Origin of the sequence: Jeotgalibacillus soli (genome assembly GCF_000829435.1) — a bacterium.
GTDB lineage: Bacteria > Bacillota > Bacilli > Bacillales > Jeotgalibacillaceae > Jeotgalibacillus > Jeotgalibacillus soli.
On record NZ_JXRP01000018.1, the window covers coordinates 403699 to 461369 of the forward strand.

Consider the following 57671-nt stretch of genomic DNA (forward strand, 5'->3'; position numbering starts at 1 on the left):
CCAAAACTAAGCAGAACACCGGGGAAAGTGAAGAATCCGGGAGCGGAATCAACAGGTAAGCATAACCATGAAATCTATGAGAATCTGCTTGGCTTTAGTAAAAAAAGAGTAGGAGAATTAAGGGAAGCAAAAGTAATATAGTGTGGAGTGCCTCTTGTGGGTTAAGGGGTACTTTTACTAGTAAAACACAATGGATTTTAAATACGGTAAAGAAGAACATAAATGGAAGATTACACATTGCAGAGAAAATTGTAAGCGGTTACTTTTTTCTGTTTATATTGAGACAATCACCTAGATTTACTAGTTTGCTAGCCTATGTCGCATGACTCGGATTGTTTTTCTGCTAATAAAAAGATGAACAGGAGGAAACGATATGAAAAATGAAGAAATCAAAGAGCCGATTCGTAAAAAATGGATATGGATTTTCCTTGTATTAAACCTTTTCTCCATTGTCCCTTGGTATTTCCCTGATAGTGCGGTAGAACCATTTATTTTCGGTTTTCCATTATGGGCATTTATTTCAACGTTTTTCTCCCTTGTCTTGTGTGCTTATTTAAGCTGGCTCTGTATCACCCAATGGAATATAGTGGAGGACGAGGAGGAAGCTGATAACGTAAAGGGGGGTAAAAAATGAATAATTTAACATTTGCCGGGATTGATGGAATTATTATATTGTCAGCTTTTGCTGTTATTATGCTTGTTATCGGATATTTCTCAGGCCGTGGTGATAAAAATATTCATGAAAGTCTCTCCGGGTACTACTTAGCTGGACGAAACCTTGGTTTTGTTGCCTTGTTTTTTACCCTTTATGCCACACAATATAGTGGTAATACCATTGTAGGCTATGCGCCAACAGCCTACAGAACAGGTTTTCCCTGGCTTCAATCAATCTCTTTTATGACGATTATTATTGGCGTGTATTTATTGTTCGCTCCAAGGTTGTATGTGATCGCAAAGCGCCGGAAATTTATAACACCGACAGATTGGCTGACCTACCGCTTCAATTCCAAGGCTGTCACACTGCTCAGTATTTTTCTTATGCTATGGGGGCTTGGAAATTACTTGTTGGAGCAGTTAGTAGCAATAGGGCAGGCTGTAGCTGGAATGACTGGCGGTACGATTCCATATCAGGTTGCCGTAATTGCCTTCATATTGGTAATGCTTGCCTATGAATGGATGGGCGGCATGAAGGCCGTTGCTTTCACAGATGTTATGCAAGGAATAATATTAATGATTGGTATTATTGTGTTTTTGATTGGTGGCTTATATTTAGTTGGAGGAAATTTTGCTGATGTTACTCGATATATACATGAGACAGAGCCTGTTAAAACAGGGGTTCCGCCACTGGATGTATCGATAAATTGGTTTAGTATGCTATTGCTGGTAGGATTAGGTGCTAGTATTTATCCGCATGCTGTTCAAAGAATCTATTCTGCTCAAAGTGAAAGAACATTAAAGCATTCTCTGGCTCGTATGGCTTGGATGCCTCCTATTACAACGGGATTTGTCTTTGTCGTGGGGATTATCGGAATTATGCTATATCCTGGACTTGATAAAGCTGGCTCTGAGCAGCTTGTTGGGTTGATGGCAAATGATATTGCAGCGATTAATCCATTCTATTATTGGATTATGATCATCTTTTTTGGCGGAATTGTTGCCGCCATTATCTCAACTGCTGACTCCGTATTACTAAGTTTTTCATCCATGTTATCCAATGATGTGTACGGAAAATTTATTAATCCGAACGCCTCAGAACATAAAAAAGTCATGGTCGGAAAAGTCGGCGGGATTATTGCCATCATCTTTTTGCTTTGGATTGCTTGGAATCCGCCTGGAACGCTTTACGAAATCTTTGTCTTGAAGTTTGAGTTATTAGTACAAGTATTTCCGGCATTTGTACTTGGTCTATATTGGAAGCGCTTAAATGGAAAAGCTGTGTTCTGGGGAATGTTAATCGGTGCCATTGTAGCAGGGGCACTTACATTTACAGGAATTAGAACAGTGTATGGCTTCCACGGAGGAATTATCGGCTTAGCCATTAACTTTATTATTTGTGTCGTTGGCTCGTACTTGAATCCAGCATCTCAGACAAAATCAGATGTTGAAGAGGACATAACTGCCATTAAAGTAAAAGCCTAAAAAAGAGATGATAAAAGATGAATAATTTTTTGTTGAAAGATCGGCCAGGTCTGTTAACAGAGCCCTGGAAGATGCTGGTGTACCTGCTGCTCGCACAATTGATGGTTGCGTTTATCGGAAGAAGCATGGGTCCTTTAGGTGTTTTAATTGGAGAAGACCTTTCGTTAACCAAGGCGCAAATTGGCCTGTTGCCTGCTGCCCTCTTTTTTGGACAGGCGCTTGCTTCCATTCCTGCAGGGTATTTAACAGACCGTGTCGGTTCAAGAATATTACTGTTACTGCTATCTGTTTGTTTAGGTATTAGCTTTTTGTTCATGACGTTTGTTAACAATTTTTGGCTGCTGCTTTTCCTGGTGGGAATTGGCGGAATCGGTTATGGCTCAATGCATCCTGTTTCTAACCGCGGGATCATATACTGGTTTACACTGAAGCAAAGAGGCGCTGCTATGGGGATTAAGCAGTCAGGAGTAACGCTTGGTTCAGCACTTGCTGCGCTCCTATTATTACCGCTCAGCGCTTCCTATGGCTGGCGTCCAGTTTTGGCAGCAGCCAGTTTATTTTTATTGTTGGCGGGGGCTTTAGCGTATTACTTCTACAAGGACCCTCCAGAACAGAAACAAAGAAAAAGTGATCAGACTGGCATTGCTTCATTCTATAAATCCATGCTTGGAATGGCGAAAAACAAAGCCTTGATGCTAGTGAGTTTAAGTGCGATGGGGTTAAATGGATCTCAAATGTGTCTGAATACGTATGTCGTTCTCTTTTCTTATGAGAAATTAGAAATCTCTTTATTTTTAGCAGGTACTCTCCTTGTGATTTCGGAAATTAGCGGATCAATTGGAAGGGTAGCATGGGGCGTTTTAAGCGATCGCTTTTTTAACGGCAGACGTGTTGTCATTCTAATGATCATTAGTACGATATCTGCTTTATCAAGTTTAACTATTGCATTTTTGCCAAGCGAAGCATCCTTTTGGATGGTGGTGCCAATTATTATCATCTTTGGATTTGCTGTCTCAGGCTTTAATGGTATTTGGATGAATTTAGCGAGTGAAATTGTGCCGCGGGAGCAATCTGGTATTTCGAGCGGTTTTAGTATTACACTTGGCTCTTTGGGTGTTATCTTAATTCCGCCGATTTTTGGATTAATGGTCGATTACTCGGGCAGCTACACAATGGGCTGGCTGTTGATTACAGCAGTGATGGTTCTCGTTTTTACGCTGCTGACAATTTTGACATTACAAACTAGGGAAAAACTAACTGTTTAGGAAGGGGATGTTGTTATGGAATTTGATCCAGCTTTGCTTGCAGAAAAAGAGGTTTATAAGTTATTAAGCGGTTCCGTTGTACCTCGTCCTATTGCCTGGGTTTCGACTGTATCAGATGATGGAGAACCAAATCTTGCTCCATTTAGCTTTTTTAATGTTGCATCAAGAAATCCACCGATGCTTTCTATTTCAATCGGACCCGGAGTAGGTGAGAGGGAAGGGACGGAAAAGGATACGCTTGTTAATATTCGCTCTCAAAAGGAATTTGTAATCAATGTGGCTCCAGTATTTCTTGGCAATGAAATGCAAAAGAGTGCTGGGAATTTTCCAAGTGCAGTAAATGAATTTGACGCAGCCGGAGTTACACCAATTGATAGCACCATCGTTAAACCAAAAAGGGTGATGGAAGCACCGATTCAAATGGAATGCTTATTAGAAAAAATTATTCCTCTTGGAACAGATCATTTGATTATCGGGAAAATGGTCAGATATCATATTAAAGAAGAATATTATTTAGGAAACTACAAGATTAACCTAGATCAATTACAGCCTCTCGGAAGATTGGCAGGCAACTTCAGTGAAAATAAGGATTTCTTTACACTTCCTCGATAATGGAGAAAAGCGACTCGTAATGGGTCGTTTTTTAATGTGTAAAATGTTTGAATTACAGTACAATGAATCTCGGTGGGCACGGAACAATCGCAGTGATTTACGCAATGAAAGCAAAAGAAAAGTTAGGTGATAAAACAGAATTATCCATTGAAAAAGCAGGAATTTTACCGATTAAGCTCCATTCCCATTCAAATGAAGAGCTTTACATTTCAAAGAAACAAGCTGCTCCTCAATTTTCAAGAATTCAATGGCTCAAAGCAAGAATTGGCACTTTCCATAGGAATTGAAGAGAACGATATTGAAACCGAACTTCCAGCCTTCAAGGTCAGGAAATCGGAAAAGATGTGAGAATTTGTGTGATTGTAACAAGAAGAAATGGTCAGTGTGATTTCGAAATTACAGGTAATGCGGTTTTTGTGAAGGAAATGGATCTTTCGATATAAGAGGTTTTGTTTTTTGAACCAACTTGATCAAGAATACCTCCATAAAACGTTTCATTATGTATACCAGAGGAAATAACCTAAATAGGAGGTGATATTATGGCCGAAGCCGATTTTAATCGAGCACAGCCTGATCCCGATTATACATTCTCTTCTCTGGAAGAAGCCAAGGAGCAAAAGCCAGATAGTTTTGCAATTATCACGGACCGTCATAAATTCTATTGTGTTCCGGCTATCGAGGTTGATGCTTTTGAAGGCTACCATAGAGTGGAGTAAGGTGTACTAAAAACCACATGTACTTAACGCATGTGGTTTTTCTTATGCGATAGCATACATTTATTATTTTTCATAATAAAACAGAGGGTGTATCTTTATTCACAAGTTGAAAAATGCTCATTCATAAAGTAATGAACGGATGCGGATAAGGAAGTTCGTTTTATGTATTTGAATGTGCCATTTTAAAAGCAAAAGATCTAATATTTTCAAGTAAAAACGCCAGGATACAAAGTAAAGAGTCCTTTATTATCAACCTTAATAGCAGTTTCATAATTTCCACTTTTGAAATGAAACTCTCTATATTAAGGTTTCTCATCGATAAGTGTATAATGTTGATCAACTTTTTTTAGCGTCAAATCAGGTACAGAAATAAAGACCATTTCAAAGATAAGAGGAACATTTTGTATCCATTTCGAACGATTGATCGGCAAGGAATTTGTAAATGGTGTACAGGATAGATCAATATCAATAGCCCCATCTAAATGGGGAAGGTCATTTCCTTTTTCGTCAAACCATTGTCCTTTCCCGTTGGATGATACATGCAGAGATGTATTCAGATTATTAATTTCAATGGCTATTTGTCTGACTATCCAATTATTATCCAGGGAGATCCTGTAGTTGAGTTTGTAGGGGTATTTGTTTGCAAAGCTGATAACAGAGCTTTCAATATTTATTTTATGATCAGTATTTGATAATTCCATATTTTCAAGCCCAAAGAACTCATTATTTTCCCAAACTACTGTTTTTTTCATAAAACCATCCACCTTAAAATAGGTTCTAATCTATTACGCAAAATGCATGAATTTAGATCCAATCACCGTTATCGTTATAGAACGATGAACGTTCAACGAGCTCACCCTCAGGCTGCAAATCAATATCCCGACGATTTTTTGCGGATTTGATCGCTGCTTAAATGCAGATTCGTTCTCACGCAAGGTTTTTCTTTATGTATACGATACCCGGCGTTGAGAGAACAGAATCGATTAAAATCAAGTTTAAATAGTATGGATGAATTTTTTCATGACGTATGGTGAGGTCATAACTGAGAGAAGTGCCCCATAGTTAAGGTTAAATGCTACTTCATCTCCTACCTTCAAATCTTCTTTTTTTGCATCTAGAATTGTATGGTCACTGCTGGAACCTAGAATGTCAATATCCATTTTTGGTGTTAGTCCGCTAACTAGCACATCCTGAATGCCAACCCCAAGGATGACCCTTCTAATTTGGCCGCGATCTGGCCAAATTGGAGTGATTCCAAATGCATTTCTACCTATTTCTCCGTCGGGTACGGATGATTTGATTTTAGATTCAATGACCTCAGAAATGAATGTGAATACGTCTGTAAATAATTCTGGTATTTTTTTACCCAAAAGAGTTTCTCTTCCTAAAAATATGGATTCACCCAATCTTAAATTGTTGATCCTCCCCATTTTTTCAGCAGTCGTAAACCAATTGTAATTTGCTGAGTTTCCACCGGTCACATAGACGAGCGGAAAAGAAAATTTCTTCTCAGCCTGGATCGCTAGTGTAGAAAGAGTGCACATCTTCTCTTCGTTTGGTTTAACCCCGCCAAAGCAGGAAAAATTTGCTCCAATTCCAACGATTTTAATTCCAGGAAGTTTCAATATCTCTTGGATATACCAATCGAGCTGGAGCGGCATGATCCCTTCTCTTAAATCACCCATTTCAATCATTAGGATAATTTTATGCAGCGTATGGTGTTTCATCGCGGTTTCAGAAAGGCTTTTAATAACCGCTATCTCGGTATTCATGCTAATATCTGCATGTTTTATGACTAATTCAACCTCACTTAAGGCGGGGGTACGTAATAAAACAAATTCTGCCTTAATGCCTGCATCCCGCATTTTCTTAAGATTTATTATTTTTGTATCTGCCAAAATACAAATGCCCTTATTCACAAGAACTTCTGCAATCTCTGTCTGTCCGCAAATTGCTTTTGTAACACCCATAATTCCAATTTCTTTTGAAGCATACAAGTTGAAAAGTTTTTCAGCATTGTGTGCAAGCTTATCAAGATTAATTTCGACTCTGGGCGTTATAAGATCATTCAATTGGCAAGTACTTTATTTTTTTTATGCTCTAATTTCGGGAATGCCTCAAAAATGCTTGAGATTAGCTTGTCACATCCATGTTTTAAAACATCGGTCGTTGGAAGTTGAAATTGATCTTCATACTCTATAACAACAGCCTCAATTTCTTTATCTGACATATTTTCATGGTTAATGGTAATAGCAATTACTTTTGAGCTTGAAAAGTTTTCGACCAGCTCAATTTCACTTTTAATCGAGGGCATTTCCATAAAGCTAAAATCTCCTAAATGCTTTCGTTTAGGAGGATGTTGAATGATAACAGCACCAGGTCTTGAGCCTCTTAAAATTCCACAGGAACTTATATACGCAGGGTGGCTTAAGGCTCCTTGACCTTCGACAATAATAATGTCAGGATTATCTTCATTATAGGCATTCATAATTTGATTTTCGATTTCACCTATCATAAATTGCAGAGGCATGGCATCAATCGCTACACCGTATTTAGCTCCTTGTATGATACCAGTTTGTCCAGTCGCCACAAACGCAACATTCAATCCCATTTCTAATAAAGCAGCTTCAAGAATAACAGAGGTCGTTCTTTTGCCAACTGCACTATCTGTTCCAAGAACAGCTATAATCGGGGTTTGGATATCTAAAATTCTTCCTGAAAAAAGGTGTAAATCCTTACTCTGTGGCGGCTTTCTAATATCATGAATGGTAACTCCATATTTAATAGATTGATTTAAAAATTCCGCATCTTCCGTAAAGAATTCATGAAGTGGATTTATGATATCCATCTTGAGTTCCATTGCTTTCATAATCGTTTTTCTTTCATCACTTTTTAAAAACGCATCCGCAGGCGCAATTCCGTAGATAAAATGATTTGGTACAAGGGGCAAGCTTTCAATTGCTTGATCAAGGTTTTGGAATATGGGGATTCCATTTTTTTCGCCCTCGAGATATTCACCTGTATCCATCCCAGCCTTCTCGCTGTCAATGACCCCAACAATTTGATATTTTCTTGAGCTTCTTATAAGTCCATTTGCGGTTTTCCCATCCATTGTTCCAAAATGATCTTCACAATAAATAATTGCCGTTTTTTTCATCATAACTCCCCATCCCAATGTTTTTGGCATTCATGGACTCGGATTAGAGGTAAATTTACATTTTATACATAAAAAAACACCTAAACAGTAGATAGAGGTAAGCAAGCAATCATAAGGCCAACACTAATCATGTAAGGTGTTTTAAAAATATGAAATTTATTCCATCCGTTATCATTAAGTATACCATATATTAACTATAACAATCACTTGTTTTTACAAAATAAGAATATGGCTATTTCAACCTCATTCTTGAAGGTGGTAAAGTTAGAATAAAAACGTATAGAAATGATCAATTCTGTGGCAGCAATTGCGATCAAAATGAAACATCTCTATTACCGCGCTTAAAAAGATCCGTGAAATCAGCTTTTCCAAACACACCGTAGAAATTACAAAGTATTGAAGACGATTCCCTTTAACGATTGCTAAGGAAGAATACAAAAAAATCATATAGCAGCCTATGTCACATTCAAATTCATGAAAACAGAATTTGGCAAACAACAACTATTTGATTTTTTTAGGAAGGATCTGACAATTGAGTTACACGATAATAATCATTGGGCTAATCATCTTTACATTTATAAGATACTGAATTATTTTAGTCCAATTGAATAGCAGCTTGCATACCTTAAATAAACTTTCTATTTTTGTGTTAATAATCTAGTTTTCCTCTATGCTGAATGAATTTATGCCGCTATATAGTACCTAATTCTTCATTACTCAGATTACTGCTGGGTAAGAATTAATTTACAGAACGAGGGGGGGATTTAGATGAAGATCATAGATGCTCACTGTGATGCGCTTAGTAAATTGATAAGGGATGATACTTTGTCTTTTCATGTGCCGAATAATAAAATGGAGAGCCAATTCGAATACATGAAAAAAGCAAACATGGCGGCTCAGATTTTTGCTGTTTTTGTTCCGCCTGACCTACCTTCGAATCAACGATTTAATACCGCATTAAAAATGATAGAAAAATTTCACTATGATGTCGTGAAAAAAGACACACTGATTCCCATATTAAACGGAAAGGATCTTGAAAAAGTATGCGGGGAAAAAACCCAAATCAGGGGTGGGATTTTATCTCTTGAAGGTGCGGATGCGTTGGAAGGAAACCTTTTATATATGAATACTTTATACCGGCTGGGTATGAGAGCTTTAGGATTTACCTGGAATTTTCGGAATGAAGCGGCGGATGGAGTGGAAGAGCCCAATGCGGGGGGGCTTTCTGTATTTGGAATGCAGGTTTTGATTGAAGCGAATAAACTGGGTATCATGCTTGATGTTTCTCATCTCAGTGAAAAGGGTTTTTGGAATGTGGCGGAAAACTCCAAAGATCCATTCATTGCTTCTCACTCAAACTGCCAGCAAATATATCATCATAAGCGAAATCTTTCGAACGAACAGCTGCAGGCGATTTTTAAGAAAGGGGGCGTGGTAGGGTTAACGTTTGTTCCTTCTTTTATTACGGACGAGAAGAAAGTGAATGTTACCCATTTTCTCAAGCATGTTGATCATGTTCTTACGCTTGGCGGCGAAAATCATCTGGCCTTTGGTTCTGATTTTGATGGAGTGTCTTATACGATGGAGGATTTAATTAATGGAGAGAGTTATATTATTCTCATTGAGGCGCTGCTCAAGCAGTATAAAGAAGAACAGGTGAAAAAATGGATGCATGAAAATTGGCTGCGCGTGTTCTCGGCTGTTTTAAAATAAAAATAAAGACGTTTATTTTCCCTCTTTTATTGAATGATCAAGAGTTTTAAACTCTCCCTAATAAAATCCATTACCCTTGATCTAAAGGGAGGCATTAAAAATTCTTCCCTTTAGATCTGATTTACACTCTACTATTTTTGCTCCTTTCGATAAATATCCATGTTATTAGTACAGAACATAGGTTTGTAATTGACTTCTATATGATGCTTCATTCTAAAATAAGGGTGAGAAAAAGGATGACTTGTTTGTAAGTCATCCTTTTTCTATTCGGCTTACGTTATTCAATTACAGGATATTTTAGAAGCTAAACGTACTTTACGTCTAAAGAAATTGAAAATAATTAATCACTCCAGAACTTTGAATATAGTTAATAATGATGAAAAGATAATTTGGAATGATGTTCTATACGAGAGCAAAAGAGTTAATATCTCCTAGAAAATATTTTAGTATAATCTATAACTACTTTGAAGGCACAGTTTTTATGAAAATCAAGTAATCATAATCTTATTTATATCGATTTTGACCGTTGATTACTTGTACGATTAGTATGTGAAATTCATTCACAGCGATGTTTGTATAAAATTCCTTAAAATGGTAAACTATCTTTATTGGAAAATAGTAACTTTCTTTGGAGGGGAAAACGATGATTAGAAGACTTGAACAACGTGATCATGATGCTTGTTTTAACCTGTTAAAAACACAGGCAGCAGAAAATTTATTTATCATTGGCGACATAGAAGCGTATGGCTACGAAACGGATTTTCAAAAGGTATGGGGAGAGTTTAACGAATCAGGTGAGCTGGTAGCTGTGCTTTTAAAATATGAAGAAAATTATATTCCGTTTGCTCCTGGAGATTTTGATGCAAAAGGTTTTGCAGAAATCATCTCAAGTGACGCTTCATTTTCCATGATGTCTGGTTTAAAAGAGATCACAGAAAAAATTGAACCGTACATCAGTCAGAAGCTTAAACGAAAAAGACAAACCTACTACGCGAAATGCACAAGCTTAGATGCCATCACTGATACTGTTGAAACGTCGTTTGTTCAACAAGCAAAACTGCAGGATGCAGAAGATTTGGTGGAATTATTAAATGCTATTCCAGAATTTGAGGAGTCTATGATTACAGTAGAGAGAAAGCGCCGTGGATTGGCGGATGGCACTTCACGTTCATTTTTCATTAAGGAAGATGGAAAAATGGTGTCAACTGCTTCCACCGCAGCAGAAAACTCTCTTTCATCCATGGTCGTTGGCGTTGCGACAGTAGATGTGTATAAGAAAAAAGGCTATGCAACCCAGTGCATGCTAAAGCTTTGCCGAGAGCTTTTAAGCGAGCAAAAGGAATTATGCTTATTCTACGACAACCCAGCAGCTGGAGCGATCTATAAACGGATCGGCTTTGAGGATATTGGCTTTTGGATGATGTACACATATGAAAAGCACTGATTCATTAAAAATTATTGAGGGTTCCAAAATGGACATACGATATCCAATCGGCAAGTTAAAGATTGATGGAGAAATCACTGGTTGGTTTTCTGTTTGATTATTATATGATGTAAAGCGTTAGAATCTTTATAAAAAGTGTATAATAATCTTGATATGAGTAGGGATGAAATTAACAGTCAGCAAGTCTGAACTCAAAAAGGAGTGAAGGTCCAGTGGATCAAAAAATTACAACGTTTTTAATGTTTAATGGTAAAGCAGAAGAAGCAATCAATTTTTATATGTCTTTATTTGATCAATCTGAAACCAGTTTTATGCTCTATAAAGAAGATGGGTCTGTGTTACATGCATCATTTACATTAAATGGACAAATATTTATGGCTATTGACAATTCGAATGGACATCACCACGCCTTCACGCCTGCAATGTCCTTGTTTGTAACATGTGATTCCGAAGAAGAAATCGATCGTTTATTCGAGGCATTATCAGAAGAGGGTGCCGTTCTAATGCCATTAGGACCACTTCCGGTCAGTGAAAAGTTCGGTTGGGTTCAAGACAAATATGGCGTTTCATGGCAGCTAAATCTTCCTAAAAGCTGATTTTCCAAACAACCATCACTGCTCTAAAAAAGAATAGATGGTGGTTGTTTTTTTATGTGTACATAAAGAAAAGGATTAAAGGTAATCGAATAAAATACCTTTTTAAAGGTTAAGATGTCTTACATATAAAAGCAGAGGGATGAATGCAATGTTTTTCAGAAAGATGTCTAAAACAGAAATTACTAATTGGGAAAAAGGAATAAGTGTTGGTTTTTACACCTATATGACTCTTTTATTTATCGATTATATGTCTACAGTCATTTTTGACAGACAAGCTTTTACATCTATCATAATATTATGAGGCGGGTTTGCCGCAGCTAGTGGATACGCAGCAATATTAAACTTGAAGGATCGAAGACTAAAAAGAAAAAACCAGCCATTCGTGTGATACGTCACAATTGAAAACGATCTACCGTGATAAATACGGTCCAGTATTGACGGTTAGCTGATGTAAGAGGAAGACTTTCTCTAGTAATGACAAGCTTTTAAAATTTTTTTAGTAGGTTTCATACGAAAATGGTGTGTGGATGTTCAGATAACTAGTACAATTAACTATAGGATTCTTTTTAATAATATTGTAAGATATCTGAATATATGATCATTTAAAAAGTAAAAAGAAGTGATCAAGAACCTCAGGAGTTACAACTCATTCCCTTCCTACCTATTTCACAGTCCCTATATTTCTGGTTTTATTTCAGTTTATACTCGTGCATTTTAAGTCTATTTGCAGCATTTTCATCCATAATTTTGTAAGCGTTTACAATATGATATAGGTGGTGAAAAAATGAAGGCTAAAGATTTAAATTTAGATCAATTTTACAAGAGCACCACACAATTGGGTCAGGAAGATTCTATTTATGAAAGAATTATTTCGATCCCAACGTCTGCTCGGGCTGCATTGAAACATGAACTTTATGAGACGATTGGGATGGAACGTACGAAAGGACTTTTACTGCGGTATGGATGGCATTGCGGTGTGAGCGATGCTAAAAAAATGAAAGAGGTTGCATGGGATTATTCGAAGGAGCTTATGTTAGCCGGTCCAAAAATGCATGTACTTCATGGATATTTGGAGGATGTTATCATGCCAATCAATGAGGTGGATTTTGAAAAGGGCACAATCCATCTTGATGCAATTTGGGTGAACACATTCGAAGCGAAAGAACATCTTAAACTTTTCGGTCTAAGTGAAACCCCTGTCTGCCATACAATTGTCGGTTATGCAAGTGGATATCTTTCAACCGTTTTGGGAGAACGAGTGATTGTTAAAGAAGTGGAATGCAAGGCAATGGGGCATGAAAATTGCCGTTGTATATGTAAGACCGTTAAAGAATGGAACGGAGAGGTAGATAATGAGATTACATACTACCAGTCAAACAGCTTAATTAATGAGTTAGATCAAGCCTATGAAAAATTAAAGGTTGAAAGAGACAATTTAAATAAAGCGTACCATATACATGAACGTTTAATGAATGAAGCGCTTAAGGAAAACGGACTATCATCCATCGTTGATCTCTTGTATGAAACGATTGGATTACCGGTCATAATAGAGGACCAGAATCAAAACACTATCGCATTTGCGGGTATGCAAGAAAAAGATTCAGGTTATAAAAAGCACAATCGCTCAAAAAATGTTAAGAAAACAGAGCTGTTGCAGTTTGATGACGGCACAAAAAAACTCATAACCCCGATTCTTTTACAACAAAAAATCATCGGGTATTGTTCCTTCCTATATGAAAGCAATATCCCTAGCGAATTGGATAAAATGATATTGGAACGCGCTGCACTAGCTTGTTCAACGATTTTATTAAACGAACGTATTCGGTTAAATACAGAGCAGCGAGTTAGGAGGAGCTTTTTAGAGGATATTTTATCTAGCCAAATGTCTAAAGAGGAAATAGCTAAACGAGCCTATTATTTAGGCTTTAAACTACATCCTCCCTTCTTGATTCTTAATCTGAAACGATCTATTAAAAAAATGTTGAATGAAAATGAACTGGAATTAAATGAAGAATTAATCAATCAGCTATTTATGTACTTTAAAGACCGGAATATCAATGCTATTTTAGCGCAGAAATCTGAGGGAATAATCATTCTTCTATCAGAAGGTTCATTGAAAGAAAACTTTATCCAAATTCATCAAATGGTTCAGAAGCTTCTTGATTATTGTGCTTTTAAATTTTCGAAATGTTCCTTTTCTATTGGGGTTAGTTCTTCATCTAATGCAATTGAGGATGCAGCTCAACTATATAATGAAAGTCTTGCTGCTTTAAATGTAACGAATAAATCAAGAAATATTGTACATTATGATTCCTTGGGCATTGAAGGAATCCTGTTTCAAGTGAAAAATGAAGAAATGATTCAAAAATTTATAAAAAAACAGATCGGTACATTGATTGAAAATGATAAAAACATGGAATTAACAAAGACGCTTTACCACTATTTAAATAATGGATGTAATGTCCATAAAACAGCCAGGAATATGAATTTTTCCATTAGCGGGCTTCGATATCGGCTGCAGAGATTAAATGAAATATTGAAATCAGACATAAACCGGCCAAACGTGTCTTTTCAGCTGTTTTTAGCCCTTCAATCTCTTATTATGAGGGGAGAGCTTGATATTGAAATTGAAATCGAATCAGATTTTGTCAATAAATGAAAGATGTCAACCAGCTGATTTAATCGTCAGCTGTTTTTTTATAGGGATTTTTCCTTATAAATGATTTCGTACGAATCATGTGAATCAGAGGAGAAAATCTTGTAATTTAAAGACATAATAATCTGTATATTCAGAAAAGAATAACCTTTATGATTTAACTATAAAGAATTTAGGGGAGGGATCATAACAAATAAAGGTGATCAAGTATAGCACAAATGAAAGAAATTATTAAAAAGGGGAAGGAGTTGAAATGATAATGGATGATCGTTTATTTCGCAATGCTATGGGCAATTTTGCAACAGGTATAACCGTTATTACAACGGAGGCAGAAGGAATGCAGCATGGAATGACGGCTAATGCGTTTATGTCCGTTTCCTTGCATCCAAAGCTAGTAGCCATTTCAATCGGCAACAATGCCAAAATGCTCAACTACATTAAACAGGCAAAAAAATTTGCAGTCAGTTTTTTAGCACAGGATCAACAAGAAATATCCATGTTGTTCGCTGGCCAAATAAAAGACGGAAGACAGTATGAGTTTGCCCGCTTGAATGGAATGCCTATTATTGAAGGGGCACTCGTGAATCTAACTTGCAATGTCGTCTCTAAGTATGAAGCTGGCGACCACACATTATTTTTCGGAGAAGTAACAGAAATGATTAGTAATGAAGGAGACGCTTTATTGTATTTTAAAGGGGCCTATCGTCATTTGCATGTTTTAGAAGAAAAATTGACTTAGATAATAATTTGTTGCAAAGGAGTTTTCTGCTTTGGAGACCGTATACCTTACACATAATCAAAACCAAGTTTTTTTAGATATAGAGCCTTGTGTAATGGTTCTTGGTTTTTTTGATGGTGTCCATATTGGTCATCAGTGTGTGATTCATACTGCCAAGAAAATCGCCGAGGAAAAAAATGTAGAGTTAGCGGCCATCACATTTTTCCCCCATCCTAAAGAAATACTTAACCATGTGGAAAAACCATTTCGCTATATTACTCCTATGTCTGACAAAGAAGAGACACTGGCTGGACTTGGGATCGATAAGCTATATGTAATTGAATTTAATCGGGAATTAGCGGCTCTCCCGCCTAAGAGTTTCATCGAACACTATGTGATTGGACTGAATGCGGTTCATGTTGTAGCAGGTTTTGATTTTACTTATGGCAATAAAGGTGAGGGAAATATGGACACAATTGGACTTGACGGAAACGGCCGATTTCAAGTGACGAAGGTCCAGAAGGTCACATGTGGGGATCAAAAAATAAGTTCAACACTGATAAGAGAGACTTTGGGTAAAGGGGAAGTGGAAAAAATTCCTGATTATCTAGGGGATTTTTACGAAACGCAGGGTGAAATCTTAATTGACACCATCATTCAGGAGAAAGGAAAGGTACGGGCTTATTTAACGACCAAGCCAGGTTATACACTGCCAAGCATAGGCTGGTATTCTATTGAAGTATTCTTTTTACATCAAATCTTTGCAGGAACTTCTAGCGTTCAACTACTGGACAATGGGGTCGTTGTAAATGAAATAGAGCTGGAAGGTTTTAAACCAAAAGATAATAATACCCTATTGAAAATCAAATGGCTGAATCGGATTGATGAATGTGAGAATAAGAATCCTGTAAATAAAAATCGTCTGCGTGAATTTTCAACATCTTTTTAACAAATTAGTATAATATATACTAAAATTTTAATGAAATATAGAAATATCCAGTTTGTTTGTTTCTATATTAAATAAATTAAAAATATTAATCTAATAATAGGAACTAAAATCGATAGCTGTAAATAGGAATTCTTTTCATGCATTTTAAAATGTAAGCGCTTTAATTAGTAGGGCGTTTAATTAAAGGAGGTTATACAAATGGCAATGAACGAACTTCATCTTGAAAACAACGAAAAGTTAAACATCGCAGATTTGCTTGCGAAGGCAGAGGCAATTGGGAAATTAGCAGAAAGTGAAGCGAGGGAAGCAGATAAGAATGCCCAATTTTCCGATAAGATCGCAAAAGCAATTGAGGAGGCAGGGTTCCATAAATTGATGCGGCCAAAGAAATATGGCGGATCAGCCATTGATTTGAAAACATACGCAAACATAATCCGAACGGTTTCCCGCCACAGCATTGCCGCAGGATGGCTTACCTACTTTTTTTCGATTCATGAGACGTGGGCAGCCTATCTTCCTCCAAAGGGAAGGGATGAAATTTTCGGACAGGGCGGCATGCTTGCAGACGTTGTTGCACCGCTAGGAAAAGTAGAGGCAGATAAAGATGGAGAAGGGTATCGCCTTTCTGGCAATTGGAATTTTTGCAGCGGGGTCCTCTGGAGTGAGTGGATTGGGCTAGGAGCTGTGATGAAGCTTCCTGACAGCACAGAACCCGAATACTGTCTTTTAGCTTTACCTAAATCTGACTTAAAGGTCGTGAAAAACTGGGATACGGTAGGGCTTCGGGGGACTGGAAGCAACGGGGTGTCTGTAGAAAATGCCTATGTACCTTTACATCGAATTTTTCCTGCTGCACGGGTATTGGGAAAAGGATTGCCTCCAGGAGGAGAATATGACGAAAATGACTCAGCTTACCGCAGACCTTTTATGTCCTTGTTCCTGTTCGGGTTTCCTCTTGTTGCAATAGGCGGGGCTGAACGACTGATTTCTTTATTCAAGGAACGGACAGAAAAACGTCACCGTGTCTTTAAGGGTGGGGCTAATGAAAAGGAATCTGCAAGCAGCCAGCGTGTATTAGCTGAGTTAAAGATAAAATTAAATACGTTGGAAGGGCTGGTCGACCAATACATTGAACAGCTTGATTCCTGGCAGATTGAAGGGACAACAGTCAGTGGTGAAGAGGAACGAGAGCGTCTATTTGCTCTTCGGGGACATGTTGCGAAATCGGCAGTAGACATCGCTGTTAAAACGATGCTGACGCTTGGTGGGACTGCGATTTTTAAGGGGGACCCAGTTGAATTATTCACAAGGGATTTGTTAGCGCTCGCTGCCCATCCTAATCACCTTTATGAAGATGCAATGGCAGCCTATGGAAGCACCCTGTTTGGTTTTGAAGGACATGCAGTTTGGTAAGATGTTTCCAGCACATGACATGCAAGTAAATTTATTAAATAAATCTATTAAATAATTGGAGGAATTTAAAATGAGAAAAGAGCCAATTTTTGATGTTGCCCAGCTTGCACACGTGGAAATGTACAGCCCGAAACCGGACGAGACATTATGGTTTTTTAAAGAGCTATTAGGAATGGAAGAATCTCATAGAGAAGGACAATCTGTTTATCTTAGAGCCTATGAGGACTTTTATCATCATACGCTGAAAATTACAGAAGCAAAGGAAGCTGGATTGGGACATGTTGCATGGCGTGCAACTTCCCAGCAGGCGTTGGAGCGTCGAGTAAGTGCGATTAAAGAAACAGGTCTTGGCAAAGGCTGGTTTGAAGGGGAAGTGGGACAAGGGGCTGCTTACCAATTCACGACTCCTGATGGACATAATATGGAACTGCTTTGGGAAGTGGATTATTATAAAGCACCGCCAGAGTTAAGAACGCCATTATTGAATCGACCGCAAAAGAAACCTACTCGGGGTGTTCCTGTTCGCAGGTTAGACCATGTCAATTTGATGAATAGCGAAATGAAGCCAAACGTTGATTTTATGTTAAATACACTAGGATTTAATTTGCGTGAACATATTCAATTAAAGGATGGTAATGATGTAGCAGCTTGGATGAGTGTAAGTCCGCTAGTACATGATATTGCCATGATGGGCGACCCGCTTGGAGGGATGGGCCGTATGCACCATATTTGTTATTGGTATGGGTACCCACAGCATCTTATGGATATTTCTGATCTATTTGTTGAAAACGGTATTAAGATTGAAGCGGGACCTGGTAAGCACGGCGTGACCCAGGCATATTTCCTCTATGTGATTGAACCGGGAGGCAACCGAGTTGAATTATTTGGAGATGCAGGCTACCTCATTTTTGATCCAGATTGGAAGCCGATCACTTGGAGAGAAGAAGATCTTGAAAAAGCGATTATCTGGTATGGCTCCCAGCTGCCGCAAGAATTTTTCCAATATGGCACTCCGATTATCGGAGACAAAAAAACAGCACCAATTGGTTAATGTTTATGCTTGTTAGCACCTATGGACCGTAATGAATTTTCAAAAAAACTCAAACGCTGCTTGGACAGATTGTGACCATGAGGGCCTTCTATAAAGGTCAGCATGGTCATCAATCCTTTTAGTGAGACAGAGAATAGGAGGGGTTCATTTGGCGAATGAACTGAAAAAAAGCACAAAAATGTTGGCTGACCATCTGACTAACGCCTATAAGGAACGTCAGGGTGTTACTCCGTTGACTGAATTAGAACCAGAGCTGTCCATCCAGCAGGCCTATGAAGTCCAGCTTTTGATGATACAGCGAGAAGTAGAGGCAGGAAAGCAAATCGTCGGGAAAAAGATTGGATTAACATCTCTGGCGATGCAAAAACTTCTCGGTGTGGATCAACCGGATTACGGTCATTTACTCGATGATATGATGATCGAAAACGGTGGACAAATTGATAAAAAAAAGGTTCTTCAACCTAAGGTGGAGGCTGAAATTGTCTTTGTGCTGAAAAATGAGCTAAAAGGGCCGAACGTAACAGCTACTGATGTTTTGCTTGCGACAAATTATGTCGTTCCTGCATTGGAAATTGTCGACAGCCGAATCTCCGATTGGAAGATCCAATTGCAAGACACCATTGCAGATAATGCGTCATCTGGACTTTATGTACTGGGTGGAAGACCAAGATCTATTGATCAGCTTGATTTGGGGCAAATAGGGATGGTTTTTTTCAAGAATGGTGAGCTTGTAAATACTGGGGTAGGTGCTGCAGCATTGGGGCATCCAGCTAATTGTGTAGCATGGCTGGCAAATAAGCTATCAGAATACGGCATCACGTTGAATGCAGGCGAAGTCATTTTATCAGGTGCACTTTCTGCAGCTGTAAATGCCGAGCCGGGAGATTATTTTCAAGCAAAATTTGCTCACCTTGGTGAAGTAAGTGTCCGTTTTGACAAATGAAATAAGGAGCTGGAGAGGAGTGAGTTTATGCCTAAAGTAAAGGTAGCCATTATTGGCTCAGGTAATATTGGAACCGATTTAATGATGAAACTTGCGCGTTCCGACGTGTTGGAATTAACTGCAATGATTGGAATTGATCCGGAGTCTGATGGACTGCAGCGTGCAAAAGAGCAGGGGTATGAAGTGATCGATACTGGGATTAAAGGGTTTCTTGCAAAGCCCGACTTGGCCGATATTGTCTTTGATGCCACATCTGCGAAAGCACATATTCGTCATGCCAGACTGCTGAAAGAAGCAGGAAAAAAAGTGCTCGATTTAACTCCTGCAGCGGTCGGTCCTTTTGTCATTCCGCCTGTAAATTTAGGGGAAAACCTTGATGCTCCTAACATAAATTTAATTACTTGTGGAGGTCAGGCGACAATCCCAATGGTTCACGCAGTAAATCGAGTTAGTCCGGTTAACTATGCTGAAATTGTTGCGACCATCTCCAGTAAAAGTGCAGGTCCGGGTACAAGAGCTAACATTGATGAATTTACACAAACAACGTCACGCGGGATCGAAGAAATTGGCGGTGCAAAAAAAGGAAAAGCCATTATCATTTTAAATCCGGCAGAACCGCCAATCCTAATGAGGGATACAGTTTATGCAGTCGTTGAAGACGGAACGATGGACGAAGAAAAAATAACAAAATCGATCGAAGAGATGGCAAAGTCTGTACAATCGTACGTTCCGGGCTACCGTTTGAGAACACAGCCGATCTTTGAAGGGAATCGGGTAACTGTATTCTTAGAGGTGGAAGGTGCGGGAGATTATCTTCCTAAATACTCTGGCAATCTTGATATTATGACAGCTGCAGCAGTTAAAGTTGCAGAAGAACTTGCACGTAATCAATTAATAGTACATCAATAGATGGATAGATATTTAGCCAGGGAAGGAGTGGATAGAAAACAATGACAATTAATAGAGATATTGTGATTACAGAAGTTGCATTGCGTGACGGCAGCCATGCGATTGGGCATCAATACACAATTGAACAAGTTACAGCCGTTGCGAAAGCACTTGACGAGGCTAATGTTCCATATATTGAAGTAGCTCACGGCGATGGCCTTGGCGGTTCCTCTCAGCAATACGGAGTATCACTTACAGACGAAATGGAACTAATCGAGGCAGCTGTCTCTGTCTGTAAGAAAGCCAAAATTGCGGTGCTGCTTTTACCGGGAATCGGGACGATGAAAGAACTGAGGCAAGCTGCATCGATCGGCGCAAAAATGGCGAGAATCGCTACACATGTAACAGAGGCAGACGTTGCCCCACAACATATTAATCTTGCAAAAGAGCTTGGCATGGAAACAGTTGGCTTTTTAATGATGTCTCATATGGTTCCGACAAAAAAACTGGTGGAACAAGCGAAGCTAATGGAGAAATATGGAGCGGATACGGTTTATGTAGTTGATTCAGCAGGTGCTTTTCTTCCTCACGAGGTGCGTGAACGGATTGAAGCACTGCGTCAAGCATTGGACGTAAATATTGGGTTCCATGGCCACAACAATTTATCACTGGCTATGGCCAATTCTCTAGCAGCTATTGAAGCAGGTGCGACTAAAATAGATGGAAGTGTCCGCTGTCTCGGTGCAGGTGCCGGCAATACACAAACTGAGGTATTGGTTGCAGTGTTGGAACGATTGGGGCTGAAGAGTGGAATCGATTTATATAAAATGATGGATTTGGCAGAAACAATCGTTGCTCCTATCTTAAAAACGCCGCAAGAAATTACAAGAAATAGCCTTGTATTGGGATATGCCGGGGTTTATTCAAGCTTTTTGCTACATTCACAAAGGGCAGCGGAACGCTTTAACGTTGATTCTCGCGACATCTTAATTGAACTCGGGAAACGTAAAGTGATTGGCGGGCAAGAAGATATGATTCTGGATGTTGCGGCACAGATCGCCGAGAATCCAATAAGTGTAAAAAAGTGAATGGAGGACAGAGCATTGAGTAGCCAAAAATTTAAAGAGATTGCAAAGCTTTTGCTGGATGCGGAGATTGAGAAGAAAGAAGTGCTTCGTATTACAGCTGATAAGATACCCGAGTTAACAGTAGATGAAGCGTATCTCATTCAAAAAGAATTAATCAATTTGAAGATCCAACAGGGCCTTTCCGTTGTTGGACCAAAGATGGGGTTAACAAGCAGAGCAAAAATGAAGCAAATGAATGTGGAAGAACCGATTTACGGTTACATTTTTGACAATATGGTAGTACAGGAAGGAAGTTCCCTTTCTTTATCAGAGCTTATCCATCCAAAAGTTGAAGCAGAAATCGCTTTTGTATTAGATAAAGATCTTGCTGGACCGGCCATCTCAGGAGTCCAAGTATTAGCGGCTACAAAATATGTCCTTCCTGCACTTGAAATTATTGATAGCCGTTATGAAAATTTTCAGTTCACACTTCCTGACGTCATTGCCGATAATACGTCCTCCGCAAGAGTTGTGTTTGGAAACCAGTTAAGAAGACCTGAGGAGCTGGAGCTTGATTTAGTTGGAACAACCTTATCCATAAATGGAGAGATCAGAGCTCTTGGGGCTGGAGGGGCTGTATTAGGACACCCGGCTCATTCGGTCGCTATGCTTGCAAATATGCTTCATAGAGAAGGCAGCAAGTTAAAAGCAGGTCAAATCATTCTTACAGGCGGAATTACTGAAGCGATTCTGTTAGAAAATGGCGATGAGGTCGTAGCGAAATTTGACCAATTAGGTCAAGTAAGCATAAAAATAACAGATTAATAAAGGGTGTGTAACGGATGGAAACAACCTTTTCATATACAATCCATACACCAGAGACACTGGAATCTGAAAAAAAATATCCAGTCATCTTTGCGTTGCATGGCATTGGCTATAATGAGCATGACATTTTAGATCTGGTAAAAGAATTAAAAAATGAATTTATTCTTATTGGTGTACGAGGGCATCTAGCCCATGAAAAGGGCTATGCCTATTACTATTTAAAAGGGTATGGGAATCCAGACCGGGAACTGTTTGATAAAAGCATGAGCATGCTGCAATCCTTTATTGAGGACATGTCCAAAAAGTATCCCATTGACCTTGAGCAAAGGTACTTACTAGGCTTTAGTCAGGGAGCGATTTTGAGCTTGTCTTTGGCATTGGTGTTAGGGCAGGGAATTAAAGGGATCGTAGCCATGAACGGATACATCCCTTCATTCGTAAAAGAAGAATTCTCGGTAAAGCCAATCAACCATATGTCGATTTTCCTATCTGACGGTCAGTATGATGAAATCTTCCCTCCGCAAATCGGCCAAGAAAATTATGATTACCTGATAGAGATGGCAGCTTCCGTAATTTATACAACGTACCCTTCAGGTCATGAAATTTCTGAAGATAATCAACGTGATCTTGTTATGTGGCTTTCTGAAAATTCTCGTGTGAAATCATAGATTTAACTGTAAAGAATAAGCAGTAAAGAAAAGATTTTTACCAAGATCCCTAAAAAGAGAGGAAGTTAGATATGTCTGAAAAAGGAAAATATATTAATGCTGGAGGAATCCAAACTCATTACCATGAAAGCGGAGAAGGAGAGCCGATTCTGCTCATTCATGGTTCAGGTCCTGGAGTATCTGCCTGGGCAAATTGGCGATTAGTGTTTCCAATTTTGTCAGAAGAGTATAAACTATACGCACCTGATGTTGTGGGGTTTGGCTCTACAGAGAGACCTAAAAATAATGATTATTCCGTAGATATCTGGGTTAACCATATGATTTCCTTTATTGAAACGATGAACCTTGAAAAAATATCAATCATCGGAAATTCCATGGGTGGAGCGTTAGCCCTTCATATCGCTAATCGCCGTCCAGATTTAGTCAAAAAATTAATCCTAATGGGCAGTGTAGGAATTGAATTTCCAATTTCAGAGGAACTTGATGCTGTTTGGGGGTATGAGCCCAGCATTGAAAACATGAGAGAACTCATTTCCATTTTCTCATATGACCAAAGCGCCGCAAGAAATGATGATTTGGTTAAATTACGCTATGAAGCGAGCATTCAGAAAGAGTCTAAAGCAGCGTTTAAAGCCATGTTCCCGGCACCAAGACAAAGGCAAGTAGATGAATTGGCTTTAACAGAGGAACAATTGAGAGAAATAACGGTTCCAGTTTTATTAATTCATGGGCGCGAAGATCGGATAATCCCATTGGAAAAAACAAGCTGGAGATTATCTCAAATCATTCCGAAAGCTGAATTGCACGTCTTTTCCGAATGCGGCCACTGGACACAAATTGAAAAAACTCAACCGTTTGTCAACCAGGTAGCTGATTTTTTAAAAAGATAACAAAAATGGGTGCTGTCCTATTAGTCAGAATATCATTGACTATGGGCAGCATTTTTTTGATCTCCCTTTTATTGGTCATCGAAAAGACAATTGCTCAGTTCATCCAGACTTTTTATTTATTGCAGCTGCGCAAAAAGCAGTAATTTTAAGAATGTCTCTGTCGTTAATTTTTTCGTATAGACATCTAATTTCAACGTTTTTTGGTTTCTTCAACAAGTGGAAGATTTATTGGTGAAAACCATTGTCCAAATGAAGTTTTTCGTGTAATCTTGTCCATGTTTGAGTCCTTTTTTAGTGGATTTGGACGGGTTGCCACCTGACTTATCCATTATAAAGGACCTTTTCTTTGCACAAAGTAATGAAATTGAATATTTTGATTAATTACGATAGTTAAATTTAATTAGAGCAACACTAGTGAATCATGTTGATTATTTTGTTTTCCTTTCTCGCAATGATTGGCTATTCTGCTATGGATGATGAAGTTAACCAGGCTTTATCTAAAGCAGACTTTTTTTTATTACGGATGGCTTCTTATTATGACAACAAAGGGGGATGTCATTAGGGCATACAAGACACCGGACTTTGACCAACAGTCTGAACAAACCTTAATCTTGGGGACACATGATTTGGGTTCAACCTCAAATCAAAAAGAAAGCTTGTTTAAAACGATCAGTAATAGTATTTTGATCATGTAATTATCAGTATTTCTGTTATTGATAATTGGCACCATCTGGTATGCACGTAAATTCGGTTCTCCGCTCATTACGATAATGAAATGGATTCAAAATATTGGAAGCGTGTTATGTGAACAGCCGCTTGGCCTCCATAATCGTCCCGTGATGTTGAATAGGAAAGAAAATTGAAAAGGATGTACCGTTTGTATAGAGATATGATTACAACCCTTACACAATTAACTGAGACCTTACATCAAAACGATAAACAACGCTCGAAAATGAATCAAACAAGGGAAGGATGGATAAGTGGTCTTTCCCATGACTTAAAAGCTCCGCTCGCTTCCATATCAGGTTATGGTCAAATGATTGAAGCTGAAAACTATTCGTGGACGCAAGAAGAGACAAGAGAGTTTGCTGAAATCATCATTCAAAAAATCAATGTACATGATAGAACTACTTGAAGACTTAACCTTAACGTATTGATTGAAAAATCAAGCTTTACCGATTGCAAAAGAACAAGCGGACATTAACGAATTTATACGTCGCACAGTCATTCATTTCATTAATGATCCTGCCAATAGTGATAAGGAGTTTATCTTCAATCCATACAATGGGTCAGCTGCTGCATCAATCGACCCCAAATGGTTTCAAAGGATGATGGATAATCTGATCGCCAATGCTATCAAATATGATCCTGCCGGCATGAGAATTACGGTATCTATTTCACCTATCGAGAAACAACTAATGATCATCACCATTGCAGACGATGGAAAAGGCATGGGTAACGAAACACTCAGTAAGCTATTCCAACGTTACTACCGTGGCACCAATACAAACAATTCCGGAAGCGGAACAGGTCTTGGCATGGCCATAACGAAACAATTGGTTCAGCTGAACAAAGGATCAATCAATGTAAAAAGCAAGCCAAATAGAGGCACGACAGTTCGGATCATTCTTCGAATTAATATGAATGAAAATTAAGAACTGCTATTGTGATAGTGAAAATTAAGTCGATCCCAACAGCTCAACAAAGTGGGGATTAATCATAAGAAGAATCATTTTCCAGTTAGGAGGATAATTATGTTTATACATAAAATTGATGAGGATGTATCGTTAAAATTGATCGAATTAAGTGATGACGAAAGGGTTTTTGATTTAACAAATAATTCAAGAGACCACCTGAGAGCTTGGCTCCCTTGGCTGGATAAAACGACAAAACTTGAAGATACAAAAGAATTTATAAAAATATGTTTAAACGGTTTTGCTGAGAATAAAAGTATGAATACCGTTATTATTTTTAAGGAGCAGATCGTCGGTGTTGCAGGTTATAACTCAATCGATTGGGAGAATAGAATCGCGTATATTGGCTACTGGCTTGGAAAAGGCCACCAAGGAAACGGCATTATGACAAAGACAGCCAGAGCTTTGACTGATTATGCTTTTAATGACTTAAACTTGAACAAAATTGAAATTAGAGCCGCGATAGAAAATAAGAAAAGCAGAGGAATTCCTGAGAGACTGGGTTACGTAAAGGAAGGGGTTATTAGACAATCGGAATGGCTATATGATCATTATGTTGACCATGTAGTTTATGGAATATTGGCTGAAGAATGGAAAGGAAAATAGTTCATCATATATTTGCCGTATGAGAAGAAAACTTTATCAGCTCAGTACTAAATAACTGAAGGGCGAGTGAAATAACTAAATTAGTAAATAAAATTTTTAAAAATCAAAATAAGTATAAAAACGGGCTGTCTTTAAGTCGATGGAAAAGTCGATTAATAGGGCAGCCCTATTGTTTTATACAAAAGAGAATGATAAAGACTATTGTTGATTTTTTCACATCGTTGATTGGAGCGCCTGTGTGCTGCAATCAACAGACACGTTTATCAAAGCTAAAAAAATATAATTCATATAATCAATGAACACGTATATACATATAATCGTCACATTTTCATTAATCAGCGAGATGTTATTGATGTATAATTATGAATATAAAGTTTTTTCAGACATTTAACTTTTGAATTTGTTTGACATAAACATAAATAGATTAGGAGGAGTAAAGTGGGTAAGAAATATGCAAAATCGTTTCAAGAGCTAGTCAATGAAAATAAAAAAGAAATTCTTAACAATAAAGAAGCATTGGAAAAAATAGAAGAACGCATTGAAAAGCGCTATGATAATAAAAAGCTCGCTTAACAGTATTATTGAAGAGGCTTACCCCTTGCAGGTAGGTCTCTTTTTTATTCTTAAATAGAAGTTTTTATCCTTGAATTCAAAAACGATATAGATTTATAGAGAGTAAGTGTTATTATTTACCTAATGGAAAATTATTCTCACCATCATACGAGAAAGGCTAGATTACATGACCTCAAACACTGCAGCATTAGAAAAATCATCATTTCAGCAACAACAAAAGACTACATACCATGTTTTATTTATAATTGGGTTATGCCATTTATTAAACGATTCGCTTCAATCAGTCATCCCTGCGATGTTTCCAATCTTGGAAAAGTCGATGAGTCTGACGTATACTCAGCTCGGTTTCATCGCGTTTACACTTAATATTGTTTCTTCCGTTTTGCAGCCAATTATTGGAGCTTATACGGATAAGAAACCTGTACCATATGCACTTCCAATCGGATTATCCATCAGCATGCTTGGAATTCTTGGTTTGGCTTTTTCACCATCCTTTAAAATGGTGTTATTTTTCGTTTTTTTTATTGGGGTAGGGTCTGCTGTTTTTCATCCTGAAGGTTCAAGAGTAGCTTATATGGCTGCCGGATCACGAAGGGGACTTGCACAATCGATTTATCAAGTAGGAGGGAATTCTGGACAGGCCCTTGCTCCTTTGATTACGGCACTTGTGTTAGTGCCGTTAGGTCAACCAGGCATCGTCTATTTTACTTTAGTAGCGGCATTAGCTGTCATTCTGCTTATTTATATTGCTAAATGGTATAAAGTGAAGCTTCCTTCGCTGCCGGAAAAAACGGGAAAAATAAGCACAACAGCCAGAAGCCTTGCCAATAAAAAAGCAGCGAACTTTGCTGCTTCCATCATTCTTTTTATTATCTTTGCACGATCCTGGTACGGAACGTCCATTGCAAGTTTTTATGCTTTTTATGTGATTGAGAAGTATGGGGTAAGCATTCAAGCTTCACAAGGGTATGTATTTTTATTTTTAGTGATGGGGGCTGTTGGAACATTTTTAGGCGGTCCATTGGCTGATCGATTTGGAAAACGCACCGTGATCATCACCTCTATCATGGCTTCTATACCGCTTACTTTTGCTCTCCCATTTGCAGGTCCTGTTACGGCCTATTTCTTACTTGCACTTATTGGGCTAATTCTATTATCCAGTTTTTCTGTTACAGTAGTTTACGCACAAGAGCTGTTCCCAGGCAGGATTGGGACTGTATCCGGTCTGACAATTGGATTTGCTTTTGGAATGGGAGCGATTGGTGCAGTGGCAATTGGAGCTTTAATTGATCAATTTGGACTAACAACCATTATGATCGCTATTTCGTTACTACCCGTTTTAGGAATAACTTCTTATTTCTTACCAACTGATAAAACAATTATAGAATGGCAAAATAATGAGTGATTACGCTCGAGCTAAGAAAACAAATTAATCTTTCAAGGAAGTGAATGAACATAGCAGAGAGGGGAGTGTTCGTGAAGAATACACTGATTAAATTAATATTATAGGGCAATTTCTAAAACTAGGGATTAAATTTTGAAAACTGGAGAAATTATTGGCTTGTCATGGACAGAAATAAAATGAATTATACCTCATTAATAGAAAGATTATGTATGCTCTTTCAGATGATTATTGAAATAAGGGAGATTCAGCTAAAGTATTGAGTGGATTAATAAACTATTTTTTGGGGAAAATGAGGGTAGAGACTCTTAAGGCAGTCGTTCGAACACATATTGTATCTAACCATACACTCCATAAGTAAAACTTTACAGAGGATTTTTATATTCGCTACTTAATATCATCAAAGTAGTTTAGATAAAGCCCCACCTACTAAATTGAAAAAGACGGGGCATTCTTATTGTGATTTTTAATAAACTGCTCTTTCTAGTATTGAAATCGCTTTTTTATAAACGGGAAAGTCCACCATTTTATTATTCAACTGTATGGCAGATAACCCGTTTTTTTCGGCCTTTTCATATGCCTCAACAATTTTCTCGCACCATTTTATTTCCTCAAGAGAAGGGGAAAAAATCGCATTTACTTGTTTTACTTGATTGGGATGAATGCATAGTTTCGCAGTCATGCCAAGGTCTTTCGCACGATGAGTCTCCTGTATTAATCCATCCTCATTCGTAATGTCTACATATACTGTATCAATTGGAGGTGCAATCCCTGCTGCTTTTGATGCAACAGCTAGGAGGGATCTTGGATAAATTAATTCTTGACCATGTACAGTAACCGTTATGTCTAAGTCTAGACAATAATCTAAAGCACCAAAAGCTAACCGTGAGACACAGCTGCTGGCTGAAGCAATATCAAATGATATTAAAACACCTTTTGCACTTTCGATAAGTGGAATAATTTGTTGATCATCTGAAAGCTCATTTACTAGATTCTGAATATCCTTGGCTGATTCGCTTTTGGCAAGCATCACGCCAACCTGTGGGAAAGATGCAACCATTAAAACATCTTCATCATAATAATCAGTAGTAACATCGTTTATTCTGACAAATATTTTTTTAGATAAGGGGTTAGTGCAAGTAGTCAGAACATTTCTAACCACTTCCCGAATTCTTTCTTTTTCGCTTGAGGGAATGGCATCTTCAAGATCGATGATTATAGCCTCAGCCTCACCATTAATTGCCTTTTGTATTCGATCTGGCCGATTCCCAGGTACAAATAAATACGACTTAATCATAGTTTACCCACATCCTTTAAACTATTAGTTATATTAAAGATGATGTTGATTTTTGCGCGATGTTGATTGGAGCGGATATGTGAACTCCTGAGGGAATGTGAATCAAAGGGAGACCCCCACAGGCGCATAGCTAGGCTGCTGAAAAAGTCGCTCATTTTCAAACTCGTAAAATCAATTCCCCAAATAACAGTGATTTTACGATTGATTGTGGGACATAACCACTACAATATTATGAAAAAAGAGAGATAAAGTGGAGATTAATTTTTCGCTATTTTTGAAAACCTTACTTTTTCAGTGCCCTCCGCATAGCGCCGTGGAGCGTCGGACCGCCCGCGGAAAGCGAACGCGGGCAGCGGAAATCAACAAACAAGTTTTACAGAGCCACGCAATTAAGTTAGGAATAGAGAAATTTGCGGGAAAATAATGATCAGGATAAGAACGATTATAAAGATAGCGAAAAATGGTACTACGCCCCTTATGACCTTTTCCACTTTTTCCTCACTTATCCCGCTGACCACAAATAGATTTAATCCTACAGGAGGGGTAATCATTCCGATTTCCATATTGACGACCATAATAATAGCAAAATGAATGACGTCGATTTCCAATGCTGAAATAATCGGCAGGAAGATTGGAAGTGTAATTAAAATGATCGCAGTCGGCTCCAAGAACATCCCTAGTACAAAAAACAGCAGACTTACAACGAGTAAAAACATCCATTTATTAAACCCGCTGTCACTTACCCATGCAGCAAAGTCTTGAGGCACTTGTTCGGTAGTTAAAAACATACCAAAAACAAGAGCTGCAGCAATGATTAAAAAGATCATAGAAGTAGTGTTAATTGATTCTTTTAGAATTTCGCTGAAATTACTAAACGATAATTCTTTGTAGATAAAAATAGAAACTATGATGGCATATAGGGCAGCTAGAAATGAAGCTTCTGTTGGTGTAACAATACCTGAATAGATGCTCCCTAAAATTAAAATAGGCATAATCAGGCCCCAAACAGCTTTTAAGGTTGGTCTCCATCGATCTTGAAGAGGTATTTTTTCTAAACCGCCATATCCTTTTCTATAAGCTACAATCACGGCATAAACCATCAGGGCAAAACCTAACAATATGCCAGGTAAAATCCCTGCTGAAAATAGCCTGCCGGTCGACTGCTCCGCAACGGACCCATATAGAATAAGGGGTATGGAAGGTGGAATCAAAATTCCTAATGTACCAGCTGAAGCTACTAATCCCATTGTATATTTCTTATCATAGCCAGCCTTAACCATCATGGGGATCATAATGGCTCCTATCGCTGCTGCAGTAGCAGGACTCGATCCTGAGATAGCAGCAAATATCATACAGGTGACGACTGTAACAATCGATAATCCTCCTTTTGTATGTCCAATCCATACGCGAATACAATCTATTAAGTACTTTGATATTCCTCCTTTTGCCATAATTAAGCCTGCAAACACAAATCCGGGAATCGCCATCAGTGTTGTGCTATTTACTCCTGTAAACATTTTTTGAATTACGGTATTAAGGGAGAAATCGACCATCCAAAGCCCTATAATACTTGAAACACCTAAACTAATTGCGATAGGAACTCTAAGAAAAGCAAACACAAATAATAACGTAATTACGACAATTGCTGCCATTAATAATCCACCTCACTTATCTCTGTTTCTTTTTTAATAAAAAATCGATATGCTTTTTCACAAAAACGAATAAATAGTAACACACCAGTAATGGGCATAATTAAGTAATTTATCCATACAGGAACGCCGACATCAATGGTTTTTATTCCTTGGTCATATGCTGTTAGAACCATCTCCATACCGGTCCAAGCAATGAATAGACTAAAGCCGATACCAACTAATAGAGTTATCATCTGACAAAACTTTTTAAGGGCAGGACCTGCTTTATCGTATAGAATGTCAATTGATATATGTTTGTTTTCTCGCAGGGCAGTGGAGAATCCAATAAAAATTGCCCATACAAGCATCATGGTATAAATTTCTGTTGCCCAGCTTTGAGATTGTCCTAAAACATACCTCGTAAACACTGAATATAGACTTATTCCAATTCCAAATACAAAAAGTATTCCAGATATCGTATTTTCAATTAGTGTTAATGCTTTCATCAAATTATTTCCTCCTCTGTAATTTTGTATTTAGGATCCAATGATCAAAAAGATGATCTAAAAGGATAATTTTTTTGATCGTTTAATCAGACTTTGTCCTCAAGTTTATTATTTCTACAGAAAATAACAGAAAGCGCTTACAAAATTATTTAAAAAAATTGAATAATATATACATGTATTTAGGATCCAATATTGAGTATCTAATGAATTTGTTGATCTGGAGACATTTAAAGCATAATTACTCTGATAACTTCGAGTGATTATTTAAAAACGATAGAAAATCTCCATTCTATTTTTAGAAATATAGGAATTTAAGCCCTCCTTTTAAACTCTTGTATTTTGGATACGAGGTTACAAAATACATAATAATATAATTTCAAATGAACAACAAGTATAATTTTTGAATTATCACAAAATTTAAAAATATTCTTTACAACAATTTTCATATGTGATAATTTGTTATTAAATTGTATCCAATAACCAATAAGTTTGACGTAAATTCTTTGGTATTAAGGTATTTATTAGCTAAGAAACATCTATGCAAGAGTTTTTTTAATGATTTATGATAACGCTTACAAAAAATTATTGGGTGAAAGGAGTGAAAAATTAAAAGAATCAAATATTATTTCTATACCAAAAAAATGATATGGGGGAGTAATGATGAAGAAATATACATTAACTTTTTTTCTATTAACGGTAATCATCATGTTGGCAGCATGTGGCGATGATAGTTCTTCGGGTGGATCGTCTGGAGATGGAGACGGTGTAGAGGAAATGACCCTTAAGTTTGCACATGTGGTAGCAGAAAACACCCCAAAGCATCAAGGGGCATTGGCAATGAAGGAATATATAGAAGCTGAATCTGATGGGAAAATAGAATTAGAAATATATCCGAACAGCTCATTGTTTGGCGATCAGGATGAATATCAAAACCTAGCAGCTAATAACATACAATTTATTGCACCAGATTTAACGAAATTTGTAGGGAATAACCCTCAATTTAACGTCCCTGCGCTTCCATTTTTATTTGAAGACGACGCAGCGGCTATCGCCTTTTGGGATGGTGAAAAGGGTCAAGAAATTTTAACCAGCCTAACAGATGATGGAGTACTTGGCTTGTCCATGTGGCCTAACGGCGGGAAGCAAATTACTAATAATAAGAGAGCCATTGATTCACCAGCTGATTTTGAAGGGTTGAAATTCCGGACGCAGGGAGGACAAGTTTTAGAATCCCTCTATTCTGAACTTGGAGCGGGTTCTGAGTCCATTCCTTTTGGAGAATTATATACAGCTCTTGATCAAGGTGTAGTTGACGGGCAGGAAAATACATTTAGTAATATTGAATCCAAAAAGTTTGATGAGGTACAGAGCCATATGACAGTGATGAACCATACTCGAGTTGATTATGCGGTATTTACCAACACAGAATTTTGGGAAAGTATGAATGATGCTACACGAGAAATCGTTGAAGCAGGTTTAGCTGAGGGTACAAGAGTAGCAAGGGAAGAAGCGATAAAACTTAATGAAGAAGCCTATGAAATAATTAAAGAACGAGGAATGGTTGAGATTATTGAATTAACTCCGGAGCAAATTGAAGAATTCCGCTCTGCGCTGGAGCCTGTTTATGAGGAATATGAAGAGGCGATTGGTGCTGACGTAATTGAAGCCGCACGCACTGCCTCTGAACAATAACCGCTATTATAAAACTGAAAAGTTAGCGGCTTTTATAGCGTTAACTTTTCACAAGCATCTTAAATACTTGCGATCAACATAATATAAGTAGAAATATTTTTATCGTATTGGATTTAGCATCCTCGATATAAAACATATATGAATGGAGGGAATGCGATGGCAGCACCTTTACAAGGGAAAACAGTAATAGATATCACTACGAATATTTCAGGACCAAGTTTAACCATGATCTTAGGAGATTTGGGGGCCGATGTAATTAAAATTGAAAGACCCGTTATTGGTGATGATTCCAGAAAAATGGGACCCTTATGGGAGGGAGAGGGGGTCTATTATCTGCAAATAAACAGAAATAAGCGATCTATCGTAATTGATCTGAAAAGTGAAGAAGGTAAGGAACTTCTTTTGAGTTTCATTAAAGATGCAGATATATTTGTTGAAAATTTCAGATTAGGCAAGGCTGAAAAGATGGGCTTTGGGTATGAGCAATTAAAAGCTATTAATCCAAAATTAATTTATTGCTCTCTTTCAGCCTATGGACAATCTGGACCGAAAAGCAGCAAGCCTGGATATGATGCGGTTGTGCAGGCTGAGACAGGAATTATGAGTATAAATGGTGATGAAGACGGTGATGTATCACGAGCTCCGGTATCGATCTTGGATCAAGGCAGTGCTATGTGGGGTGCAATCGGAATTCTTTCAGCACTGCTTCATCGTGAGAAAAGCGGTGAGGGTCAAAAGGTAGAAACCTCACTGTATGAAACAGGCGTGTTTTGGACAGGCTATCATACGCTTTCATACATGGCTACGGGTAAGGAGCCAGTCAGAATGGGGGCTGGTCATGCAGCTTTTGCACCTTATGGATCGTTTAAAACTGCTGATAAAGAGATTATGATCGGTATTTCAAATGATACTCAATTTCATAAACTAAGTATTGCGTTAGGAAAAGAAGAATGGATTAAGGACCCGCGATTTGAATCAAATATTTCAAGAGTTAATAATAGAAATGCACTAAACAAGGCCATTAATAATGTTCTTATTAAAAAAGGGGCTATTTACTGGATTGAAAAAATTGAAGCTGCGGAAATTCCAAGTTCAATTATTCAAAATATCTCCTCTATAATAAATAATCCGCAAACAGAGAGCACAATGATGTTCAAGCAAATTGATCATCCTCTTATTGCTGAACTTAAGCTAACAAGACTTCCGGTTCGATTATCTGAGTCACCTTTAGAGATATCGAAATCTCCACCTTTGCTCGGGGAGGATACCATCTCGATTTTAGAAGAAAAAGGAGTTTCCGAGAGTGTCATTAATCAGCTGATTCAAAAAGGTGTTATCCAAATTAAAAAAGAATTGGGGAGTGTATATGAATAAAGAAAAATTTGAAAAAGGTTTAGAAATAAGAAGAAGTGTTTTGGGAGCAGAGTATGTAGATCAATCGATTCAAAACGCAACAGATTTTAATAGGCCGATGCAGGAATTAGTTACAGAGTATTGCTGGGGTGAAATATGGGCAAGAGAAGGACTTCCAAAGAAAACAAGAAGTATGCTGAATCTTGCCATGCTTACAGCTTTAAACAGACCGCATGAATTAAAGCTTCATGTTAGAGGAGCTGTTAATAACGGTCTGAGTAAGGATGATATACAAGAAGTATTTTTACAAGCTGCCATTTATTGCGGAGTCCCAGCAGCAATTGACAGCTTTAGATCGGCTAAAGAAGTATTTGACGAGATGGATAAGGAATAAGACGGTGTAAATCTCAATATGTTTTATGCTGCAAAGATAATATTGGATAAATAGATCACAACTGTTACCGTCAATGCACTGAAAATGGTGGAAGCAAGCACTGCTTGAGCAGCAAATGATGTTTCATTTTTATATTCTTGAGCGATTATGGCACTATTTACCGAGCTTGGTACGGCTGAAGCAATAAACATTGCTTGGGCGGTTGTCGAATCAACATCCAGAAAAGAAATAATCACAATAGCAATAAGTGGACTTAGCATAAGCCGTACAGTGATGCTCAAATAAACAGAAAGCATATTTTTAGTGAAATTTAGCTGTATAACCTGTGCTCCAAGTGTTAATAATGCCATAGCAATTAACGCATCTGCAATGTAAGTGCCCGGTATGTATAAAAATTGCGGGAAAGAAAGATTAAAAGCATTCAAAGTGATGCCTGCAATCATGGCATATGTTACAGGCATTTTAAAGTAGGGAATAAATGCTTTTAATTTATTTTTGAACATAGGCTGTAGAGTGATGATTCCATAAGAGTATACTAGCAGGTTTTGAAATGTAAGGATTAAAACCTGAACCGCCATGGCGGCGGGGTCTTGTCGGAAAACTAAATCATTAACAGGTACTCCATAATTTCCAGAATTATAAAAAAGGGTGCTATGTGAAAAAGCGATACGCAAGCTTTTACTGAAACGGAACATACGACTGATTATATTGGATACAAAATACAAAATCACACCTAAAATAATGAAAAAGGTGAACACGTTTATAAATAAATTCCAATCCAATTCAGCTTCATAAAGGCGAACGAGGATAAGGCCAGGAACTAGATAATAAATATTCAGCTTAGCTAATGTATGTAAATCGAGATGAAATTTACTGTGAAGAAGCGATCCGAAACCGATAAGTATAAGAATTGGAAGAATGACATTTATAAAAATTATTAAAATCTCCATTAATTAATCTCCTTAGGGATAAATGGTAAGTAATAAAAATATAACATAAATATTCAGATTTAATAAAATTATTAAATAATTTAGCACAAAGGATATTGGATACGGTATATTTGAAAGGAGGCTGACAAATGGAGCTGCCTAAGAAAGTATTCATAAATGAGGTCGTTTTACGTGATGGATTACAGCTGGAAAAGAAAATTGTTAGTTTGAATGAAAAAAAATCATTATTTGACCAATTAACAAAAGCCAATATAACAATGATTGAATTTGGATCATTTGTCCATCCAAAGCTTGTTCCTCAGATGGCTAACAGTGGAGATTTATATTCCGATCTTTCTAAGGAAAAACAAAACGCTAATCTTGTTGCGCTGGTTCCGAATTTAAAAGGAACAGAGAAAGCACATGATTATGGTGTGGAGCGTGTAAACTTTGTTTTTTCTGCCAGCAATACGCACAATTTACAAAATGTTCATAAGTCCACAGAGGATTCACTAAAAGAATTAGCGAGAATTCAAGATTTTTGCAGTAAGCAGGACATAACGCTATATGTCACGATTGCCACAGCATTTGGATGCCCATTTGAAGGAGAGGTTTCACCAAACAGAGTGAAATCGTTGGTTGAGGAAGTGAGCAGTTTGAACGTTGAAATGATTACACTGGCTGATACAACCGGGATGGCAAATCCATATCAAGTTTATAACCTTATGAAAGAAGTACGTTCATTATATTCTAATCAGCAATTTGGTCTGCATTTTCATAATACACGGGGGATGGGACTTTCCAATATTTTAGCTGGCATACAAGCTGGAATTAACAGCTACGATACCGCACTTGGAGGTTTGGGGGGATGTCCATTTGCCCCTGGTGCAACTGGAAATGTATGTACAGAAGATGTTGTCCATATGCTCCACAGCATGGGAATTGACACAGGAATCCGCCTGGAGGAGTTATTGGTGGCATCTGCTTTATTAAATAAAATTGTAGAACATGACACACCGAGCTATATCCTGAAAGCAGGTACCTTCGATCGGAAATATCCAATTCCTGATTCTGTATCTGCACAATAGAGTCGTCAAAAGAATAATTTCCTGGAGGTTAACGTGATGAAAGAGTGGGAAACGATCACACTGAATAAAGAGTATGTATCACATTATGTCTATAAGATTGAGTTGAATCGACCAGATTCACTTAACGCTTTAAATACAAAAATGGCAATGGAATTAATTGAATGTTTAACAGAATTAAAAGAAAAAAAAGACTTACGGGTGTTGGTGCTGACCGCGGCTGGCGATAAAAGCTTTTGTGTAGGGGCTGATTTAAAAGAACGTAAAGGAATGACGAATGAACAGTGGAAGCACCAGCATGACGTTTTTGAAAACGCATACAGTCTGATTAGAGAATTTCCGCTTCCTGTAATTGCAGCTGTAAATGGTTTTGCTCTTGGCGGAGGAATGGAAATGGCATTAAGCTGTGATCTTCGTTATATAGCAGAGCATGCAAAAATGGGGTTGCCTGAAGTGACGATCGGCATTATTCCAGGGGTTGGAGGAACACAGCTTTTGCCTAGGACCATACCTGTTGGCTTGGCAAAGGAATTTTTATTTAGAGGCAGCCATATTTCTTCTGAAAAAGCAGAGGAATCAGGTTTGGTAAACGGGGTTTATAGCAAAGAAGAATTGATTCCTAAGGTGCTGGATATAGCGAAAGACATTGCGAAAAATGCACCTCTGTCACTTAAAGCTATAAAAAAGTCTGTTAATACAGGGCTTCAAACAGATATTCATACTGCTCTTGCGATTGAATTAGATCAATATTATACATGTGCAAACTCGGAAGATCGAAAAGAAGGGATTTTATCCTTTAATGAAAAAAGAAAGCCAAATTGGCAAGGGAAATAAAAATTGAAATGCTCATAGGAGGGTAATAACATGACTGTTACGATGAAGGAAGAAGTTGAACTAATTAGGAAAAGCGTACGTTCTCTATGCAAAAAATTTCCGGAAGATTACTGGAAAGAGGTTGATGAAAAGCATGAATATCCTGAAAAATTTATCAAGGCACTGACAGAGGAAGGCTGGCTTTCTGTTTTAATCCCTGAAGAATATGGCGGAGCCGGATTGGGAATGGAAGAAGCGGGAGTGATATTAGAGGAAATTAACCGTTCAGGAGGAAATGCAGGCGCCGGGCATGCTCAAATGTATACGATGGGTGCGGTCCTTCGACATGGAAATGAAGATCAAAAGAATCGATATCTTCCGAAAATCGCAAGTGGGGAACTGCGTCTCCAAGCATTTGGTATTACAGAGCCGACAGCTGGAAGTGATACAACGAGCATTATTACAACAGCAGAACGAAAAGGCGATAAATACGTTGTAAATGGACAAAAAATTTGGACTTCCCGTGCCAGATACTCAGATCTGATGCTATTGCTCGCAAGGACAACACCGAAAGATAAAGTAGCAAAAAAGACGGATGGCCTGAGTTTATTTATCTTAGATATGAATGATCAAAAGGATAGAATTACGATTCGAGATATTGATACGATGATCAATCATGCTACGACTGAAGTGTTTTTTGAAAATGTCGAAATTCCTGTTAAAAACTTAATTGGAGAAGAAGGGAAAGGCTTTAGATATGTTTTAAGCGGCATGAATGCAGAAAGGATATTAATTGCTTCGGAAAGCATTGGTGATGGCTTGTATTTCGTTGATAAATCTGTGCAATACGCGAATGAGCGCGTAGTTTTTGATCGTCCGATTGGGCAAAATCAAGGGGTTCAATTCCCTATTTCACGTGCTTACATGGAAATAGAAGCTGCAAAGCTTATGAGAGACAAAGCTGCACAAATGTTTGACGCAAATGAAAACTGTGGAGCTGAAGCAAATATGGCGAAATACTTAGCTTCTGAAGCAACATGGAAGGCGGCCAACTCCGCAATGGATACGTATGGAGGTTATGGCTTTGCAACAGAGTATCATATTGAAAGAAAGTTTAGAGAAGCACGTTTATTTATTATAGCGCCTGTAACAAATAATTTGATTGTCAGCTATGTCAGCCAGCACGTTCTGGGATTACCTAGATCGTTTTAAGGCTGAGGGTCCTTGTAGTCTACAAGGACCTTTAACTTTATTTATAAAAAGGGGAAATGAAAATGGAACTAAGCAGAGCTTTAGCAAAATACAGTTTGGATTTATCGTTCGAAAAAATTCCGGATGACGTTAAAATGTTTACCAAGCTTTGTATATTAGATTATTTTGGGTCTGCATTCGCTGGCTCCAATAAGCCTCCTGTTCAAATGATAAGCGAGCTGATTAATGAAATGGGGGGAGAGAAGCAAGCAACTCTCTTAACTGGAGGCAGATCATCTGTCCTAAATGCTGCACTGGTCAATGGAGCTGCAAGTCATATCGTAGAGCTGGATGATATACATAAAGCGTCTATTATCCATGCGGCTACAGTAGTGATTCCAGCAGCGCTTGCAGTTGCAGAATGGAAAAAATTAAGCGGAGAAGATTTGATTACAGCGGTTGTGATTGGCTATGAAGTTTGTTACAGAATTGGAGAGGCTGTATCTCCTTCTCATTATTACTATTGGCACAATACAGCAACTTGTGGAACCTTTGGTGCCGCCGCCGCTGCTGCAAAACTGCTGGACTTAAACGAAGAGGAATTCATATATGCACTAGGCAACGCAGGAACACAGGCTGCAGGTCTATGGGAATTTATTGAAGATGGTGCAATGACCAAACAGCTCCATCCTGGTAAAGCGGCAATGAATGGAGTAATGGCAGTGTTATTAGCGAAAAAAGGTTTTACAGGTGCAAGTAAAATTTTAGAGGGAAATCGAGGGTTTTTTAAGGCGATGAGCGAAGAGTATAATGAGGGGAAAATCACGGAAGCCTTAGGAGAAAAATATAAAATTGTAGAAAATTCTTTTAAGATTCATGCTTCATGCCGTCATACACACCATGCGGTGGATTTATTAATTGAAATGCTACATGAAAGGGAAACCGACCCTTCCGAAATTGAATCTGTAATTGTTCGTACTTATCAGGCTGCCATCGATATCACTGATAACAATGATCCGCAAACTCAATATGCAAGTAAATTCAGCTTACAGTTTTGCTCAGCATTGGCATTAATTAAAGGAAGTGCAAATCTAGATGATTTCAATGATTCTTCTTTATGGAATAATGAGACTCGTCAATTAATGAAGAAAGTAAGTGTTGTTTTAGATCCTGAAATTAATGCTGCTTACCCTGAAAAATGGGGTGCTGGGATCGAGGTTCATTATACCAATGGAGATATTGTGGAATTGAAAACAGATTTTCCTAAAGGTGATCCGGAGAATCCAGTTTCGGCAAAAGATCTGCTTGAAAAATATCGAAATCTAGCTAGAGACCTGCCTGAAGAGAAGAGAGAGCGAATTGCAGCGGATATTTTAGCGCTGGAATCAATAGGGGACATGACAGATCTTTTAAAGGATTTTTCAAGTAGTCTTCTAAGCTAAGAGGAGAGATGAAATGAATAATATACGTTCTGAAAGGCTGGTAATGATTAAATCTAAACTGGAAATTTTATCCAATCGCGAGCTGGATCATATAAGTTATATTCTTTCTCATTTTCAGGAGTCCTCTCTAAAACCGTCCGAAGAAACACCTATGCATTTATTCGGACGGTTTTTAGGAATAAAACAACTGGATGATGGTACTACAGAAATGAAGCTTGGACTGCAAAATGAAAACACATATGGCGTTGCTCAAGGAGGTTCCATTTACACACTTGCAGACATTGCGATCGGCTTTACAATATTAAAAAAGCTTTCAGAGGATCAGAAGGTTTTTACATTAGAAATGAAGGTTAATTTTATCGAAAAGGGTCAAGGCTCCCGACTGATCGCAACGCCTTCCATCCTGCGCTGGGGAAAAAATACTGTAGTATCGGAATGTATTATAGTGGGTGAGAATGGCAACTTGGTCGCAAAAGCACTTGGTACATTTTATATTGTGAACGCAGCAGAACGTACCTAGGAGGGGAAAAATGAAAATAATTGAATATCAGACGATCGTCGAAGAAGTAAAGGAAATGTGTAAAAAAGCAAATTACAATTTAGGCGAGGATGTTTACACTGCCTTTTCACAGGCATTAAAGACAGAAAAATCTGAAACCGGTAGAGAAGTGCTTTCCCAATTGATTGAGAACGCAGATATTGCAAAAGCAGAACAGGTTCCGATGTGCCAGGATACTGGAACTGCCGTTTTTATTGTGGAATTAGGTCAAAACTGTCAAATTACTGGTGGCAGCTTGGTAGAGGCGATAAATGAAGGTGTTGCAAAGGGCTACGGAGAGGGCTACTTGAGAAATTCAATAATCCATCATCCACTAGATCGCAAGAATACAGGAAATAACACTCCGGCGATTGTACACATTGAGCTTGTTGAAGAAGAGCATATCGTCATTCATATGACTGCAAAAGGAGGCGGAGCAGAGAATATGAGTGACTTGAAAATGCTAAAGCCTTCAGATGGAGTAGATGGGATTAAGGAGTATGTCCTAGATATCGTTAAAAAAGCCGGTCCAAATGCTTGCCCCCCTTTGGTTGTAGGAATTGGCATTGGCGGGAATTTTGAGAGGTGTGCCTACTTAGCGAAAAAATCATTGTTTCGTCCAATAGGCATTCGCAACCATGACCAAACAATTGCCGCCATGGAAGAGGAACTGATGATGGAAATAAATCGGCTTGGAATTGGGCCTCAAGGTTTGGGAGGAAGCACCACCGCTCTGGATGTGAAAATCGAAGCGGAGGCCTGCCACATTGCAGCACTGCCAGTAGCAGTGAATCTTAATTGCCACGCGAGCAGACATCAAACATCTATTTTGATGTAGGGAGGGAAAATTTTGCAGAAAAAGATTGACCTGCCTTTAAATCATTCAGACATCGTTTCGTTAAAAGCGGGAGATCGTGTTTTATTATCAGGGGTTGTTTATACAGCAAGGGACGCCGCCCACAAACGAATGTACGAACAGGAAGAAATGGGAATGCCTTTACCAATCGATTTAACAAACCAGGTTCTCTATTATGTCGGACCAACGCCGGAAAAACCCGGAGAAGTAATAGGTTCAGCAGGTCCTACAACGAGCAGCCGAATGGATGCCTATACCCCGAAGCTTATTGCAAAAGGGCTTAAAGGGATGATCGGAAAAGGCTATCGCAGTGACGAAGTAAAACAAGCAATCATGAATCACAAGGCCGTTTATTTTGGTGCAGTTGGAGGGGCAGCCGCTTTAATTTCCCGTTCTATCAAATCTTCTGAAGTAATCGCCTATCCCGATTTAGGTACGGAAGCTATTAGGAAATTAGTGATCGAAAATTTCCCTGTTTTCGTTATAAATGATGTTTATGGAGGGGATATTTACATCGATGGGACGACTAAGTATAAGAGAGAAAACGAATAGTATGCAATACTGTTAATCTTATATTGATCTCATTGTCTTTTGAAGGAAGGTATTGGAGTGGACAAAAAGAGGGTTCCATATAAAAGCAACGAGATAAACTTTTGGAGAGTGGTCGTGTCTCTATCAAGTGCTTCACTTGTCCTATTTGCAAATCTATACCTTGTGCAGCCGCTATTGCCTGTTTTCTCAAGGGAATTTCAAATAACACCAGTTTATTCAAGTTTGTCCCTAACACTTACCACACTTTCACTCGTTATGGGGTTGTTAGTGTTCGGCTTTTTTTCTGATCGTATCGGTCGTGCTGGCATAATGCGATGGAGCTTATTGCTTTCAGTATTGCCTCTTTTTCTGATTCCTGTCATCCATTCATTTGAATGGCTATTGTTATGGAGGTTTTTCATAGGTTTTATGCTTGCTGGGCTACCCGCAGTAGCGATTGCTTATATAAACGAAGAAATTGATGCTAAATATCGCGCGTCAGTTGTCTCGCTTTTTATTTCAAGTAATGCATTAGGAGGAATGGCAGGACGTTACCTTGGCGGATATTTCACGGAACATTTTAGCTGGCAATCAGGTTTTTATGCACTTGCGAGTATCAGCCTATTAATCAGCTTGGTATTTTTCAAGCTAATGCCTCAATCTAGATTTTTCGTTGTAAGTCACCATTCTTTCAAGCAGGATTTATTTGGTATGACGGTCCACTTGAAAAATCCGATGCTGGTATTTGTGTTTCTTTTTGGAATGATGATTCAGGTTAGTTTTTCGGGTATCTGGACGTATATTCCTTTTTATTTGGAAAATAACCCGTTTAATTTGTCTATTCATTTTATCTCTTTATTATATTTCACCTACTTATTTGGTGTGGTTGGGTCTTTGGGATCGGCACGATTTTCCGCTCAATTCGGATTAACCAAAGTTATTTTTATTGGGCTGATTGTGATGTTAACAGGGGGCTTACTAACGCTGCTAACTTCAACTCCGCTCCTCATAACAGGATTGTCGTTAATCTGTTTTGGGTTTTTCATTTCCCATTCTATGGCTTCTAGCTGGGTAGGGTTAAAAGCACAGCACCATCGAAGCGGAGCCACGAGTTTATATTTAGTCAGTTATTATATCGGAGCTGCAATTGGTGGAACAGCAATTGGCGCTGTCTGGTCCATCTTCGGCTGGCCTGGTGTCATTACGATATGCACGATACTGCCTTCAATAGCAGGTCTATTGTTTTTAAGAATGATCTTAAAAAATGGCCAAAAGCAGCAAGTACCATTAAGGAATTAAGTAAGGGAGGTAGGGAAATGCGGAGAATCGGAATAATTGGTTTAGGCAATATGGGAGGAAGAATTGCAAAAAGATTTTTAGAGCAAGGAGTAGAAGTTGGGGTATATGATCTAAGTATTGATGCTCTTGAAAAACTCAAAGCATTAGGAGCAGAAGCAACCTCTAGCCCCGCTGAATTAGCGGAGAGATATCAATATATTATTACAATTTTGCCGAACGTTTACATCGTCAAAGAAACGATCCTGGGTGATGCCGGATTAATGAAAGGCTTTCGGGCGGATAGTCTATTAATTGAAATGACCTCTTCTGTGCCTTCAGTTACAAAGGAATTGAGTGAGATCATGAAGAATAGGGGCTTTCGAATGATTGATGCTCCTGTCAGCGGTGGGGTAAAAAAGGCGGAAAATGGCTCTCTATCTATCATGGTAGGAGGAGAAGCTGATGACTTTGAAGAAGTAAAACCGCTTCTAGATTGTATTGGACAAAACGTTTTTCATGTCGGTCAAGCAGGCGCTGGTCATACAATAAAGGCTTTAAACAATATGATCTCAGCGACGACTTTAGCTGCAACAGGAGAAGCAATGGCTCTCGGTGTAAAACTTGGACTGGATCCAAATAAAATGCTGGACGTAATAAATTCAAGCACAGGAAAAAGCTTTTCAAGTGATTATAAATTTCCAGACCAAATCTTAACAAGGAAATTTGAGGTTGGATTTACACTTGATCTGATGGTAAAGGATTTAAAGATCGCGATGAGTATGGCAGAAGAGGAACGAGTCCCCATGTTTATATCAAGCTCTGCTTTTCAGTTATGGAAGCATGCTTCGACGCAGGGTGGCGGAAATCAAGATCATACCGCTATAGTAAAATACATTGAAGAAATGGTAGGGGTGGAAATAAAAGGGTAATCAAATCTGGATCATACAAGAATGAATTATTAGTTGTATAACAATTATTATATTTTATACTAGATATAAAAGAGTTAATACGAGGTGTAAAATGGAAAATTTCAGGTTATCAGATCAAGATAGAGCAACGTTGCAGTTTAAAGTTACAACGAAACTGCGGGAACTTATTTTAAAAGGCGAATTTAAAATGGGAGAAAGGCTCACACAAGAAGAATGGGCCAAAAATTTAGGCGTAAGCAGGATGCCTATTCGGGAGGCATTGCGACAGCTAGAAGTAGAAGGTCTTGTCCGCATAGAGCCTAGAAGAGGAGCGATTGTAACGCCAATATCTGCAGAAGATGTTGAAGAAATTTATCAATTGAGAGCGCTGTTAGAAGGGCAGGCTGTCTTGAAATCATTACCTTTCTTGGATGATGAAGATATTAATGAGCTGGAAAGACTATATGAGAAAATGATTGCGCTAAAAGAGGATGAAAAAGATATGGAAGAGTATATGGAATTGAACGCGCAATTCCATCACATTTTAAGAGAAGGTTGTCCTTGGAGAAGAATTAAAGGTTTTATTGACACACTCTGGAAAGGGATTCCTTCCTATACTCCTAGCGTGCTATCACATCATTTAAAAGAAGCACATGAGGAACACCGACTGATGGTTGAATACGCAAAACAAAAAAACGGAGAAAAGCTAAAAGAAGTTACTGAAAATCATATATTAAGAACGAGAGATAATTTACTGAAAATGATTGAGAAAAGTGAAAAAATAGATGTTGAATAAGGTTTCTACACGCTGAATTTCAATTAAAAAACGAAAGAAAGTAGTTACTGGAAAAATTTGCTCCTTCCTACCTAAGAAGGATTGATGCAATAATAACCTTTTCAAAAAGGTAATGAAGACCTCGGACTTGTCCGGGGTTATTATTATTTGATTGAAGGCCTCTAATCTTGTTCTATTTATCTAGCTCAATGGATTGTACTAGGGCACTCTTTGCTGCTGTGTCCTTTGACATCAGTTATACGTTCATATTTAGAGACGATGATTTCACGGAAAAGATGATTCGAAAATAATAGAAATGGGCTGATGATAATCATGGTGACAAAATTACTTGTACAAAATATAGTAAGAACAAAAACAAGCGATATCCCTGAAAATGTAAAACTTCATGGAAAGAGAAGCCTTTTAAATTGGATGGGGGCAGCGATAGGAGCTTCAACCCACCCATCAGTTGATATGGTGCTAGCTTTGAAAGAGGATATCAATTCAGCAGATCAAGTTTCAATTTTTGGCCGTACCGAAAAGGTCGATCTGTTATTAGGCAGTTTAATTAATGGCATGTCTTCACATATTTTCGATTATGATGACACCCACCTTGACACAATCCATCATCCAAGCGGTCCGGTAGCACCTGTTGTATTAGCTTTGGCTGAAAAAATGAATTTTCCAGGTGAAAAAGCATTGCATGCATTTATTTTAGGATGTGAAGCAGAATTGCGTATTGCCAACGCAGTATATCCAAGCCATTATCAACTGGGATACCATATTACGAGCTCTACTGGGGTATTTGGCGCCGCGGTTGCTGCAGGTTTATTACTTGATTTGACTGAAGAGCAAATGGCATGGGCACTGGGGATTGCAGGAACTCAATCTTTCGGATTGAGAGAAATGTTCGGTACTATGACTAAACCATTTCATCCAGGCAAAGCCGCCCAAAATGGTTTGATGGCTGCACTATTGGCAAAGAAAAACTTCACAAGTTCAACTGAAGTGTTAGAAGCAAAGAGAGGATTTGTGAATGTTCTAGCTCCTGAACATGATCTATCAAAAGTAAACGTGCAATGGGGAGAGAAATGGGAGTTGTTGAAAAATGCTTTTAAGCCTTATGCCTGCGGTATTGTTCTTCATCCTTCTATAGATGCGTGTATTGCACTTGGTCAGCAAGTAAAAGCAGACGAAGTGGAACGAATTGAACTTGCAGTTAACCCTTACGTATTGGAGTTAACAGGAAAAACGACTCCTCCGACGGGGCTAGCTGGAAAGTTTAGTATTTATCACACTGCTGCTATTGCTTTTTTAGAAGGGGATGCAGGTGAAAGTCAATATGCAGATTCGAAGGTGAATGATCCGAAAGTAATTGAATTCAGAGCTAAGATTTCAACAAAAGTAGATAAAAATATTAAAGAAGAAGATGTAATGGCCACTGCCTACTTAAAAGATGGAAATAAGATTGAATATGCAGTAAAAAATGCTACTGGAAGTATTAAAAATCCTATGTCAGATCAAGATTTAGCAAGAAAATTTACAAAGCTGACTCATTCTATTATCGGTGGTCAACATGCGAATCAGCTTATTGATATCATGTATAAAATCGATCAACTGGATAATTTGAAAGCATTGATAAAATTAACGAAATCTCAGTAATCAGAACCAAACGACTGAATAGAGGGAACAACTGTTAAATAGTTGTTCTCTATTCTTTTATTTTCACTAAATTTGATTTAAAAATAAATAATTTCATGTTTTCAGATGGTTAAATTTCGGATTTAAAAACATCTGCAAAAACTTTCTATTATAGAAAGTGGAAATGAATATTAAAGCAGAGTGAATGATTTTGGGGAAAAATGAACAAATCATTTATATTCAATGATTCCTCATGCTAATCTTCATCCTTCCTTCATAAGCTATGAAACGGCAGTGAATAAAGAGGAGGTGAGCTGATGGCGATCAAACCGCCAGCTCTGCAGCGGGGAGATACTGTTGGCATAGTATCGCTTGGGAGTCCCCTTGATTCGCAGGTGATCAATGAGCGAATCGATTTTTTAAAGCAAAGAGGCCTTCAGGTCGTACTGGGGAAGTATGTATTTGAACAAAATGGATTTTTAACCGGAACGGCTGAACAACGTGCGGAAGACTTGATGAGTATGTTTTCTAATACTCAAGTGAAGATGATCCTGCCTGTACGAGGCGGTGTGGGTGTAGCAGGTATTTTACCTTACCTGGATTTTCAATTTATTAAAAATAACCCAAAAATTGTTAGTGGATATAGTGACATTACTGTATTATTAAACACTTTATATCAATTTTCTGACATAATTGCGTTACACAGCTTGCTTTTGATTGATTTTAAACCAAGTACTCCTTCCTATAATTTCGAGCAATTTTTTACCATAACCTCTTCTATTGCAGTTCCTCGACCCCTTCAAAATCCTCCAAGTATGTCACTGGTCAGCAGAGTGCGAGGAGACGTCTCAGGGCCAATTGTCGGTGGGAATTTGACGTCTATTGTCGGCACACTTGGTACACCGTACGAAATAGATACAGCGGGTAAAGTCATCTTCTTAGAGGAAACACACGAGCCAATCAATACTGTATACCGTTACATCGAGCATTTAAAGCTTGCGGGGAAATTTGATGATTGCGTAGGAATTATAATGGGGAAATGTACGAATTGTGCTCCTGCTTATGGTAAATCCTACACAGATTTAATTAACGAATACATTGTGACGCTTGATAAGCCGCTTATGACGAATCTTGCTTCAGGACACGGATACTATAAAGCTGCCATTCTGATTGGTTCGAATATGAATCTCAACACCATGAATAACACACTTACACTTTTGGAACCGGCTGTAAGCCGATAAGTACTTAAGGTAGTGAAGAGGGCGGGGGAGGGTGGAGAATTGCCACCTCCTGCTCTATTCAAATAGTACTAGGCTCGTTACATAAAGTATCTTTTCAACAGATGTATTCATTTTCTCTTCCTTTGAACGTTTTGCAGGAAATGAATAATAAGAAATAAATCAAGTATCGCTGAAAAAATAGAGATCGTTAATGGGAGCTATAATGTATATGCATATTAAATAGCTATTTATCTTATTACAATCGATAGAATGAAAGAAAAAACAGTGGTAATGATGAAAAATCTTTTCGATCGTTTAAAAGCTAGGGAGGAGTTAATTCATAACGCTATTCTAAAAGGCAAAGTAAGTAGAATATAATCCTTTATAACAACGAATAAGCTTGCCTTTTTATAAAGGAAACAGGGAGTGGAATGCGTGGAGACGATTGGAAAAAGCATAATCCGTAAAGAAGCTCTCGATAAGGTAACAGGAAAGGCAAAATACACAGGCGATTATCAATCTTCTTCTATGCTGCATGCTAAAATGGTCATTAGTCCGTATGCTCATGCCAAAATTAAGTCCATTAATATACAAAACGCTTGGAAGGTACAGGGAGTACGAGGTATCGTGACCGGACAACAGGTACCGCTGGTCGGAGAAGCAATCCAGGATCGGCCAATCCTTGCACAGGACAAAGTTAGGTATCATGGGGAACCTTTAGCTGTAGTGGTAGCGGATGATCCTATTTTGGCTAAAAGGGCGGCTGATTTAATTGCTATTGACTATGAACTTCTCCCTGTGGTGAATTCTCCGAGTGAAGCGATAAAACCGGATACAATCCTTGTTCATGAACATTTAGATTGTTATAAACGAGCTAAGCATATTACTCCGATTCCTGGAACAAATATTGCGAGTCGATTTAAAATCCGAAAAGGCAATATGGATAAAGGATGGAGAGAAAGTAACGTAATTGTGGAAGATAGCTATTCTTTTACTCCCTCTGATCATGCAGCGATTGAAACAAGGTGCTCCATTGTAGAGATACGATCAGATGAATCTATTATCGTTTCATCGTCCTCCCAGGCTCCATATATGATTAAACAACTAATGAGTATGTATTTTGGAATTGATATGGGGAAGGTGATTGTGAATACACCTTTGGTTGGGGGAGGATATGGAGGGAAGGCGGCTGTACAGTTGGAACTAATTGCCTACCTGGCTTCTAAAGCTGTAGGAGGGAGAAAAGTAAAGCTTGAGAACACAAGGGAAGAAGATATCATTACCTCACCCTGTCATATTGGTTTAGATGCAAAAGTCAAACTAGGCTGTTCTAAAGACGGATTTATTAAAGCAGCTGAAATTCTTTATTTGTTTGATGGAGGTGCCTATTCTGACAAGGGAATTGATTTAAGCAGAGCAGCGGCAGTGGATTGTACGGGTCCTTATCATATTGAAAACATTTGGTGCGATTCCTTTTGTATGTATACAAATCATCCTTATGCTTCACCTTATCGCGGGTTCAGTCACTCTGAGCTTTTGTTTGCTTTTGAAAGAACGGTGGATCTGTTAGCTGAAAAACTGCAGATGGATCCATTTGAACTAAGGTATAAAAATGCCATCCTTCCAGGTCATACTACACCAACTCAAACAAAATTAAATCACAGTAATATCGGCAACCTTCGAGCATGCATTGATCGGGCAAAGGAATTAAGCAATTGGGATGAGGGGCAGATGGTAGAGGTAGATAAAAGATTTGTCCGTGTAAAAGGTGCGAGCTGTATATGGAAGACTTCGACGATCCCATCCAATGCGAGCTCGGGAGTCATAATAACCTTTAATAAGGATGGGACGCTTAATCTTATGTCAGGAGTGGTTGAAATCGGGACAGGTACTAAAACCATCTTAGCGCAAATTCTTGCCGAATATTTAAAAATGAATGTTGACCATATTTTTGTTCGTATGGACGTGGATACACAAACCACACCGGAGCATTGGAAGACGGTGGGAAGCAGAGGAACATTTATGGCAGGTAGAGCAGTACTAGAAGCAGCCGACGATACCATTTTACAGCTCAAGAGTGTTGCTTCCTGTGTGCTTAGAACGTCTATCGACGATTTAATTGTAGCGAACAGCCGCGTGTTTTTAAGAGATGACCCTACTGTTGGTTTAGGCTTCGAAGAGCTTGCCTACGGCTATACGTTTGAAAATGGAAATTCGATTGGTGGTCAAATTATTGGGAGAGGAAATTATATACTACGGAATATTACACCGCTAAATCCCGAAACTGGAGCGGGCAATCCCGGGCCAGAATGGACAGTGGGTGCACAGGTAGTAGAGGTAGAATATGATCGAAGAGATTATACATATAAGCTCATTAAAGCCACCTCCGTAATTGATATTGGGAAAGTATTAAATGAAAAAGCAGCAAGGGGCCAAGTCACAGGAGCAATGAGTATGGGATTGGGGTTTGCTGCGCGTGAAACGTTCAGGTTAGATCAACTAGGCAGAGTACTTAACCATCAGCTAAGAACCTATCGACCGATTCATTTCGGTGAACACCCGGAGTATGCTGTTGGTTTTATTGAGACCCCCCAACTTGATGCCCCATACGGAGCACGAGGTGTAGGTGAACATGGTATTTTAGGAATGCCGGCCGCACTTGGAAATTGCTTATCACTGGCTTCCGGTGTTTCCCTTCACCAATTACCCCTGACGCCAGAATTGATTTGGAGAGAAAGAGAGGGAAAAAGTGATCTCATTTGATTTTGACTATTATAAGCCAGATTCAATCGATGAAGCAGTGACACTTTTTAGATCTCTTTCCTCAATGGGGAAAAAACCAATGTATTATGCTGGGGGAACCGAGATCATAACGTTAGGAAGATTAAATCTTCTTTATACAAACGCTGTTATCGATCTTAAAGGGATTTCAGAATGTAACATATTAGCTCATAACTCCGACACTTTAACAATTGGTGCTTCGTTAACCCTAGCCCAGCTTGGGATGAACCATTACTTTCCTCTACTAGCAAACATTTCAAAAGAAATTGCAGACCATACTTCCAGATTAAAAATAACTGTTGGCGGAAATATTTGTGGAAATATCTTTTATCGAGAAGCTGTTTTGCCTTTTTTGTTAACAGATAGTCAGGTTCTGATTGCAGGGAAAAATGGTCTCCAAAAAAACCCGATCAACAATGTCTTTTGTAAAACAATGCAGTTAGAAAATGGGGAATTTATAGTTCAATTACAAACGCAATCAAAATATATAGAATCACCATTTGTTAGTATCAAACGGCGGCAGCAATGGAATGTAGGGTATCCACTGATTACAGTCAATTCTATAAAGGTAGAAAACCAAATAAGAGTTGCGATTGCCGGACTTTGTCCATTTCCATTTAGATCACTGAAAATGGAGAGTATGTTAAATCGAAAGGAGCTTTCTACTGAGGAGAAGGTTGAACTTGCCATTCAGCATTTACCGCAACCGATTTTAAATGATGTGGAAGGATCTGATGAGTATCGTATTTTTGTTTTAAAAAATACGTTGCTGGATGTAGTAGAAACGCTGGAAGGAGCTGGTGCCTAGCATGGGTCTTGCTTCAATTACATTACAGATAAACGGGGAAAACAGAGTGGTGGCAATCCGGGAAGCAGATACTTTATTATTTGTGCTTCGAGAAAAGCTTGGGTTAACAGGATCAAAGCCGGGGTGCCTGAATGGGGACTGCGGGGCCTGTACAGTAAATCTAGATGGCTGGCCAATGAAATCCTGCTTGATCCTTGCGGTAGAAACAGCAGGTCATTATATTTTGACGATTGAAGGGCTAAAGAATACCCGTATTCAAGAGGCGTTTGTAGAGGAATTTGCATTTCAGTGTGGATATTGTACATCTGGATTTATCATGAATGGTTATTCCCTGTCCCAATTATACCCACATGCACATTCAACACAAATTCAGGAATGGTTTGAATCAAATATCTGCAGATGTACAGGTTATGAGGAAATAGAAAAGGCTATTAGAAGGGTTTTAAACGAAAATAATAATTTGTAACGAAATTGATTTTAAGATTAAAAGAATATTTTCAGTGTGTTTTGCATAAGTGTTCTCGGGAATGAAACAAGTGTACGACCAAAATCCAATTTTAGAAGAGGAATTTCTAATGACGAAAATCAAAAATGAAAATAGAGTCAGGAAGATGCGGGACTAAAGGCGGAGAGGCAACGGCGAAGAATCATGATAAAGGATTTTACCAAGACATTGGTGAAAAAGGTGGAAAAGCGAATGCTAAGTCACATGATAAAAAGCATTTTCAAAAAATCGGTAAAATGTGTGCAGAAGCCCGCAACAACAAATAGGTTTTAAAGGAAAGCTTTAATGTCAATTAAGTTTTCAATTGATGAATGATTGCAGATAGATTTTTATAGCCTATTGAACAAAAGGGAATTCGATACAGACAACCATCATAATAAAAAAAGAGGCTGACTCAAAAGATCGTTGAACGACGACTCTTTTGAATCAGTTTTTTTGTCTTGTAAGCATTTTTTCTATTTTCAGGTTTTTTATAGAAAATTTGAGGAGATATTCCTCTCAAACTTTCACTATCTAAACGAGAAGAATAAATGAGGTTTGAATAAGCGTAAAGAATAATTTTTAACATCATCTTAGGATGATTTTCTTCTTTTTTTACCTTAGTTTATAGGCTGATATTGATTCTTGCACCCTGTTAATTGGAGTGGAAGGGGAGAGACTCCTGCGGGAGAAGCGAGTCAACGGGAGACCCCGCAGGAGTGAATGCGCCGAGGAGGCTCCCGGACCGCCCGCGGAAAGCGAGTCTCTGGAGCGGAAATCAACAGGCCAACTTTAAATGTTGCTTTATTATAATTTGTTACGATATATAACTACTTTTTTACGCTCTTAAAGTAAAGAAAGCTGCTTCATATTTTCATAACTAGTTTTCCTCCTAGTATTAAATTCAGCTGAAAGTGAAAGAGCTAATACAAAATAATCATGGTTCTTATTAGATCATAGTTAAATATAACCAAAAAAATATATAAAACACATATGTCATATTTGGATGGGTATATAAGAATTATCTATTTATTAGGAGGTTTTACGTATGAAAGCAGTTACTTTTCAAGGTTTGAAGGATATGCAAGTTAAAGAGGTTCCAGATGCAAAGCTTCAACAAAAAGACGATATTATCGTACGCATTACATCAACAGCAATATGCGGCTCAGATTTACATATTTATCAAGGAGCCTTGCCAGCTGAAAAAGACTATGTAGTTGGTCACGAGCCTATGGGTATTGTAGAAGAAGTAGGACCAGAAGTAACAAAAGTAAAAAAAGGGGACAGAGTTGTTATTCCATTTAACATTTCATGCGGCAGCTGTTTCTATTGTCAGCATGATTTAGAGAGCCAATGTGATAACTCAAATCCAAATCCAGAAATTGATACAGGAGGATATTTTGGATTTACAGATCGTTATGGCAACCACCCAGGTGGACAAGCTGAATACTTGCGTGTTCCTTATGGGAATTTTATGCCATTCGTGATTCCTGAATCTGTTGAACTTGAAGATGAGGCCTTGCTGTTTATGTCTGATGTACTGCCAACTGCCTATTGGAGCATTGAAAGTGCTGGTGTGAAAAATGGAGATACGGTTGCTGTACTTGGGTGCGGACCGATTGGTTTAATGGCACAAAAATTTGCATGGATGAAAGGTGCAAAAAGAGTCATTGCAGTCGATAATCTTCCATATAGACTTGAACGTGCCAAAAAGATGAACAATGTTGAGATATATAATTTTGATGAATTCAATAATATGGGCCTCCACATTAAAGAAATAACAGGGGGCGGTGTGGACGCTGTAATTGATTGTGTAGGTATGGATGGTAAAAAATCGACTATGGAGGAAATTGGGCAAAAGCTGAAGCTGCATGGAGGATCACTTGGCCCAATCGAAACGGGGATAAACGCAGTGAGAAAATATGGTACTATTCAGCTTACTGGGGTTTACGGAGCCAAATACAATATGTTTCCGCTAGGTAATATATTTGAAAGAAATATTACAGTGAAAATGGGTCAAGCGCCAGTTATACATTACATGCAAGAGCTCTTTAAAATGATTACAGCAGGTGATCTTGATTCGACAGATATCGTTTCTCATAAAATGTCTCTAGACCAGGCAAGTGAAGCTTATCAAATCTTTAATGATCATGAAGATGAGTGTGTGAAAGTCGTTCTTAAACCTTAAACCTACGATAAACAGGGGGAAAAAAAGCATATCCAGCTGGGTATGCTTTTTTCTCCATGTTTCTAGATGGGTTCAGAATTTAGCAATCGTCGATTTGGTGAATGTTAAACAGCATTAATCAAACTTAAAAGTGTATATACTTTATTCATTTGTAGAAAAGGGATTATTCATCAAATATATCAGCTTATCCATTTCCCGCACTTTTGCTCTTCTGCAACAAATCTCTATTTTCAAATCATTTTCAATGAACCCATTACGTTAGCCTGCTTGCATGATTGAATTACAATTTTTTAAATAGTATCTGGCATAAAGGTATATCTCCAAATGAGTATATTCAACAGGTTCGCCTTGAAAAAGCAATTGTAGCCAATGAAGGATGAATTGGATAAGGTTTTGAGCGATGATGAGTTGAAAAAGGAGGATAAAAACAATCAAGAGAAAAACATTCAGTCAAAAATTGAAACCACGCAAACGGAGATGAAGAGATTAAAAGAAGAGCTTGGGATTGAAGATTAGGAAAATGAGGATGCATAAGTGAGGTGAAACGCATGCCCGCCACCACGGTGAAAACAGCGATATTAATTAATAAATTCAAAAAACCGATCATCTATAGTGTTTTAATCTTCGTCATGATGATTGTCTTGTCAATCGCAGCCATGATGGGGGCCAATGTTGAATCACCTGAGACACCTCAATCGATCGGAACCATCGAAGGAGATGCGATAGTACCGGAGCATATTGAAAAATGGCGTCCCCTGCTAGAAGAATACACTGAAAAATATGGTGTGGAGCAATACACTGATTTTCTTCTGGCTTTGATGTATCAGGAACTAGGGAGCAGCGACACTTTAGATATTATGCAATCTTCTGAGAGTCTTGGACTGCCACCAAATGCGATACAAGACCCGGTTAAGTCAGTGGATGCTGGTGTTTCTTATTTTAAGCAAGTATTAGAAAGTGGACAAAAAGCAGGTGTAGATTTTTTTACAATTGTTCAGGCGTACAATTTCGGCTCTGGATATATAGGATTCATTTCAATCAATGGAAATCGGCATTCACTCGATTTGGCACAGCAATTTTCAAATGAACAAGCCTCAAAGCTTGGATGGGACCGGTATGGTGATCCAGACTATGTGAACCGCGTTATGAAGAACTTGACTGGTGAAGGGGAGTACATCGAAACCAATCCATTAGGGGAATGGGCATTACCCGTTAGTAATCCTGTGGTTACGTCTCCTTACGGGTTTAGACAAGACCCTGGAACGGGCAGAACTCAATTTCATCAAGGCGTTGATTTTATATGTGATGAAAATGATTCTATTTTTTCGGTTAAACAAGGAGAAGTCCTGGTGGCTGAATGGAATCCATATGGATATGGCAATTTTATTGTGATTCAACATGCGGAGAATGAGTTTTCAGCGTATTCGCATTTAGTTGTACTTGATGTATCAGAAGGACAAAAAGTGGCACAAGGAGAACGTATTGGAGGGTGTGGAAACACAGGATACTCATTCGGCAATCATCTTCATTTCGAACACCGTGTGTTTTATCAAAAAGCGAAAAATCTTGAATATTTTCGAGATCCATCAATCATTTTAGGGCTTTAACGAAGGAAGTGAGGCTATGAAACAATTCACCATCATAGGCGTTCTGGTGTTAGGAAATATTATTTTTGGTCTGTTGTGGGTGGGATCACTAACAACGTCATCAGAAGCTAAGATTTCAGCACCGTCAGAAGAGCAAGAGAAGTTAGCAGAAGAGGCTGACGACACAGCCTTAACATTCACTGAAAATACATTTAAGAGTTTTTATCATTATGATAATGATAACTATCTTACCCGGTTCAATGATCTTGAAGATCGAGCAGAGAAGTCGATAGTAGCAGACTTGAAAAAATTAGCTGCAACTGATGTTCCCGAGATTTCATTTCAAAATAATGTTACCGATATTCAAACGTATGCAGATCCGCGCAGTGACAAGGGTGAAGAAAAGATCTTTGTCATCCTTGATACCACGTATTCCATTGAAGACGGGAATACGTATGAACGATCAGAACTATTGAGCGTGAGTGTTACAAAAAAAGAGGGTCAGTGGATCATATCAGACTACGAAAATGTTGGCGCTATTTATCCAGAGTCAGAAATATAAGGGGATTTTACGATGAAAAGAATGTTGATCTTTACCGGTGTATTTCTTTTTATTAGTTCTCTCGTGATCATCGTCTCGGCCATGCTTCCGATGATTGGTGAAAATAAAGAGAATCTATCTGGAGCGTTCTTTCAAGAAAGCTTCGGTTTGATTGTGACAAATCCATGGGAAACGGTACAAAACCTAATCGAGACCAGAAATCCACTCTTTATCGTGTTAGAAGTAGTCGCTGTGTTTTATTCATTGATTGCTGCGATGAGATGGACCTCTAAAAAAAAGGAAGGTTGGGAAGTGGATAAACGACAGCAAAGCCACGGGTCAGCAAGGTTAGCCAAACCAAATGAGATCTTTACGAATGAAGAGTTTATAGCAGGATCTAGAGAACAGATTTATAAAGAATTGAAAACGAGTCTTTCCATGAAGGAGGACGAAAAATGAAGACCAACGGGATTATTTTAGGTGAAATGGATAAACGATTAATTATTCAGCCGACAAACAGCAAGGCGCCAAATCGTAATCATTTTGTGGTTGGAGGTCCGGGATCTTTTAAAACCCAATCGTATGTTATAACCAATGTCATTAACGAGCGTCAGTGTTCCATTGTGGTCACGGATCCTAAGGGTGAAGTGTATGAAAGTACGGCCGGTATTAAAGAGAGACAGGGTTACGCGGTTCATGTGGTGAACTTTGCGGATATGTCAAAGTCAGATCGTTATAATTCATTTGATTATGTACGCAAAGATCTTGAAGCGTCTACTGTGGCAAATACCATTGTAGCAGCAAAGAATGATCCGAAACGTAAAGACATTTGGTATAACTCTCAATTCTCTCTGTTAAAAGCGCTCATTTTGTATTCGGTTTATGAAATGCCCCCAGAGCAGCGTAACATGTCAGGCGTACTGGATTTCTTGCAGGAGTTTGACCCAGAAGTAGATGAAGATGGTGATTCAGCCCTTGATAACCAGTTTATGAAACTAGATCGCTTGCATCCCGCACGAAGAGCGTATGAGCTTGGATTTAAAAAGTCACAGGAAAAAACGAGAGCGAGCATCATCATTTCATTACTAACCACAATCGGAGATTTTGTAGATGAGGAAGTCGCGAGGTTTTCATCTTTTTCTGATTTCTATCTAGGAGAAGTCGGGATGAGGAAGATTTGTCTTTATGTCATTATTCCCGTAATGGACAGTACATGGG

59 protein-coding genes and 1 pseudogene (2 of these 60 only partly in view) are annotated in these 57671 nt (G+C 38.3%); 52 read left to right on the forward strand and 8 right to left on the reverse strand.

Going from position 1 to position 57671, the window contains the following annotated elements:
- From KP78_RS12420 to KP78_RS20095, 7 genes are all read left to right on the forward strand, one after another.
- Nucleotides 1-141 carry the final stretch of a CaiB/BaiF CoA transferase family protein gene (locus KP78_RS12420; protein WP_041089375.1) on the forward strand. Its footprint begins 1062 nt before the window's first position, so the window shows 141 of its 1203 coding nt (coding positions 1063-1203); its start codon lies off the left edge, out of view; its stop codon occupies nucleotides 139-141.
- 232 nt (nucleotides 142-373) lie between these two features.
- Nucleotides 374-634 (forward strand): hypothetical protein, encoded by a 261-nt coding sequence (locus KP78_RS12425; protein ID WP_041089377.1) that lies wholly within the window; start codon nucleotides 374-376, stop codon nucleotides 632-634.
- Nucleotides 631-2139, forward strand: coding sequence for a sodium:solute symporter family protein (locus KP78_RS12430; protein ID WP_041089379.1), 1509 nt, complete (start codon nucleotides 631-633; stop codon nucleotides 2137-2139). The genes KP78_RS12425 and KP78_RS12430 overlap by 4 nt, the downstream gene beginning before the upstream one ends.
- 17 nt (nucleotides 2140-2156) lie before the next feature.
- Nucleotides 2157-3404, forward strand: coding sequence for an MFS transporter (locus KP78_RS12435; protein WP_041089381.1), 1248 nt, complete (start codon nucleotides 2157-2159; stop codon nucleotides 3402-3404).
- A 15-nt stretch (nucleotides 3405-3419) separates the two neighbouring features.
- The gene (locus KP78_RS12440) at nucleotides 3420-4016 is read left to right on the forward strand and encodes a flavin reductase family protein (protein ID WP_041089383.1); all 597 of its coding nucleotides are present in this window, start codon (nucleotides 3420-3422) and stop codon (nucleotides 4014-4016) included.
- Nucleotides 4017-4063: 47 nt separating this feature from the next.
- Complete coding sequence (locus KP78_RS12445) at nucleotides 4064-4303, forward strand: PhzF family phenazine biosynthesis protein (RefSeq protein ID WP_041089385.1); 240 nt, start codon at nucleotides 4064-4066, stop codon at nucleotides 4301-4303.
- Nucleotides 4304-4555: 252 nt separating this feature from the next.
- On the forward strand, nucleotides 4556-4732 hold the full coding sequence (locus KP78_RS20095) for a hypothetical protein (RefSeq protein WP_157841495.1): 177 nt from the start codon (nucleotides 4556-4558) through the stop codon (nucleotides 4730-4732).
- Nucleotides 4733-5034: 302 nt separating this feature from the next.
- Here the strand turns inward: KP78_RS20095 and KP78_RS12450 are convergent, their stop codons facing one another.
- The 3 genes from KP78_RS12450 to KP78_RS12460 form a co-directional block, all read right to left on the reverse strand.
- Complete coding sequence (locus KP78_RS12450) at nucleotides 5035-5484, reverse strand: putative glycolipid-binding domain-containing protein (protein WP_052474789.1); 450 nt, start codon at nucleotides 5482-5484, stop codon at nucleotides 5035-5037.
- A 243-nt stretch (nucleotides 5485-5727) separates the two neighbouring features.
- Nucleotides 5728-6804, reverse strand: coding sequence for an alanine/ornithine racemase family PLP-dependent enzyme (locus tag KP78_RS12455; RefSeq protein WP_041089386.1), 1077 nt, complete (start codon nucleotides 6802-6804; stop codon nucleotides 5728-5730).
- Nucleotides 6801-7889 carry an N-acetyltransferase DgcN family protein gene (locus tag KP78_RS12460; protein ID WP_041089957.1) on the reverse strand — a complete coding sequence of 363 codons (1089 nt, stop codon included), beginning with the start codon at nucleotides 7887-7889 and terminating at the stop codon, nucleotides 6801-6803. The genes KP78_RS12455 and KP78_RS12460 overlap by 4 nt, the downstream gene beginning before the upstream one ends.
- 768 nt (nucleotides 7890-8657) lie before the next feature.
- Between KP78_RS12460 and KP78_RS12465 the strand changes: the two genes are divergently transcribed.
- From KP78_RS12465 to KP78_RS12535, 14 genes are all read left to right on the forward strand, one after another.
- Entirely contained in the window at nucleotides 8658-9602 is a 945-nt protein-coding gene (locus KP78_RS12465; RefSeq protein WP_041089388.1) for a dipeptidase, read from the forward strand.
- Nucleotides 9603-10245: 643 nt separating this feature from the next.
- A complete protein-coding gene (locus KP78_RS12470; RefSeq protein ID WP_041089390.1) occupies nucleotides 10246-11046 on the forward strand; it encodes a GNAT family N-acetyltransferase in 801 nt (266 codons plus the stop codon).
- A gap of 212 nt (nucleotides 11047-11258) precedes the next feature.
- On the forward strand, nucleotides 11259-11642 hold the full coding sequence (locus KP78_RS12475) for a VOC family protein (protein WP_041089392.1): 384 nt from the start codon (nucleotides 11259-11261) through the stop codon (nucleotides 11640-11642).
- A 784-nt stretch (nucleotides 11643-12426) separates the two neighbouring features.
- Entirely contained in the window at nucleotides 12427-14301 is a 1875-nt protein-coding gene (locus KP78_RS12485; protein WP_052474790.1) for a XylR N-terminal domain-containing protein, read from the forward strand.
- A 256-nt stretch (nucleotides 14302-14557) separates the two neighbouring features.
- Complete coding sequence (locus KP78_RS12490; RefSeq protein ID WP_041089394.1) at nucleotides 14558-15037, forward strand: flavin reductase family protein; 480 nt, start codon at nucleotides 14558-14560, stop codon at nucleotides 15035-15037.
- A gap of 31 nt (nucleotides 15038-15068) precedes the next feature.
- Entirely contained in the window at nucleotides 15069-15965 is an 897-nt protein-coding gene (locus tag KP78_RS12495; RefSeq protein ID WP_052474791.1) for an FAD synthetase family protein, read from the forward strand.
- A 198-nt stretch (nucleotides 15966-16163) separates the two neighbouring features.
- Complete coding sequence (locus KP78_RS12500; protein WP_041089396.1) at nucleotides 16164-17378, forward strand: acyl-CoA dehydrogenase family protein; 1215 nt, start codon at nucleotides 16164-16166, stop codon at nucleotides 17376-17378.
- Between the two features lie 70 nt (nucleotides 17379-17448).
- The gene (locus tag KP78_RS12505) at nucleotides 17449-18429 is read left to right on the forward strand and encodes a catechol 2,3-dioxygenase (protein ID WP_041089398.1); all 981 of its coding nucleotides are present in this window, start codon (nucleotides 17449-17451) and stop codon (nucleotides 18427-18429) included.
- 178 nt (nucleotides 18430-18607) lie between these two features.
- The gene (locus tag KP78_RS12510; RefSeq protein ID WP_041089960.1) at nucleotides 18608-19372 is read left to right on the forward strand and encodes a 2-keto-4-pentenoate hydratase; all 765 of its coding nucleotides are present in this window, start codon (nucleotides 18608-18610) and stop codon (nucleotides 19370-19372) included.
- A gap of 27 nt (nucleotides 19373-19399) precedes the next feature.
- A complete protein-coding gene (locus KP78_RS12515) occupies nucleotides 19400-20281 on the forward strand; it encodes an acetaldehyde dehydrogenase (acetylating) (protein ID WP_041089400.1) in 882 nt (293 codons plus the stop codon).
- Nucleotides 20282-20322: 41 nt separating this feature from the next.
- Complete coding sequence (gene dmpG, locus KP78_RS12520) at nucleotides 20323-21348, forward strand: 4-hydroxy-2-oxovalerate aldolase (RefSeq protein WP_041089402.1); 1026 nt, start codon at nucleotides 20323-20325, stop codon at nucleotides 21346-21348.
- A 15-nt stretch (nucleotides 21349-21363) separates the two neighbouring features.
- Entirely contained in the window at nucleotides 21364-22152 is a 789-nt protein-coding gene (locus KP78_RS12525) for a 2-keto-4-pentenoate hydratase (RefSeq protein WP_041089404.1), read from the forward strand.
- Between the two features lie 17 nt (nucleotides 22153-22169).
- Nucleotides 22170-22820, forward strand: a complete 651-nt coding sequence (locus KP78_RS12530) for an alpha/beta hydrolase (protein WP_041089406.1) — start codon at nucleotides 22170-22172, stop codon at nucleotides 22818-22820.
- A gap of 71 nt (nucleotides 22821-22891) precedes the next feature.
- Complete coding sequence (locus KP78_RS12535; RefSeq protein WP_041089408.1) at nucleotides 22892-23710, forward strand: alpha/beta fold hydrolase; 819 nt, start codon at nucleotides 22892-22894, stop codon at nucleotides 23708-23710.
- Nucleotides 23711-23829: 119 nt separating this feature from the next.
- Here the strand turns inward: KP78_RS12535 and KP78_RS19230 are convergent.
- A pseudogene (locus KP78_RS19230) lies at nucleotides 23830-23987 on the reverse strand (DUF4372 domain-containing protein); the annotation flags it as partial.
- Between the two features lie 259 nt (nucleotides 23988-24246).
- Here KP78_RS19230 and KP78_RS20715 point away from each other — a divergent pair.
- The 6 genes from KP78_RS20715 to KP78_RS12550 all read left to right on the forward strand — a co-directional run bounded on the left by KP78_RS20715 (nucleotide 24247) and on the right by KP78_RS12550 (nucleotide 27988).
- Complete coding sequence (locus KP78_RS20715) at nucleotides 24247-24405, forward strand: hypothetical protein (protein WP_235420920.1); 159 nt, start codon at nucleotides 24247-24249, stop codon at nucleotides 24403-24405.
- 182 nt (nucleotides 24406-24587) lie between these two features.
- On the forward strand, nucleotides 24588-24845 hold the full coding sequence (locus tag KP78_RS20720) for a histidine kinase dimerization/phospho-acceptor domain-containing protein (protein ID WP_052474792.1): 258 nt from the start codon (nucleotides 24588-24590) through the stop codon (nucleotides 24843-24845).
- Nucleotides 24846-24867: 22 nt separating this feature from the next.
- Nucleotides 24868-25365: a sensor histidine kinase gene (locus tag KP78_RS20725; protein WP_052474793.1), complete on the forward strand. Its 498-nt coding sequence runs from the start codon at nucleotides 24868-24870 to the stop codon at nucleotides 25363-25365.
- Between the two features lie 99 nt (nucleotides 25366-25464).
- Nucleotides 25465-26010: a GNAT family N-acetyltransferase gene (locus KP78_RS12545; RefSeq protein ID WP_041089410.1), complete on the forward strand. Its 546-nt coding sequence runs from the start codon at nucleotides 25465-25467 to the stop codon at nucleotides 26008-26010.
- Nucleotides 26011-26448: 438 nt separating this feature from the next.
- Nucleotides 26449-26583, forward strand: coding sequence for an FbpB family small basic protein (locus tag KP78_RS19235; protein WP_106388566.1), 135 nt, complete (start codon nucleotides 26449-26451; stop codon nucleotides 26581-26583).
- A 166-nt stretch (nucleotides 26584-26749) separates the two neighbouring features.
- Entirely contained in the window at nucleotides 26750-27988 is a 1239-nt protein-coding gene (locus KP78_RS12550) for an MFS transporter (RefSeq protein WP_041089412.1), read from the forward strand.
- Nucleotides 27989-28451: 463 nt separating this feature from the next.
- On the opposite strand, the gene KP78_RS12555 is transcribed toward KP78_RS12550, so the two are convergent.
- The 3 genes from KP78_RS12555 to KP78_RS12565 form a co-directional block, all read right to left on the reverse strand.
- Nucleotides 28452-29282: an HpcH/HpaI aldolase/citrate lyase family protein gene (locus tag KP78_RS12555; protein WP_041089414.1), complete on the reverse strand. Its 831-nt coding sequence runs from the start codon at nucleotides 29280-29282 to the stop codon at nucleotides 28452-28454.
- Nucleotides 29283-29671: 389 nt separating this feature from the next.
- Nucleotides 29672-30934, reverse strand: coding sequence for a TRAP transporter large permease (locus KP78_RS12560; RefSeq protein ID WP_041089415.1), 1263 nt, complete (start codon nucleotides 30932-30934; stop codon nucleotides 29672-29674).
- Entirely contained in the window at nucleotides 30934-31419 is a 486-nt protein-coding gene (locus KP78_RS12565; RefSeq protein ID WP_052474794.1) for a TRAP transporter small permease, read from the reverse strand. Before KP78_RS12565 ends, KP78_RS12560 begins: the two co-directional genes overlap by 1 nt.
- A gap of 660 nt (nucleotides 31420-32079) precedes the next feature.
- Here KP78_RS12565 and KP78_RS12570 point away from each other — a divergent pair.
- The 3 genes from KP78_RS12570 (at nucleotide 32080) to pcaC (ending at nucleotide 34858) form a co-directional block, all read left to right on the forward strand.
- Entirely contained in the window at nucleotides 32080-33111 is a 1032-nt protein-coding gene (locus tag KP78_RS12570; RefSeq protein ID WP_041089417.1) for a DctP family TRAP transporter solute-binding subunit, read from the forward strand.
- Nucleotides 33112-33267: 156 nt separating this feature from the next.
- A complete protein-coding gene (locus tag KP78_RS12575; RefSeq protein ID WP_041089419.1) occupies nucleotides 33268-34485 on the forward strand; it encodes a CaiB/BaiF CoA transferase family protein in 1218 nt (405 codons plus the stop codon).
- Complete coding sequence (gene pcaC, locus KP78_RS12580; protein ID WP_041089421.1) at nucleotides 34478-34858, forward strand: 4-carboxymuconolactone decarboxylase; 381 nt, start codon at nucleotides 34478-34480, stop codon at nucleotides 34856-34858. The genes KP78_RS12575 and pcaC overlap by 8 nt, the downstream gene beginning before the upstream one ends.
- A gap of 23 nt (nucleotides 34859-34881) precedes the next feature.
- On the opposite strand, the gene KP78_RS12585 is transcribed toward pcaC, so the two are convergent.
- Nucleotides 34882-35808, reverse strand: coding sequence for an AEC family transporter (locus KP78_RS12585; RefSeq protein ID WP_041089423.1), 927 nt, complete (start codon nucleotides 35806-35808; stop codon nucleotides 34882-34884).
- A gap of 128 nt (nucleotides 35809-35936) precedes the next feature.
- Between KP78_RS12585 and KP78_RS12590 the strand changes: the two genes are divergently transcribed.
- The 22 genes from KP78_RS12590 to KP78_RS12690 all read left to right on the forward strand — a co-directional run.
- Nucleotides 35937-36875 carry a hydroxymethylglutaryl-CoA lyase gene (locus tag KP78_RS12590; RefSeq protein WP_041089425.1) on the forward strand — a complete coding sequence of 313 codons (939 nt, stop codon included), beginning with the start codon at nucleotides 35937-35939 and terminating at the stop codon, nucleotides 36873-36875.
- A 36-nt stretch (nucleotides 36876-36911) separates the two neighbouring features.
- Nucleotides 36912-37706 carry an enoyl-CoA hydratase-related protein gene (locus KP78_RS12595; protein WP_041089427.1) on the forward strand — a complete coding sequence of 265 codons (795 nt, stop codon included), beginning with the start codon at nucleotides 36912-36914 and terminating at the stop codon, nucleotides 37704-37706.
- Nucleotides 37707-37736: 30 nt separating this feature from the next.
- The gene (locus KP78_RS12600) at nucleotides 37737-38897 is read left to right on the forward strand and encodes an acyl-CoA dehydrogenase family protein (RefSeq protein WP_200889227.1); all 1161 of its coding nucleotides are present in this window, start codon (nucleotides 37737-37739) and stop codon (nucleotides 38895-38897) included.
- A gap of 62 nt (nucleotides 38898-38959) precedes the next feature.
- A complete protein-coding gene (locus KP78_RS12605; RefSeq protein WP_041089429.1) occupies nucleotides 38960-40318 on the forward strand; it encodes an MmgE/PrpD family protein in 1359 nt (452 codons plus the stop codon).
- Between the two features lie 13 nt (nucleotides 40319-40331).
- Nucleotides 40332-40838, forward strand: coding sequence for a PaaI family thioesterase (locus KP78_RS18700; RefSeq protein WP_052474795.1), 507 nt, complete (start codon nucleotides 40332-40334; stop codon nucleotides 40836-40838).
- Between the two features lie 10 nt (nucleotides 40839-40848).
- The gene (locus KP78_RS12615; protein WP_041089430.1) at nucleotides 40849-41694 is read left to right on the forward strand and encodes a fumarate hydratase; all 846 of its coding nucleotides are present in this window, start codon (nucleotides 40849-40851) and stop codon (nucleotides 41692-41694) included.
- A gap of 12 nt (nucleotides 41695-41706) precedes the next feature.
- A complete protein-coding gene (locus KP78_RS12620; protein WP_041089432.1) occupies nucleotides 41707-42264 on the forward strand; it encodes a Fe-S-containing hydro-lyase in 558 nt (185 codons plus the stop codon).
- A gap of 57 nt (nucleotides 42265-42321) precedes the next feature.
- Nucleotides 42322-43542 carry an MFS transporter gene (locus KP78_RS12625; protein WP_041089434.1) on the forward strand — a complete coding sequence of 407 codons (1221 nt, stop codon included), beginning with the start codon at nucleotides 42322-42324 and terminating at the stop codon, nucleotides 43540-43542.
- A gap of 17 nt (nucleotides 43543-43559) precedes the next feature.
- On the forward strand, nucleotides 43560-44450 hold the full coding sequence (locus KP78_RS12630) for an NAD(P)-dependent oxidoreductase (protein ID WP_041089436.1): 891 nt from the start codon (nucleotides 43560-43562) through the stop codon (nucleotides 44448-44450).
- 91 nt (nucleotides 44451-44541) lie between these two features.
- Nucleotides 44542-45225, forward strand: a complete 684-nt coding sequence (locus KP78_RS12635) for a GntR family transcriptional regulator (protein ID WP_052474797.1) — start codon at nucleotides 44542-44544, stop codon at nucleotides 45223-45225.
- Nucleotides 45226-45537: 312 nt separating this feature from the next.
- Entirely contained in the window at nucleotides 45538-46866 is a 1329-nt protein-coding gene (locus tag KP78_RS12640) for an MmgE/PrpD family protein (protein WP_041089438.1), read from the forward strand.
- Nucleotides 46867-47162: 296 nt separating this feature from the next.
- Nucleotides 47163-48086, forward strand: coding sequence for a S66 peptidase family protein (locus tag KP78_RS12645; protein WP_041089440.1), 924 nt, complete (start codon nucleotides 47163-47165; stop codon nucleotides 48084-48086).
- A gap of 414 nt (nucleotides 48087-48500) precedes the next feature.
- Nucleotides 48501-50828: a xanthine dehydrogenase family protein molybdopterin-binding subunit gene (locus KP78_RS12650; RefSeq protein WP_041089441.1), complete on the forward strand. Its 2328-nt coding sequence runs from the start codon at nucleotides 48501-48503 to the stop codon at nucleotides 50826-50828.
- Nucleotides 50815-51654 (forward strand): FAD binding domain-containing protein, encoded by an 840-nt coding sequence (locus KP78_RS12655; RefSeq protein WP_041089442.1) that lies wholly within the window; start codon nucleotides 50815-50817, stop codon nucleotides 51652-51654. The genes KP78_RS12650 and KP78_RS12655 overlap by 14 nt, the downstream gene beginning before the upstream one ends.
- Nucleotide 51655: 1 nt before the next feature.
- A complete protein-coding gene (locus KP78_RS12660) occupies nucleotides 51656-52120 on the forward strand; it encodes a (2Fe-2S)-binding protein (RefSeq protein WP_041089444.1) in 465 nt (154 codons plus the stop codon).
- 125 nt (nucleotides 52121-52245) lie between these two features.
- Complete coding sequence (locus KP78_RS12665) at nucleotides 52246-52425, forward strand: general stress protein (RefSeq protein WP_041089446.1); 180 nt, start codon at nucleotides 52246-52248, stop codon at nucleotides 52423-52425.
- Nucleotides 52426-53186: 761 nt separating this feature from the next.
- The gene (locus KP78_RS12670) at nucleotides 53187-54326 is read left to right on the forward strand and encodes a zinc-dependent alcohol dehydrogenase (RefSeq protein ID WP_041089448.1); all 1140 of its coding nucleotides are present in this window, start codon (nucleotides 53187-53189) and stop codon (nucleotides 54324-54326) included.
- A 381-nt stretch (nucleotides 54327-54707) separates the two neighbouring features.
- Nucleotides 54708-54842 carry a hypothetical protein gene (locus KP78_RS20990; protein WP_268747524.1) on the forward strand — a complete coding sequence of 45 codons (135 nt, stop codon included), beginning with the start codon at nucleotides 54708-54710 and terminating at the stop codon, nucleotides 54840-54842.
- A 47-nt stretch (nucleotides 54843-54889) separates the two neighbouring features.
- Nucleotides 54890-55933 (forward strand): lysozyme family protein, encoded by a 1044-nt coding sequence (locus KP78_RS18705; RefSeq protein WP_235420921.1) that lies wholly within the window; start codon nucleotides 54890-54892, stop codon nucleotides 55931-55933.
- Nucleotides 55934-55949: 16 nt separating this feature from the next.
- Entirely contained in the window at nucleotides 55950-56474 is a 525-nt protein-coding gene (locus KP78_RS12680) for a hypothetical protein (protein WP_041089450.1), read from the forward strand.
- A 12-nt stretch (nucleotides 56475-56486) separates the two neighbouring features.
- Nucleotides 56487-56912 carry a hypothetical protein gene (locus KP78_RS12685; RefSeq protein WP_041089452.1) on the forward strand — a complete coding sequence of 142 codons (426 nt, stop codon included), beginning with the start codon at nucleotides 56487-56489 and terminating at the stop codon, nucleotides 56910-56912.
- Nucleotides 56909-57671: the beginning of a VirD4-like conjugal transfer protein, CD1115 family gene (locus KP78_RS12690; protein ID WP_041089454.1), read on the forward strand. Its footprint extends 818 nt past the window's final position; the window shows 763 of its 1581 coding nt (coding positions 1-763); it begins with the start codon at nucleotides 56909-56911; the stop codon falls past the right edge of the window. The genes KP78_RS12685 and KP78_RS12690 overlap by 4 nt, the downstream gene beginning before the upstream one ends.

Coding starts and splice junctions, on each gene's coding strand:
- KP78_RS12425 (WP_041089377.1), top strand. CDS start 374: ATGAAAAATGAAGAAATCAAAGAGCCGATTCGTAAAAAATGGATATGG.
- KP78_RS12430 (WP_041089379.1), top strand. CDS start 631: ATGAATAATTTAACATTTGCCGGGATTGATGGAATTATTATATTGTCA.
- KP78_RS12435 (WP_041089381.1), top strand. CDS start 2,157: ATGAATAATTTTTTGTTGAAAGATCGGCCAGGTCTGTTAACAGAGCCC.
- KP78_RS12440 (WP_041089383.1), top strand. CDS start 3,420: ATGGAATTTGATCCAGCTTTGCTTGCAGAAAAAGAGGTTTATAAGTTA.
- KP78_RS20095 (WP_157841495.1), top strand. CDS start 4,556: ATGGCCGAAGCCGATTTTAATCGAGCACAGCCTGATCCCGATTATACA.
- KP78_RS12450 (WP_052474789.1), bottom strand. CDS start 5,484: ATGAAAAAAACAGTAGTTTGGGAAAATAATGAGTTCTTTGGGCTTGAA.
- KP78_RS12460 (WP_041089957.1), bottom strand. CDS start 7,889: ATGAAAAAAACGGCAATTATTTATTGTGAAGATCATTTTGGAACAATG.
- KP78_RS12465 (WP_041089388.1), top strand. CDS start 8,658: ATGAAGATCATAGATGCTCACTGTGATGCGCTTAGTAAATTGATAAGG.
- KP78_RS12470 (WP_041089390.1), top strand. CDS start 10,246: ATGATTAGAAGACTTGAACAACGTGATCATGATGCTTGTTTTAACCTG.
- KP78_RS12485 (WP_052474790.1), top strand. CDS start 12,427: ATGAAGGCTAAAGATTTAAATTTAGATCAATTTTACAAGAGCACCACA.
- KP78_RS12490 (WP_041089394.1), top strand. CDS start 14,558: ATGGATGATCGTTTATTTCGCAATGCTATGGGCAATTTTGCAACAGGT.
- KP78_RS12500 (WP_041089396.1), top strand. CDS start 16,164: ATGGCAATGAACGAACTTCATCTTGAAAACAACGAAAAGTTAAACATC.
- KP78_RS12505 (WP_041089398.1), top strand. CDS start 17,449: ATGAGAAAAGAGCCAATTTTTGATGTTGCCCAGCTTGCACACGTGGAA.
- KP78_RS12510 (WP_041089960.1), top strand. CDS start 18,608: ATGTTGGCTGACCATCTGACTAACGCCTATAAGGAACGTCAGGGTGTT.
- KP78_RS12515 (WP_041089400.1), top strand. CDS start 19,400: ATGCCTAAAGTAAAGGTAGCCATTATTGGCTCAGGTAATATTGGAACC.
- dmpG (WP_041089402.1), top strand. CDS start 20,323: ATGACAATTAATAGAGATATTGTGATTACAGAAGTTGCATTGCGTGAC.
- KP78_RS12530 (WP_041089406.1), top strand. CDS start 22,170: ATGGAAACAACCTTTTCATATACAATCCATACACCAGAGACACTGGAA.
- KP78_RS12535 (WP_041089408.1), top strand. CDS start 22,892: ATGTCTGAAAAAGGAAAATATATTAATGCTGGAGGAATCCAAACTCAT.
- KP78_RS20715 (WP_235420920.1), top strand. CDS start 24,247: ATGACAACAAAGGGGGATGTCATTAGGGCATACAAGACACCGGACTTT.
- KP78_RS12545 (WP_041089410.1), top strand. CDS start 25,465: ATGTTTATACATAAAATTGATGAGGATGTATCGTTAAAATTGATCGAA.
- KP78_RS12550 (WP_041089412.1), top strand. CDS start 26,750: ATGACCTCAAACACTGCAGCATTAGAAAAATCATCATTTCAGCAACAA.
- KP78_RS12555 (WP_041089414.1), bottom strand. CDS start 29,282: ATGATTAAGTCGTATTTATTTGTACCTGGGAATCGGCCAGATCGAATA.
- KP78_RS12560 (WP_041089415.1), bottom strand. CDS start 30,934: ATGGCAGCAATTGTCGTAATTACGTTATTATTTGTGTTTGCTTTTCTT.
- KP78_RS12565 (WP_052474794.1), bottom strand. CDS start 31,419: ATGAAAGCATTAACACTAATTGAAAATACGATATCTGGAATACTTTTT.
- KP78_RS12570 (WP_041089417.1), top strand. CDS start 32,080: ATGAAGAAATATACATTAACTTTTTTTCTATTAACGGTAATCATCATG.
- KP78_RS12575 (WP_041089419.1), top strand. CDS start 33,268: ATGGCAGCACCTTTACAAGGGAAAACAGTAATAGATATCACTACGAAT.
- pcaC (WP_041089421.1), top strand. CDS start 34,478: ATGAATAAAGAAAAATTTGAAAAAGGTTTAGAAATAAGAAGAAGTGTT.
- KP78_RS12585 (WP_041089423.1), bottom strand. CDS start 35,808: ATGGAGATTTTAATAATTTTTATAAATGTCATTCTTCCAATTCTTATA.
- KP78_RS12590 (WP_041089425.1), top strand. CDS start 35,937: ATGGAGCTGCCTAAGAAAGTATTCATAAATGAGGTCGTTTTACGTGAT.
- KP78_RS12595 (WP_041089427.1), top strand. CDS start 36,912: ATGAAAGAGTGGGAAACGATCACACTGAATAAAGAGTATGTATCACAT.
- KP78_RS12600 (WP_200889227.1), top strand. CDS start 37,737: ATGACTGTTACGATGAAGGAAGAAGTTGAACTAATTAGGAAAAGCGTA.
- KP78_RS12605 (WP_041089429.1), top strand. CDS start 38,960: ATGGAACTAAGCAGAGCTTTAGCAAAATACAGTTTGGATTTATCGTTC.
- KP78_RS18700 (WP_052474795.1), top strand. CDS start 40,332: ATGAATAATATACGTTCTGAAAGGCTGGTAATGATTAAATCTAAACTG.
- KP78_RS12615 (WP_041089430.1), top strand. CDS start 40,849: ATGAAAATAATTGAATATCAGACGATCGTCGAAGAAGTAAAGGAAATG.
- KP78_RS12630 (WP_041089436.1), top strand. CDS start 43,560: ATGCGGAGAATCGGAATAATTGGTTTAGGCAATATGGGAGGAAGAATT.
- KP78_RS12635 (WP_052474797.1), top strand. CDS start 44,542: ATGGAAAATTTCAGGTTATCAGATCAAGATAGAGCAACGTTGCAGTTT.
- KP78_RS12640 (WP_041089438.1), top strand. CDS start 45,538: ATGGTGACAAAATTACTTGTACAAAATATAGTAAGAACAAAAACAAGC.
- KP78_RS12645 (WP_041089440.1), top strand. CDS start 47,163: ATGGCGATCAAACCGCCAGCTCTGCAGCGGGGAGATACTGTTGGCATA.
- KP78_RS12660 (WP_041089444.1), top strand. CDS start 51,656: ATGGGTCTTGCTTCAATTACATTACAGATAAACGGGGAAAACAGAGTG.
- KP78_RS12665 (WP_041089446.1), top strand. CDS start 52,246: ATGAAAATAGAGTCAGGAAGATGCGGGACTAAAGGCGGAGAGGCAACG.
- KP78_RS12670 (WP_041089448.1), top strand. CDS start 53,187: ATGAAAGCAGTTACTTTTCAAGGTTTGAAGGATATGCAAGTTAAAGAG.
- KP78_RS12680 (WP_041089450.1), top strand. CDS start 55,950: ATGAAACAATTCACCATCATAGGCGTTCTGGTGTTAGGAAATATTATT.
- KP78_RS12685 (WP_041089452.1), top strand. CDS start 56,487: ATGAAAAGAATGTTGATCTTTACCGGTGTATTTCTTTTTATTAGTTCT.